At 73.4% G+C, this 57,671-nt stretch carries 43 protein-coding genes (1 of these 43 only partly in view); 24 read left to right on the plus strand and 19 right to left on the minus strand.

Annotated features, from left to right (window positions below):
- Nucleotides 1–50: 50 nt before the first annotated feature.
- Nucleotides 51–998 carry a glycine--tRNA ligase subunit alpha gene (gene glyQ, locus WMF17_RS03020; RefSeq protein WP_437600469.1) on the plus strand — a complete coding sequence of 316 codons (948 nt, stop codon included), beginning with the start codon at nucleotides 51–53 and terminating at the stop codon, nucleotides 996–998.
- Nucleotides 999–1,056: 58 nt separating this feature from the next.
- Here the strand turns inward: glyQ and pyrE are convergent, their stop codons facing one another.
- Genes pyrE through WMF17_RS03040 form a run of 4 tightly spaced genes read right to left on the minus strand, consistent with a single transcriptional unit; the run spans nucleotide 1,057 to nucleotide 3,140 of the window.
- Entirely contained in the window at nucleotides 1,057–1,635 is a 579-nt protein-coding gene (gene pyrE, locus WMF17_RS03025) for an orotate phosphoribosyltransferase (protein WP_437647988.1), read from the minus strand.
- A complete protein-coding gene (locus WMF17_RS03030) occupies nucleotides 1,632–2,342 on the minus strand; it encodes a bactofilin family protein (RefSeq protein ID WP_437600471.1) in 711 nt (236 codons plus the stop codon). Before WMF17_RS03030 ends, pyrE begins: the two co-directional genes overlap by 4 nt.
- A 3-nt stretch (nucleotides 2,343–2,345) precedes the next feature.
- Nucleotides 2,346–2,660: a bactofilin family protein gene (locus WMF17_RS03035; RefSeq protein ID WP_272097558.1), complete on the minus strand. Its 315-nt coding sequence runs from the start codon at nucleotides 2,658–2,660 to the stop codon at nucleotides 2,346–2,348.
- A 54-nt stretch (nucleotides 2,661–2,714) separates the two neighbouring features.
- On the minus strand, nucleotides 2,715–3,140 hold the full coding sequence (locus tag WMF17_RS03040) for a bactofilin family protein (RefSeq protein WP_437600472.1): 426 nt from the start codon (nucleotides 3,138–3,140) through the stop codon (nucleotides 2,715–2,717).
- A gap of 611 nt (nucleotides 3,141–3,751) precedes the next feature.
- Between WMF17_RS03040 and WMF17_RS03045 the strand changes: the two genes are divergently transcribed.
- On the plus strand, nucleotides 3,752–5,146 hold the full coding sequence (locus WMF17_RS03045; RefSeq protein WP_437600473.1) for a styrene monooxygenase/indole monooxygenase family protein: 1,395 nt from the start codon (nucleotides 3,752–3,754) through the stop codon (nucleotides 5,144–5,146).
- Between the two features lie 352 nt (nucleotides 5,147–5,498).
- Complete coding sequence (locus tag WMF17_RS03050) at nucleotides 5,499–7,952, plus strand: family 43 glycosylhydrolase (RefSeq protein WP_437647990.1); 2,454 nt, start codon at nucleotides 5,499–5,501, stop codon at nucleotides 7,950–7,952.
- Nucleotides 7,953–8,003: 51 nt separating this feature from the next.
- Here the strand turns inward: WMF17_RS03050 and WMF17_RS03055 are convergent, their stop codons facing one another.
- Nucleotides 8,004–11,138: a VWA domain-containing protein gene (locus WMF17_RS03055; RefSeq protein WP_437647992.1), complete on the minus strand. Its 3,135-nt coding sequence runs from the start codon at nucleotides 11,136–11,138 to the stop codon at nucleotides 8,004–8,006.
- A gap of 333 nt (nucleotides 11,139–11,471) precedes the next feature.
- Between WMF17_RS03055 and WMF17_RS03060 the strand changes: the two genes are divergently transcribed.
- Nucleotides 11,472–12,668, plus strand: a complete 1,197-nt coding sequence (locus WMF17_RS03060; RefSeq protein ID WP_437647994.1) for a serine/threonine-protein kinase — start codon at nucleotides 11,472–11,474, stop codon at nucleotides 12,666–12,668.
- Between the two features lie 451 nt (nucleotides 12,669–13,119).
- On the opposite strand, the gene WMF17_RS03065 is transcribed toward WMF17_RS03060, so the two are convergent.
- Both WMF17_RS03065 and WMF17_RS03070 read right to left on the minus strand, forming a co-directional pair.
- Nucleotides 13,120–15,177, minus strand: a complete 2,058-nt coding sequence (locus tag WMF17_RS03065; RefSeq protein WP_437647996.1) for a VWA domain-containing protein — start codon at nucleotides 15,175–15,177, stop codon at nucleotides 13,120–13,122.
- A 1-nt stretch (nucleotide 15,178) separates the two neighbouring features.
- Nucleotides 15,179–16,084 (minus strand): DUF58 domain-containing protein, encoded by a 906-nt coding sequence (locus WMF17_RS03070; protein ID WP_437647998.1) that lies wholly within the window; start codon nucleotides 16,082–16,084, stop codon nucleotides 15,179–15,181.
- A 410-nt stretch (nucleotides 16,085–16,494) separates the two neighbouring features.
- Between WMF17_RS03070 and WMF17_RS03075 the strand changes: the two genes are divergently transcribed.
- The 7 genes from WMF17_RS03075 to WMF17_RS03105 all read left to right on the plus strand — a co-directional run bounded on the left by WMF17_RS03075 (nucleotide 16,495) and on the right by WMF17_RS03105 (nucleotide 28,066).
- The gene (locus WMF17_RS03075; RefSeq protein WP_437647999.1) at nucleotides 16,495–18,069 is read left to right on the plus strand and encodes a hypothetical protein; all 1,575 of its coding nucleotides are present in this window, start codon (nucleotides 16,495–16,497) and stop codon (nucleotides 18,067–18,069) included.
- 11 nt (nucleotides 18,070–18,080) lie between these two features.
- Nucleotides 18,081–19,646, plus strand: a complete 1,566-nt coding sequence (locus WMF17_RS03080; protein ID WP_437600480.1) for a vWA domain-containing protein — start codon at nucleotides 18,081–18,083, stop codon at nucleotides 19,644–19,646.
- A 334-nt stretch (nucleotides 19,647–19,980) separates the two neighbouring features.
- Nucleotides 19,981–20,790, plus strand: a complete 810-nt coding sequence (locus tag WMF17_RS03085) for a hypothetical protein (RefSeq protein WP_437600481.1) — start codon at nucleotides 19,981–19,983, stop codon at nucleotides 20,788–20,790.
- A 17-nt stretch (nucleotides 20,791–20,807) separates the two neighbouring features.
- Nucleotides 20,808–21,716: a hypothetical protein gene (locus WMF17_RS03090; RefSeq protein WP_437648001.1), complete on the plus strand. Its 909-nt coding sequence runs from the start codon at nucleotides 20,808–20,810 to the stop codon at nucleotides 21,714–21,716.
- A gap of 586 nt (nucleotides 21,717–22,302) precedes the next feature.
- Nucleotides 22,303–23,010: a YsnF/AvaK domain-containing protein gene (locus tag WMF17_RS03095; RefSeq protein ID WP_437648003.1), complete on the plus strand. Its 708-nt coding sequence runs from the start codon at nucleotides 22,303–22,305 to the stop codon at nucleotides 23,008–23,010.
- 1,553 nt (nucleotides 23,011–24,563) lie between these two features.
- Nucleotides 24,564–27,272, plus strand: a complete 2,709-nt coding sequence (locus WMF17_RS03100) for a hypothetical protein (RefSeq protein WP_437648005.1) — start codon at nucleotides 24,564–24,566, stop codon at nucleotides 27,270–27,272.
- A gap of 47 nt (nucleotides 27,273–27,319) precedes the next feature.
- Complete coding sequence (locus WMF17_RS03105) at nucleotides 27,320–28,066, plus strand: hypothetical protein (RefSeq protein ID WP_437648007.1); 747 nt, start codon at nucleotides 27,320–27,322, stop codon at nucleotides 28,064–28,066.
- Nucleotides 28,067–28,103: 37 nt separating this feature from the next.
- Here the strand turns inward: WMF17_RS03105 and WMF17_RS03110 are convergent, their stop codons facing one another.
- Nucleotides 28,104–29,066 carry a hypothetical protein gene (locus WMF17_RS03110; RefSeq protein WP_437600486.1) on the minus strand — a complete coding sequence of 321 codons (963 nt, stop codon included), beginning with the start codon at nucleotides 29,064–29,066 and terminating at the stop codon, nucleotides 28,104–28,106.
- A gap of 383 nt (nucleotides 29,067–29,449) precedes the next feature.
- On the opposite strand from WMF17_RS03110, the gene WMF17_RS03115 reads away from it, so the two are divergent.
- The gene (locus WMF17_RS03115) at nucleotides 29,450–30,838 is read left to right on the plus strand and encodes a hypothetical protein (protein WP_437648009.1); all 1,389 of its coding nucleotides are present in this window, start codon (nucleotides 29,450–29,452) and stop codon (nucleotides 30,836–30,838) included.
- Between the two features lie 26 nt (nucleotides 30,839–30,864).
- Here the strand turns inward: WMF17_RS03115 and WMF17_RS03120 are convergent, their stop codons facing one another.
- Nucleotides 30,865–31,836, minus strand: coding sequence for a tetratricopeptide repeat protein (locus tag WMF17_RS03120; protein WP_437600488.1), 972 nt, complete (start codon nucleotides 31,834–31,836; stop codon nucleotides 30,865–30,867).
- 467 nt (nucleotides 31,837–32,303) lie between these two features.
- Here WMF17_RS03120 and WMF17_RS03125 point away from each other — a divergent pair, with 467 nt between their 5' ends.
- Complete coding sequence (locus WMF17_RS03125) at nucleotides 32,304–33,989, plus strand: protein kinase domain-containing protein (protein ID WP_437600489.1); 1,686 nt, start codon at nucleotides 32,304–32,306, stop codon at nucleotides 33,987–33,989.
- 100 nt (nucleotides 33,990–34,089) lie between these two features.
- Nucleotides 34,090–36,279, plus strand: coding sequence for a bifunctional alpha,alpha-trehalose-phosphate synthase (UDP-forming)/trehalose-phosphatase (locus WMF17_RS03130; protein ID WP_437648011.1), 2,190 nt, complete (start codon nucleotides 34,090–34,092; stop codon nucleotides 36,277–36,279).
- Between the two features lie 16 nt (nucleotides 36,280–36,295).
- Here WMF17_RS03130 and WMF17_RS03135 read toward each other — a convergent pair whose 3' ends face one another.
- Nucleotides 36,296–38,029: a right-handed parallel beta-helix repeat-containing protein gene (locus WMF17_RS03135; protein WP_437648013.1), complete on the minus strand. Its 1,734-nt coding sequence runs from the start codon at nucleotides 38,027–38,029 to the stop codon at nucleotides 36,296–36,298.
- 488 nt (nucleotides 38,030–38,517) lie between these two features.
- Between WMF17_RS03135 and WMF17_RS03140 the strand changes: the two genes are divergently transcribed.
- Nucleotides 38,518–39,135, plus strand: coding sequence for a Maf family protein (locus WMF17_RS03140; RefSeq protein ID WP_437600492.1), 618 nt, complete (start codon nucleotides 38,518–38,520; stop codon nucleotides 39,133–39,135).
- Nucleotides 39,136–39,205: 70 nt separating this feature from the next.
- On the opposite strand, the gene WMF17_RS03145 is transcribed toward WMF17_RS03140, so the two are convergent.
- Nucleotides 39,206–40,213, minus strand: coding sequence for a LacI family DNA-binding transcriptional regulator (locus WMF17_RS03145; protein WP_437648015.1), 1,008 nt, complete (start codon nucleotides 40,211–40,213; stop codon nucleotides 39,206–39,208).
- A 372-nt stretch (nucleotides 40,214–40,585) separates the two neighbouring features.
- Here WMF17_RS03145 and mgtE point away from each other — a divergent pair, with 372 nt between their 5' ends.
- A complete protein-coding gene (gene mgtE / locus WMF17_RS03150) occupies nucleotides 40,586–41,920 on the plus strand; it encodes a magnesium transporter (protein WP_437600494.1) in 1,335 nt (444 codons plus the stop codon).
- Between the two features lie 119 nt (nucleotides 41,921–42,039).
- Here the strand turns inward: mgtE and WMF17_RS03155 are convergent, their stop codons facing one another.
- Nucleotides 42,040–42,645, minus strand: coding sequence for a hypothetical protein (locus WMF17_RS03155; RefSeq protein ID WP_437600495.1), 606 nt, complete (start codon nucleotides 42,643–42,645; stop codon nucleotides 42,040–42,042).
- A 308-nt stretch (nucleotides 42,646–42,953) separates the two neighbouring features.
- Here WMF17_RS03155 and WMF17_RS03160 point away from each other — a divergent pair, with 308 nt between their 5' ends.
- The 3 genes from WMF17_RS03160 to purU all read left to right on the plus strand — a co-directional run bounded on the left by WMF17_RS03160 (nucleotide 42,954) and on the right by purU (nucleotide 45,071).
- On the plus strand, nucleotides 42,954–43,235 hold the full coding sequence (locus WMF17_RS03160; protein ID WP_437600496.1) for a hypothetical protein: 282 nt from the start codon (nucleotides 42,954–42,956) through the stop codon (nucleotides 43,233–43,235).
- A gap of 132 nt (nucleotides 43,236–43,367) precedes the next feature.
- Nucleotides 43,368–44,105, plus strand: coding sequence for a histidine phosphatase family protein (locus WMF17_RS03165; RefSeq protein ID WP_437600497.1), 738 nt, complete (start codon nucleotides 43,368–43,370; stop codon nucleotides 44,103–44,105).
- Between the two features lie 72 nt (nucleotides 44,106–44,177).
- Entirely contained in the window at nucleotides 44,178–45,071 is an 894-nt protein-coding gene (purU, locus tag WMF17_RS03170) for a formyltetrahydrofolate deformylase (RefSeq protein ID WP_437604203.1), read from the plus strand.
- Between the two features lie 80 nt (nucleotides 45,072–45,151).
- Here purU and WMF17_RS03175 read toward each other — a convergent pair whose 3' ends face one another.
- The 3 genes from WMF17_RS03175 to WMF17_RS03185 all read right to left on the minus strand — a co-directional run bounded on the left by WMF17_RS03175 (nucleotide 45,152) and on the right by WMF17_RS03185 (nucleotide 47,861).
- Complete coding sequence (locus tag WMF17_RS03175; protein ID WP_437648017.1) at nucleotides 45,152–45,703, minus strand: hypothetical protein; 552 nt, start codon at nucleotides 45,701–45,703, stop codon at nucleotides 45,152–45,154.
- Between the two features lie 449 nt (nucleotides 45,704–46,152).
- Nucleotides 46,153–46,845 carry a glutathione S-transferase N-terminal domain-containing protein gene (locus WMF17_RS03180; RefSeq protein ID WP_437648019.1) on the minus strand — a complete coding sequence of 231 codons (693 nt, stop codon included), beginning with the start codon at nucleotides 46,843–46,845 and terminating at the stop codon, nucleotides 46,153–46,155.
- 158 nt (nucleotides 46,846–47,003) lie between these two features.
- Nucleotides 47,004–47,861, minus strand: a complete 858-nt coding sequence (locus WMF17_RS03185; protein ID WP_437648020.1) for a homocysteine S-methyltransferase family protein — start codon at nucleotides 47,859–47,861, stop codon at nucleotides 47,004–47,006.
- A gap of 410 nt (nucleotides 47,862–48,271) precedes the next feature.
- Between WMF17_RS03185 and WMF17_RS03190 the strand changes: the two genes are divergently transcribed.
- The 5 genes from WMF17_RS03190 to WMF17_RS03210 all read left to right on the plus strand — a co-directional run bounded on the left by WMF17_RS03190 (nucleotide 48,272) and on the right by WMF17_RS03210 (nucleotide 52,931).
- Nucleotides 48,272–48,889 (plus strand): hypothetical protein, encoded by a 618-nt coding sequence (locus tag WMF17_RS03190; RefSeq protein WP_437600501.1) that lies wholly within the window; start codon nucleotides 48,272–48,274, stop codon nucleotides 48,887–48,889.
- A 45-nt stretch (nucleotides 48,890–48,934) separates the two neighbouring features.
- A complete protein-coding gene (locus tag WMF17_RS03195; RefSeq protein WP_437648022.1) occupies nucleotides 48,935–50,542 on the plus strand; it encodes a S53 family peptidase in 1,608 nt (535 codons plus the stop codon).
- An 80-nt stretch (nucleotides 50,543–50,622) separates the two neighbouring features.
- Nucleotides 50,623–51,591 carry a hypothetical protein gene (locus tag WMF17_RS03200; protein WP_437648024.1) on the plus strand — a complete coding sequence of 323 codons (969 nt, stop codon included), beginning with the start codon at nucleotides 50,623–50,625 and terminating at the stop codon, nucleotides 51,589–51,591.
- A 403-nt stretch (nucleotides 51,592–51,994) separates the two neighbouring features.
- Nucleotides 51,995–52,243 (plus strand): hypothetical protein, encoded by a 249-nt coding sequence (locus WMF17_RS03205; RefSeq protein ID WP_437648025.1) that lies wholly within the window; start codon nucleotides 51,995–51,997, stop codon nucleotides 52,241–52,243.
- A gap of 82 nt (nucleotides 52,244–52,325) precedes the next feature.
- Nucleotides 52,326–52,931, plus strand: a complete 606-nt coding sequence (locus WMF17_RS03210) for a DUF2914 domain-containing protein (protein ID WP_437600505.1) — start codon at nucleotides 52,326–52,328, stop codon at nucleotides 52,929–52,931.
- Nucleotides 52,932–52,961: 30 nt separating this feature from the next.
- Here WMF17_RS03210 and WMF17_RS03215 read toward each other — a convergent pair whose 3' ends face one another.
- The 4 genes from WMF17_RS03215 to WMF17_RS03230 all read right to left on the minus strand — a co-directional run.
- Nucleotides 52,962–53,567, minus strand: coding sequence for a Uma2 family endonuclease (locus tag WMF17_RS03215; protein WP_437648027.1), 606 nt, complete (start codon nucleotides 53,565–53,567; stop codon nucleotides 52,962–52,964).
- Between the two features lie 42 nt (nucleotides 53,568–53,609).
- The gene (locus tag WMF17_RS03220) at nucleotides 53,610–54,971 is read right to left on the minus strand and encodes a metallophosphoesterase (RefSeq protein ID WP_437648029.1); all 1,362 of its coding nucleotides are present in this window, start codon (nucleotides 54,969–54,971) and stop codon (nucleotides 53,610–53,612) included.
- An 86-nt stretch (nucleotides 54,972–55,057) separates the two neighbouring features.
- Nucleotides 55,058–57,025: an alpha/beta hydrolase gene (locus WMF17_RS03225; protein ID WP_437648031.1), complete on the minus strand. Its 1,968-nt coding sequence runs from the start codon at nucleotides 57,023–57,025 to the stop codon at nucleotides 55,058–55,060.
- A 38-nt stretch (nucleotides 57,026–57,063) separates the two neighbouring features.
- On the minus strand, nucleotides 57,064–57,671 hold the 3' portion of the coding sequence (locus tag WMF17_RS03230; protein ID WP_437648032.1) for a hypothetical protein. The gene runs 433 nt beyond the window's last position; 608 of the gene's 1,041 nt are visible here — the last part of the coding sequence; the start codon falls outside the window, past its right edge; it ends in the stop codon at nucleotides 57,064–57,066.

The following is a 57,671-nucleotide window of genomic DNA, read 5'->3' on the forward strand; positions in this document are numbered from 1 at the left end:
CGGGGCGTCGCCTGCGCGGGCGATCCAGGCTAAGAACCGGCCCTCCCACCATGACCTTTCAAGACCTCATTCTCACCCTGCAGAAGTTCTGGGCCGATCGTGGCTGTCTCATCGTGCAGCCGTACAACTCGGAGGTCGGCGCTGGCACCTTCAACCCGGCGACGTTCCTGCGCGCGCTCGGCCCCGAGCCCTGGAATGTGGCGTTCGTCGAGCCTTCCCGGCGGCCCGCGGACGGTCGTTACGGGGAGAACCCGAACCGTATGCAGCAGTTTCACCAGTTCCAGGTGATCCTCAAGCCGAGCCCGATCGACATCCAGGACCTCTACCTGGAGTCGCTGCGCGCGATCGGCACGAACCCGCTCGATCACGACGTCCGGTTCCTCGAGGACGACTGGGAGTCGCCGACCCTCGGGGCGTGGGGGCTTGGCTGGCAGGTGTGGATCGATGGGCTCGAGATCTCGCAGTTCACCTACTTCCAGCAGATCGGCGGGATCGACTGCCGCCCCGTCTCGGGCGAGCTCACGTACGGCCTCGAGCGGATCGCGATGTACCTGCAGGACAAGGACAGCATCTACGACGTCGTCTACTCGGACAGAGGCGGCGAGGTCGTGCGCTACGGGGATCTCTACCAGCGCGCGGAGTGGGAGTGGTCGACCTACAACTTCGAGGAGGCCGACATCCCCGAGCACTTCGCGGCGTTCGACGTGTGCGAGGCCGAGGTGAAGCGGCTCCTCTACCGGGGCGCGGATCCGGCGGCGAAGGGGGCGGCGATCGATCCGAAGAAGGCGCTCGTGCTCCCCGCCTACGATTTCGTCGTGAAGGCGGCGCACCGCTTCAACGTGCTCGACGCGCGGGGCGCCATCAGCGTGACCGAGCGGCAGCGCTTCATCGGCCGGGTCCGCGCGCTCGCGCGGGCGGTCGCGGAGACGTACCTCGCGCAGCGCGAGGCGCTCGGCTATCCGCTCCTCGGCGAGCCGCAGGCGAAGGCGGCGGAGTAGCGCGCGGCGGCGCGGAGGCGGCGCAGCAGCGCGCCGCCCCGCCGGGCGGCCGTCCGCCTCAGGCGAGCGGGCTGTCCGGGAGGAAGTCGCGGCGCGTGCAGAGCGCGACGAGCGGCAGCCCCGCGGCGCGGATGGCGTCGGCGCCGCCCTCGAGGCGGTCGACGAGGGCGATCACGCCGACCACCGAGGCGCCCGCGGTGCGCAGCTTCTCGACCGCCTTCAGCGTCGAGCCGCCCGTCGTGATCACGTCCTCGAGGATCGCGACGGGCATCCCGGGCACGAGCCCGCGATCCCCCTCGACGAGGCGGCGCGAGCCGTGGTCCTTGACGTCCTTGCGCACGTACAGCGCGGGGAGGGGGCGGCCGCGCAGGAAGCTCGTGAGCGACACCGCGCTCGCGAGGGGGCACCCGCCGAGCTCGACGCCGGCGACCGCCTCGCACCGGGGGAGCGCGTCGAGCGCCTCGAACATCAGCGAGCCGACGAGGGCGTGGCCCTCGGCCGTCAGCACCGATTGCTTGCAGTCGATGAAGAAGTCGCTCTCGCGACCGGACGCGAGGACGACGCGCTTCTGCTCGAACGAACGCTCGCGCAGCAGCGCGACGAGCCGCTCCCGCTCCGAGGCGCCGGCGGCGCTCACCGCCCGCCCCGCTTGCGGAGCGACGCCTTCGCGGCCCCCTTCCGGAGCGCGGGGACGACGGGCGGCGGCGGCCCGCCAGCGCTCTCCGCCGCGTCGGGCTCGTCGCCCTCGCCGGCGGCCGAGGCCGACAGGTCGGCCTCCTCGTCGTCGTGCACCGCCGCGAGGCGCGGCTCGGGCGCAGGCGCGGGCCTCGCCTCGACCGGCGCGGGGCGGGGCGCAGGCGCGGGGCGCGCAGGCGCCGGCGCGGGGCGGGCCGCAGGCCGCGCGGCCGGCGCCGGCGCGCGCTGCTCCGCCGCGGCCCGCGCCGGCCGCGCAGCCGCAGGCGCGGCCGCTGCGCGCGGCGCAACCGCAGCGGCGGCGGCCCGGACCGGGGCGGGCGCCGCGGCGAGCGGCGCGCCGGTGGTGACGTTGCCGCGCACCAGCGCGCCGGCCTGGATGCCGATCTGCGGCGCGCCGAGGTCGCCGACGACGCGCGCGCCGGGCTCGAGGATCACGGCCTCCTCGCCGGAGATGTTCCCGGCGACCGAGCCGCGGACGACCACGCGCCGCCCCCGGACGTCGCTCTGGATGAGCGCGCCTTCGCCGATGGTCACGTCGCCGGTCATGACGACGCTCCCCTCGACGTGGCCGAGGATCTCGAGATCCCCGTCGCCCTGCACGTTGCCGCGGATGGCCGTCGTCGGCCCGATCGAGGACTGGGCGGCCATCGGCTACACGTCCATGTCGACGTTGCCCTTGAACGAGGCTCCGTCCGCGATGGTCAGCCGCGACGCTTTCACGTCGCCGACGAGGCGACCGCCCGCGAGGAGGTCCACGCGGTCGGCTGCCGTGACGTTGCCGGTCACGTTGCCGCCCACCTGGAGCGACGCCGCCCCGATGTCCGCTTCGACCAGCGCCCCTGCGTCGATGGTCAGCGGCCCCTCGACGGTGAGCTTTCCGCGCACCGTCCCGGCGACGATCACCTCCTCGTCGGAGGTGATCTCGCCCTCGATCGTGAGCCCGTTTCCGATGATCGTACCCGCCACGTTCGTGCTCCTCGTCGCGCCTTGGCGGCGCGATTTTCCGTCCGTCAACGCGCGCTACCGCCCCGCCGATTCGCGTCGGGGGCTCTGTGCGCGCCCGCCGGTCCGCTCCGAGAGCTCGGCCGGCAGGTCGAACTCCGCCTCGATGCGGCCGGCGAACGCCGCGCCTTCCTCGAGGATCACCTCGCTGCCGCCCACGTTCCCGGCGTACTGCGCGGTCGCCCGGATGGTGACGGGGCCGCGCGACGTCACGTCGCCCGTGAGCTGTCCGGAGACGACGAGCGAGCTCGCCTCGACGTCGCCGGTGACCGACGCTCCGTCCTCGATCTCGAGATCGCCGGCCAGCTGGATGTTCCCCTCGACGCTCCCCTCGACCCGGAGCGAGCCGTCGCCGTGGACGCGCCCGCGGATGCGGGCGCCCCTTCCGATGAGCGATTCGGCGGCGTCCGATTCGCGGTGCGTGGTTGTCGAGCCTCGGGCCATTCTCGTCTCCAGTGCGCGGTGGGGGCCGCGCGAGCCGGGGCGCGCACCTGATGCCCGGCTCGTCCGCTGGAGCTGGGCGAGCGACATCGCCCGGCCCTGCGGCGGCGCGGACGCTACTCCAAGGCGCTGCGCCTCGCAACCGGCGGGCGGCCTCGGTGGGGGGTGGCCTCGCAGGGCGGCCTCGGTGCGGGGCGGCCTCCGCGCGCTGCAGGGGAGCCCTCGGGGGGAGGGGGTGTCGCGCGGGGGGCCGAGGGGGCCCCTCCCACGAACTCGCGCCTCGTGGTGGCAATTGCCTCCTGCACGGAGGTGCCAAGTCCATGAGCGACTCGCTGCGACGCGGGCCGGCGCTCGGGTTCGTGGGGCCCTGCCCCTCGGCCCCCCGCGCGACACCCCCTCCCCCCGAGGGCTCTCTCCGGTGGAGCGGACCATGTCGCGGTCGTCGGGCATCTCGCGGGAGGCTTCCGGCGCTCCTGGTCGAGGTGATACGGTCTCTCTTGACTGGGCTTCCCTTGCTCGCGACGCCCCCGGTGCCCTGGCGGCGAACCGACTTGGACGGCTCAGCGCGCGTCGTCGTGAGGCGATCGCCGACCAACACAATCCGAGGGGTGCTCATGCGGAAGATGGCTATCGTGGGATCTGGACAGGCTGGCCTGCTCGCGGCGCACGCCCTCGTGAAGGCCGGCTACGATGTGACTCTCTATTCGGATCGCACGCCAGAGCAGTGGCTGAACGAATCGAAGCCGACCGGAAGCGCAGCCCGGTTCGACAGGGCGCTCGAGTTCGAGCGCGAGCTCGGCCTGGCCTTCTGGGAGGACGCCGCGCCCCCGGGCCGGGGCATTCAGCTGACCGCGTGCCCCGCCCCGGGCAACCGCCTGTTGACGCTGGCAGGCCGCCTGGAGCGGCCGTTCATGGCGATCGACCTGCGGCTCCAGAGCCACCGGTGGATGCTCGAGCTGGAGCAACGGGGAGGCAAGATCGTCATCGAGCCCGTCACGGTCCCGCGGCTCGACGCGATCGCGGCGGAGAGCGATCTCACCATCGTCGCCGCTGGACGAGGCGACCTGTGCAGCCTGTTCGAGCGCGACGCGGGGCGCAGCGTCCACACCGAGGCGCAGCGCAACCTCGTCATGATCTGCGTGACGGGACCGAAGCTCGGGTTCGACGGCATCCCGCTGATCCCGGTCAAGTTCAACCTGTTCGGGGGCCTCGGGGAGGCGTTCTGGGTGCCTTACCACCACAAGGACGTGGGACCGAGCTGGAGCTGCATCGTCGAGGCGATCCCCGGAGGGCCGATGGACCGGTTCCAGGGCGCGACGTCGGGAGAAGAGATCCTCGCGATCACGAAGGAGCTGGTGAAGGAGCTCATCCCCTGGGACCATGAGTGGTTCAGGACAGCCGAGCTGTCGGACAAGCATGGATGGCAGAAAGGGCGGGTCGTCCCGGCGGTGCGCAAGCCCGTCGGGCGGCTGCCCTCCGGGCGGATCGTGACGTCGCTGGGCGACACGGCGATGTCGCTCGATCCGATCGGCGGCCAGGGGGCCAACAGCGGCAACAAGATGGCGCGCAACCTGGTCGAGTGCATCGTGCAGCACGGCGACCGCCCCTTCGACGCCGAATGGATGACGCGCACCTTCGATCGCTTCTATGCGCGGCACGGCGGGCCCTCCGACCGGTTCAACAACCTCCTCCTCTCGGGAGCGTCGGCAGGGATCTTCCACCTCCTCTTCGCGCAGTACGGCAGTGACGGGCGGGCGGACAACGCGAGCCGGCAGCAGGCGCTCGCGAACGCCTTCGTGAACAACTTCGACGATCCGGCTCAGCTGACGCCGGTCCTCGAGGACGTGGGGCGGGTGCGCGCGTTCATCCAGCAGACGACCGGAAAGCCCTGGCCGCTCGCGCTCGCCGCCGGCGGCGTCGGCGTCGGCCTCGCGCAGGTGCGGCAGCGCCTCGGGCTCCCGCCCGGGCACCCGAGAGCGCCGGAGCACGCCGGGGGAGCGAGCGCGTAACGCCCACCCCGGCCGCTTCGGCTTTGCCCACGACCGGGGTCGTCATGCTGAGGGGATTCCTCCGAGTCACGACCGGCTCCGTGACGGTGGGGCAACGCACGTCGAGCGACCTCCGATTGAACCCCCATCTACACGTCTACACGTCGTGCTTCTCGACGGTATCTATCAGGGCGATATAAACCGTTTGACGCGCGACGTGAGGAGTGCAAGTGAGCATCTTGCAGGTCGTGTTAGCGCTCACATGTGGCGCTGGCGGATTATTACCGGGTGACGGTCTTCGAGGTTCGGACGGTCGCTGCCGATACCCGAGGGACAACCATGGCGCCGGCACGGCGCCGGTGAGGAGCAGACGATGAAACGATGCAGCGCGCCTGTCATGGCGATTCTCCTGATCGGGTCTCTTGTCGCGGCGTGCGGAGAGAGCGGCGATTCGAGCTACACGCTCACCATCGAGACCGGCGGCGAGGGCACGACCGATCCCGCGCCTGGGACCTACACGTACCCGTCTGGCACCTGGGTGACCGTGACCGCGACGCCCGCCGCGGGCCGCAACTTCCTGGGATGGAGTGGCGCCGGCGCCGGGCTGGACAACCCCGTGACCATCTCCCTGGACGCGGACAAGACGCTGACGGCCACGTTCGGCGCGGCCTTCGAGCCCACGACCTACCAGAACCCCGTCCTGCCCGGGGATCACCCGGACCTGAACATCTACCGGGAAGGCGACGCTTTCTACCTGGTCGGGTCCACCTTCCACATGATGCCGGCCTTCGAGATCCTGCGCTCGACGGATCTCGTGCGCTGGGAGCGCGTGACCCGGGTGGTCAATTCCACCGCGACCGCGCTGGACGAGCAGACGGGCCCTGGCCAGGGCACCTGGGGCGGCTTCATCACCAAGGCCGATGATGTGTACCGGGTCTACTACTCCATCGGGGCCACCCAGCACTTCTCTTCGGCGCCGAGCCTCGCGGGCCCATGGTCAGAGCCCACCAAGGTCGACGTCTTCCCCTACACGCCGCCCGGCAGCGAGACCTCGTACGAACGAGGGACCGGCTCCGACAACTCCGTGTTCGTCGACCCGGACAGCGGCAAGACCTACATGCTCATCAAGAATGGACTGTGCAAATGGGACGCAGACAATCCCAACGACTTTGGCATCAACCTGGCCACGGAGATCGATCCTGCCACCGGGATGCTGGTGCCGGAGTCGACAATCGATCTGAGCTTCATCAACTGGGACCAGGAGACCGGCGGCTGCGGGGACTTCACCGATCCTGACTGGAGCAAGTGGGCCGAGGGGCCGACCATGGCCAAGCGCGGCGAGTGGTACTACTACTTCGTGTCGACCCACACGGCCTGCGGCGGGCAGCTGCACGCCTGGGCTTCGAAGAAGCTGGCCGGCAGCACCTCCGAGGACTGGACGTGGCTCGGCTATGTCCTGACCGGCGAGGAGCCGTACGCTGGCGTGCAGCACATCACGGCTCCGCTCGAGCTCGAGGATGGCACCTGGTGGGCCTTTGCCCACTCGTACGACTGCAGCGAGGTGGGCACCCAGGACTGGAAGAACGGCGAATGGATGGGGCTGGGCCGCGAAGGGCTGCTCCTGTCGATGGACTGGGTCGAGCAGGAAGTGGGCGGGCAGACCATCCCGGTCCCGCGGTTCGCGACCCAGGTGCGCGATCTGCCGGCGCCCGAGCTGCCGCGGAGCGACGTGCCCTTCCTGCTGCCCGTGAACGACGAGTTCTCGTCGGACAAGATCGGACCTGCCTGGACCTCCTACGGCCGGTCGGAGGACAGGTACTCGGTGACGGACCGCCCGGAGTGGCTGCGGATCAAGCCGGGTGCTGAAGAGACCACGTGGGTGGTGCAGAAGGACGCGCTGCGTTCGAGCACCATGATCGTGAAGATGGAGTTCACGCCCGAGGCCGACGGCGACGCGGCCGGCGTCCGGCTGGGCAACGGCTACTGGCAGGACGAGCAGGTGCTCTCTGCCCCGACGTGGATGGCCAGCGACGAGAAGTTCATGCTTCCCGCCATCATGGAGGCCTCCGTGGCGCGGGTCATGGAGGACAACGCCGACAAGATCCGGTTCTCCTTCCGCTCGCGCTCGGTGATGCCCCCGAGCGAAGAGGGGGGAGCGTACACCGAGCTCGCCGAGCCGGTCGTGGTGGGCGCGTCGGTCCCGGCCCCCTCCGGCGCGACGGTCTGGCTGAAGCTGGTCCGCGCCGGCCACATGGCCACGGGCTGGTTCAGCTCCGATGGCGTCGACTGGACCCAGGTAGGCGCCGAGATCGACCTCTCCACGCTCGACCACTTCTATGCCATGGCCCACACCTGGATTGGCAACCAGGCTGGCATGTTCGCGACCAACAAGAGCGCCGACTTCGACCTGTTCGTTTACCGCGACGGTCTCACCCCGATCCCGGCCGCGGAGGCGGACCAGGAGTCCGGCGCCGGCGTCGTGTCGAGCGAGTCGGCGGGATCGGTGCTGGGCGAGCTGGAGAACGGCGACTGGGCCATGTATGGCAGCGTCGACCTCGGCAGCGGCGGAGTGAGCTCGAAGGCCATCGAGCTGAAGGCCGCGAGCGCCGGGCAAGGCGGCGCCGTCGAGGTCTGGATCGATCCGCTGGCCGGTGGCTCGGCGATCGGCACGTGCAACATCCCCGGCACCGGCGGCTGGGAGGAGTGGGTGACCACCACGTGCGACGTGAAGCCCACCGCTGGCACCCACGAGGTCTACTTGAAGGTGACGGGCGGCACGGGCGAGCTGCTGCGCCTCGCGTCGCTGCGCTTCGTGCCGGCCATGTGACCTGTCGGTTTTTTCGTCCCCGAGCCCGTGATGAGCGGCCGACAGGCCATGTCACGGGCGCCCGCGGCGACGCGCCAGGATCTTCTCCGCCGCGCTGAGCGGCCGCTCCTCGCGCGCCGCCTCGCGGCCTGCGGGGGCCGCTGTCCCGTGCGTGCTTCGCCCCGCCGCCGGCGCTCCGGCCGCTCCGCGCTGCTCCGACCGCGCGGCTGCCTGCTGCGCCGGCGACCCCGGCTGCACGGGCCCCTCGGGCGGCGCCCCCCATCCCGTCTGCGCCGGCCTCGGCGGGGGCGCCGTCCACGTCGGCCCGCCCCCGCCGCGGCCCTCGCCCCCGCCGCGGCCCTCGCCCCCGCCGCGGCCGTCATCCCGCAGCGCGGGTCCCGCCTGCGTGCCCTCGCGCCGCCCGCGCCCCCGCTCCCGCGCCGACAGCAGCGCCCCCACCGTCTCCCCCGCGCCGGCCGCCTCCGCCGCGGCTCCCCACCGCCTCGCCCGCAGCCGCTCTCCCGCCCGCGCGGCCCACGCCCCCGCCGCCTCCGGCAGCGCGAGCCGCCGCGCCGCCACCGCGAACAGCAGCGCGAGCGCGGCGAAGCCGACCAGCCCCGGCGTCGCGTCCCGGTACGCGAAGCGCTTCGACGCCCGGTCGTCGAAGATCCCCGCGAGCGTGTCGCGCCGCTTGCCCCCGGTGAACTCCGCGATCCGCCCGAGCAGCGACAGATCGCTGCCCGTCGGGCGCAGCTCCTCGCCGGCCGTCATCGCCGCCCCCGTGGTCCCGACGGCCTCCCCCGTGAGCTCGTCCCGGGCCACCGCCACGTACGTCCCCGGCCGCGACAGCGGCAGCGTCGCCATGTACGCCCCCGCGCCCGTCGCCTCGAGCGGGAGCTCGCGCGCGAAGCCGTCGGGCCCCGCCACGTGCACGACAAGCCGGCGGAACGACTGCGCCCGCCCGTCGTCGCCGATCACGCTCGCCCGCACCGACAGCTCGCCGCCCGACGCGTCGGCCTCGAGGCGCACGCGCGGATCCTCCGCCTTGCGCGTCACGTCGCGCGCCGCCTGCGCGATCATCCGCGCCGCGCCGGGCCAGCGCGTCCACGCCGCCCCCCAGCGGCCCTTGAGATCGCTCGTGAACGCCGCGGCCCGGCCGAGCCCCGCCGACCACACAGCGAGCACCGGATCCCCCTCCGGCCCGGACAGCAGCACCGTCGCCCGGCTCTTGGGGACCGTCACCACGTAGCCCGCGAGCGGCGGCGCCTCGCCGAACGGCACGCCGGCCGTGATCGACGACGGCGCGCCCAGCGCCACGTGGAACGGCTCCTCCACGATCGCGCTCCTCGCCGCGAGGATGGTCTCCTGCGTGAACACCGCGGGCAGCCGCCCGGCGTCCTCGACGAGGTAGAAGCGGCCGCCGCCGAGGCGCGACAGCGTCTCCAGCTCCGGCACGTCGCCGCCCTGGCCCAGCGCCACGACGCTCGTCGTGATCCCGCGGCGCATCGCCGCCTCCACCATCGCGCGGCAAGGCCCCATGTTCTCCGCGTCCGACCCGTCGGCGAAGAGCAGCACGTGCTTCAGGTTCGAGCCGTCCCGGTCGAGCGCGCGGTAGGCCGCCTCGAGCGTGATGTCGACGAAGATCCCGCCGCCGCCCGGGCCCACGGCGCGGATCGCCCTGTCGATCGCGGCCTTGTCCGCGACCGGCCCGAGCGGCACGCTCCACTGCACCGCCGTGTCGACGTGCGCGACGCCGAGCCGGTCGCCGGGGCCGAGCAGCGACGCCGACCGGGACGCGGCCTCGTTGGCGAGCTCGAGCTTCGTGTGGGCGCCGGCGGTCGCCGCCATCGAGCCGGAGATGTCGATGCCGATCACCTCGGCCAGGCTCGCCCGGCGGCGCTCCTGCTTCAGATCGAACGAGACGGGGGAGACCTCCTCGAGCGGCGTCCGCGCGTAGCCGCCCGGCCCCATGCTCCGATCGCCGCCCATCAGGAGCAGGCCGCCGCCGAGGTCGCGGACGTAGCTCGCGAGCGCGTCGATCTGGCCCGGCGACAGGTCCGCCGCGCGGATGTCGCTGAGCACCACCACGTCGTAGCCGGCGAGCGTCCCGAGATCGGCCGGGACGCGGCTCAGGTCTCCCTCGTCCACCCGGAACGCGCCGTCCGCGAGCGCCCGTGCGACGAACGCGCCCTGCCCGGCGTCGCCCTCGAGCACGAGCGCGGCCGCGGCCCCGCGCACGCGCAGGAACGCGCTCCCCGCGTTGTCCTCGGCGGCCTCGTCGAGCCTCGGATCCTTCGCGGTGATCTCGACGTCGTAGCGGTGCAGCCCCGGCCCCGGCGCCTTCTCGCGGATGCGCAGCACGTCCTCCCCCGCGGCGATCGAGGCGTCGGCGCGGGCGATGAGCTCGCCGTCGCGGCGCAGGCGGATCTCGACCTCGGCCGGGGACGGCGACGACGTGACGAGCCGCAGATCGAGCGCCTCGCCCTCGTCGGCCCGCGCGGGCGCGCGGAGGGCGACCACGCGGATGTCGGGGACCCGCCGCTGCTCCAGCGGGAGCACGTCGATCGGCAGGCCGGCGGCGACGGCGGCCGCGGCCGCGGCCATCGTGTCGCCGCGGGTGGCGACCCCGTCGGTGAGCAGCACGACGCGCGCCGCGGAGTCGGGCGGCACCTCGGCGAGGGCGCGGCGGATGCCCGCGGCGAGGTCGGTCCCGTCGCGGCCGAGCGCGACCCGCTGCGGGGCGGGGAGCTGCGAGCGCGGGCGCGGCGGATCCTCGGTCGCCGCGCTGGCGGCGAAGACGATGGTGGCGATCCGGTCGTCCTCGCGCATGCCGAGCTCGGCGACGGAGAGCTCCTGCGCGACGCGCTGGTCGGCGCGCGGCACGAGGTCGATCGAGCGGCTGCGATCGATCGCGAGCAGGACGGTGAGCCGGTCGAGCGGCCGGCCAATCTCGGGCCCGGCCACGGCCATGGCCGCCGCGAACGCCGCGAAGGGGGTGAGGAGGTCACCGAGCCGCGCGCGCCACGCCCCCTGCCTGCGGGCGCGCGCCGAGGCGAGCGCGAGCCCGAGGTACCGGAGCGCGATGAACGACGTGGCGCCCGCCGCGAGCAGCGCGCCCCAGGGCCGCGCGAGCCGGAGATGGGCGTCCGCGAGCAGCCCGCACCAGACCAGGGCCACGTGGAGCGCCGGAAGCGCGCCTGCGATCATCCAGGCGAGCAGGATCGGGCGGCGGAGCGCGCCGCGTCGGAGGGCGAGGCGGAGCAGCGCGGCGAAGAGGAGCGCGCCGGCCAGCGTGGCGGCGTAGGGCAGGGCGCGCAGCGCGGCCGCCGGGATCAGGGAGGCCTCCGTTCGATCCGCATGCGGTGGAGCGGCAGTAAATCATCTTTGCGGCGCTCCGGGGGGGCCGCTTCGGCGGGGTGTGGCCGAGTGCCCCATCGAGGCAGCCGTGCGGCGCCCCTGTCGGTTTGGAGCGGAAAACAGGCGGCATTTTGGCCATCCTGTCCCCATTTCCATGTTTGTCCAAGATGGCACGCTGTCTGCTTGAGCGCGGGTACGGGCGGCGAGGCCGCGCAGCAGGGGGCAGGAGAGATCATGTCGCGCATCGAGATCACGGACGCCTGGAGCAGCTCGGACGACGGCTCATGGGACCTCGACGAGGGGTTCGGCGAGCCCCCGTGCAGCGTGCACTACCAGGAGGGGGATCTCGTCGCGGGCAAGTACCGGCTGGTCCGCAAGCTCGGCGAGGGCGCGATGGGCACGGTCTGGGTCGCGACCCACGTCGTGCTCGGATCCGAGGTCGCGATCAAGCTGATGCGGCCCGAGCTCCGGTCGGCGGAGCTGGCCGAGTACTTCCTCCGCGAGGCGCGCGCCGCCGGCCGGCTGAATCATGCGGAGATCGTCCGGATGTTCGACTTCGGTGAGGACGCCAAGGGCGATCCCTACCTGGTGATGGAGCTCATCGAGGGCGAGTCGCTGAAGAGCGTGCTGTCGCGCGAGGGGAGGATGACGCCGGAGCGGGCGATCGCGCTGCTGTTGCCGGTGGCGGGCGCGATGCATGCGGTGCACGAGAAGGGCGTCGTCCACCGCGATCTCAAGCCGGACAACGTGATGCTCGTGCGCCGCGGCGGCGGCCGGCTGCAGCCGAAGGTCGTCGATTTCGGCGTCGCGAAGCTCGTCTTCGAGCGCGAGGAGAGCCAGGCGTCGGGGAGCTTCGATGTCTTCGGGACCCCGGACTACATGCCGCCGGAGCAGGTGCTCGCCGCCCCCGACCTCGATGGCCGCGCCGACATCTGGTCGTTCTGCGCGATGCTGTACGAGCTGCTCTCGGGCCGCCCGCCGTTCTCGTCGAGGAACGCGCTGGACGGCCTGCGCGCGGTCCTGCAGGACGCGGTGCCGTCCCTGGTCGATACGCGCGGCCTCGACGCGGATCTCTGGGCGATCCTGGAGCGCGGGCTGCAGAAGGAGCCGGCCTCGCGCTGGTCGAGCATGCGCGAGCTCGGCGAGGCGCTTGCCGCGTGGCTCTGGTCGCGGGGCGTCCGGGAGGATGTGCGGGGCGTGTCGCTCGAGGGGGAGTGGCTCCCGCGGGAAGAGACCTGCGCGCCCGTGAGCTGTGGCATGGCGCCACGCCTTTCCTGGGTGGAAGAGCGGGCCCGGCCGAGCCGCCGGTGGTCGTCGCGCCGCCGGGGGCACCGGCTGCACCGGGGCCGGTCGTCTGCCGAGCAGGTGGTTTGCCAGTGAGGACGAGGACGCGCCGCTGAGTGGTCGGGAAGCCCCGGCCCCGGAGCCCGCGGCGGTGTAGGCTCGCGCAGGTCGCGCATGAACCTCGTAATCCCGCGTCGCTCGAGGTCACCGCGTCATAGCTGCCCCGAACCGCCTCCTCGCTGCCCCGAACCGCCTCCTCGCTGCCCCGAACCGCCTCTTCGCTGCCCCGAACCGCCTCTTCGCTGCCCCGAACCGCTCCACGGTTCCCCTGAAGGGCTCCACGGCTGCCCTTTTCGCCTCGGACCCCCCGTGGCCCCCCGGTCAGGTGCCCTTTTCGCCTCGGACCCCCCGTGGCCCCCCGGTCAGGCGCCCTTTTCGCCTCGGACCCCCCGTGGGTGGTGCTCACATCTGCCCGGAGAGAGTTCACATGAAGGCGGGAAGGCGGGAAGATCATTGATCTTTTCTTCCCGCCTTCCCGCCTTCATGTTCAAATCGGGCCACCACCCAGCGGCCGCGGCGCGCGCGTGAAATACCAGACGTCGACGACCACGAAGGCGAGCGCCGCGAGGGCGACGAGCCAGGTCCACTCGATGTGGGCGTCCGGCTCGCCCGCCGCGCTGGAGACCGCGACCTCGCCGCCGCCCTCCGTGACGAGCGGCCTCGGCGCAAGATCGCTCTCGGCGAGGCTCGTGAGGTTCGCCGGTATGACGACCGACCCGGCCTGCGGTCCCTGCCAGGCGAGGCGGTAGAGGCCGGCGCGCGGCGTCTCGGCGATCACCGCGACGCCGGCGCGCTGCGCGACGTCGAGCCGCTCGCCGGCAGGGCCGGTGGCCTGGAGATCCCGCGCCGTCGCGGGGACGCTCACCCGCAGCGGCTCGCCGGTGCGTGCCGGGCCGGTGATGCCATGGGCGCGGTGGGCCCGCGCCTGCTCGAGCAGGTTGCGCACGAAGAGCACGAAGGACGCCTTGAGCGGCCAGTCGCTCTCGCCCACGTCGAAGCCGAGCAGCGTGCCGGTCCGCGACGAGGTGGAGATGTCGGTCGCGATCGTGCCCTCCTGGGCGCGGATCAGCGCCTGCGCCGCCCCGTCCGGCGCGAGGGACGAGGCGGCGCGGAGGTGCACGCCGTCCAGCGTGAGGAAGCGCAGCCGCGGATCGGCCGTGTCCCACGACGTGAGGGCGGGGCGCTCGAGCGTCTGCCCGACGAGCGTGCCGAAGCAGCGCCCGGGCGGCGGGTTCACGATCAGCAGATCGCCGCCCGGCGGATCGGGCGGGCAGGCGCCGTCGATCACGACGAACGTGTCGGGATCGAGCCCGGGCGCCCCCAGGAGATCCGCGAGCCCACCCGAGGTGACCGAGGTCATCGGGTCCGACGCGAGCGCCCGCTCGAGCCACGCGGAGCTGCCCGAGGCCGTCGCCGGCTGCCCGCCCCGGCCCTCGTCGCCCCGCCCCGCGCCGCCCGACGCGAGGAAGACCGGGAGCCTGTCGCCGGCCGGCACGCGGCCGTAGGCGACGTCGTCGAGCGGCATCGCGTCGGGCGGCGAGAGCTCGAAGACGAGCCCCTTGCGGTAGTCGCCGGGCGACGGGCGGAACGTGAGCACGACCGGCAGGCGCTCGCCCGGCTTCACCAGCACACGCCGCGAGCTGAGCACGTCCAGGGCGCTGTCCTGCCGCATCGTCACGTAGACGTCGCGCGGCTGCGCCCCGAAGTTCGCGACAACGAGGAAGGCCTGCACCTCCTCGCGTCCCTCCGGTCGCCCGCCGTTCGCGCCGGCCGCGCCGGCCGCGCCCGCGCCCTCGCTCCCGGAGCGCACGTCGACGCGGACGATGGCCGCGTTGTCCACCGGGTCGCCGACGGTGATGACCTCGAGCGGGACCGACACCCCGCGCAGCGAGCCGGGGCGGGCCAGGTTGCCGTCGGTGATTACGACGACCCGGCGGGCGCCGCCGAGCTGCCGGAGCCGGTCCACCCCGAGGGCGACCGCGGCGCCGAGGTCGCCCTCGACGTCGCGCGCGGCGATCGGATCGATCGCCGCCCTGAGCCGCACGAGATCGCGATCGAGCGCCGCGACGAGGCGCGCGTCGCGCCCCGCCTCGAGGATCAGCGCGTCGCTGCCCGGGGCGAGGCCGGCGAGGAGGTCCCTGGCGACCTGCTTGGCGAGCTCGATGCGCGTCGTCGGCTCGCCGGACGGCCCCCGCGCGGCCGCGGACATCGAGGCGCTCGCGTCGAGGATGATCGCCACGTGATCGCCGGTGAGCTCGCGCCCGCGCGAGGCGGGGCGGGCGAGGGCGAGCGCGAGGAGCGCGAGGGCGAGCGCCTGCAGGATGAGCGGCAGCTGGGCGATGAGCTTCCTGAAGGGCGCGCGCGCCATGAGGTCGCGCTGCGCGGCGGCCCAGAGCCACGTCGAGGGGACGCGGCGGCGGCTCCGCTTGATCTTGAGGATGTAAAGGAGCACGAGCGGCCCGAGCAGCGCGAGCAGCCAGAGGCCGCCGGGCGAGAGCAGCGCGAGCGGAGCCCCCGCGGAGGCCTGGGCGAGCGGCGCGGCCACGTCAGTCGACGCTCCTCGAGACGAAGCGGCGGACGGCGCCCTCGAGCGGCTCGTCGCTTCGCGCCCGCACGTACGTCGCCCCGTGGCGGCGGGCCCAGCCGCGCAGCGCCTCGCACAGGCCGGCGAAGCGCGCCGCGTACGCGGCCAGGGCCGCGGCGTCCAGGGTGACGTCGACGAGCGCCCCGGTCTCGGCGTCCTCGAGCGTCAGGTCCCCCTCGAAGCTCGGCGCGAGCTCCTCGGCGGCGACGACCTGGAGGACCGCGACGTCGTGGCCCGCCTGCGCCGCGCGCCCGAGGGCGGCGGTGACGGGGCCGGGATCGAAGAAATCGGAGACGACGCAGAGGAGGCCCGGCCGGGCGCTCTGCCGCACGACGGCGTCGATGGCCCGGGCGAGGTGGGTCCCGCCGGCCGCCTTCACGCCGTCGAGGGCGCGGAGGAGCGCGGCCAGCCCGGCGCGCCCGCGCACCGGCGCGTGCTCGCGGGCGATGCCGTCGCCCGCCACGAAGAGCTGCGCGCGCTCGGAGCGCGCGAGCGACATGTAGCCGATCGCGGCCGCGAGCCGCCGGGCGGCGTCGAGCTTCGTGGGCTCCCCGAAGTCGAGCGACGCCGACGCGTCGCACACGATCCGGGCGATGACGTCCTCCTCGGCGCGGAACAGCTTGAGCACCGGCTCACCGGTGCGCGCGTAGGCGGCCCAGTCGATGCGCCGCATGTCGTCGCCGGGCGCGTACGCCCGGTGCTCCTCGAACTCGGCCGACCCGCCGCGGCGCCGCGCGAGGTGCTCGCCGGCGCCCCCGGAGCGGGCGCGGATCTCGAGCCGCCGCCGCAGGACCTCGAGCTCGCGGACGAAGCTCGCGCCGAGGAGCGGCCCGGAAGCGGAATCGGAAGAAGAAGAGGAGCGGAGCACCGGAGACGAGTAGACCTCGGCGCGGGCGGAGGTGCCAGCGGGCCGCGGAGGAACGGCCGCCCGCGCGCCGAGAGAGGCGGCGGGCGGGCCCGGCCCACGGCTGCCGCGCTGTTTTCCTCAAACCCTTTCCCCCGTCGGCGAGGGGGATATCGCCGAAGCTCACGCCGACGACGCTCGCCCTCCGATCCGGCCCGAGGGCCCGGGACGCGGGCGCCCCGGCGCACCCGTCGCGCGGACCGGCCGCGTGACATCGGCGTCAGGGGGCGCGCCGCTGTGTCGTCGCCTAACCTATTGATTTTGTGAATATTTTTTCGGGGTATGCCCCTTGCTTCGGGGCGGTCCTCGGCAAGCCGCTCGCTCGCTTGCTTGGCCACCGTGCTGGCCCCTCATCGCACGGAAGGACAGCTCTGATGCATCGAGATCTGCGCTCGTATCGATCGCTCCTTCACCCCCTGTGGCTAGGAGCCCTCGCGCTCCTCGTCCTCAACGATCACGCCCTCAAGGGATCCGGCCTGCTCCCCGGATGGGTGACCGGAAAGCTCAGCGACTTCGCCGGGCTGCTTGTCGCGCCCGCGGTCCTCGCCTCGCTGCTCCGGGTCTCCTCGCGCCGCGGCTTCCTCGGGGCGCACGTCGCCACCGGCGCCGTCTTCTCCGCCATCAAGCTCGCTCCGGAGGCCGCTCGCGCGGTCGAGGGGCTCATGGCGCTCACGCCGCTCCCGTGGCGCATCACCGTCGACCCGACCGACCTCCTCGCGCTGCCGGTGCTCCTCGTGTCGTACCGGGTGCTCGGCGAGGCCGCGCGGCGGCCCGAGCCCGCGCAGCGCCCGATCGCGCACCGGCTGGCGCTCATGGCGGGCAGCCTCTCGTGCGTGGCCACGAGCTACGAGCCGCCTCCGTGCGGCGAGGCCGAGGGCTGCTTGCCGCCGCAGCCGCAGGAGATCGCGTCGCTCGTGATCGGCAATGCGACCGAGACCGAGCAGCTCTTCCGCGTGCGCCGGCTCCGGGAGTCGGCGCGGGTCGACTGCAGCGCCATGCTCGCCGATCCGGCGGGCACCCTCTCGCGCGATCTGTTCGCGAACGCCGAGACCTGGCTCATCGCGCCCGGCCGCGCGCTCCCCCTGCGCAACGCGGGGTGCGACGCCTACCTGATCGACGCCGACGGGCTGCCGCTCACGCTGCTCGCGTGGTCGGCGGAGCAGTTCCCGGAGCAGCTCCTCGTCACCACGACGGAGAACTCGCTGCCGGATCGGATGCTCGCGCTGCAGCGCGCCGGGGCCAGGCTCGAGCTCGCCGAGCACCCGGCGGTGTTCGACGCGCCGCCCGCCGAGCCCCGGCCGCCGGCGGACGCGTGCGGCGTCTCCACCCAGGGGAGCCGCCTCGACTGGACCCTGCCCGTCTCCGAGGCGGCGGTCCTCACCGGCATCACGTCGTCTCCGGACGGGTGCCACGCCCTCGCGCTCGAGCGCGGCGATCGCGCCGATATGTTCTTCCTCTGCGCTCCCGCGGAGGCGATCCCGTTCAGCGAGGGCGAGCTCCTCCACGTGAGCCGGGTCGCGATCGACGGCGGCGACTATCCGGAGCGCCCGGAGGACGAGCGGGCGCTCGCGCGCGGCATCCACATCGAGAGCGAGACGCACGCCGTGCTCGTGCTGCAAGGCAACGTGCTCGCCCGCGGATCGATGGTCGGCCGGCAGGCGTCCACCGATTTCCTGGCCGAGCTCACCCCGCTCAAGGGCTGCAGAGGGTTCCACGACGCGTGCGGCAGCCTTGTCGCGCCGCTCGAGGTGTCGCTCCTCGGCGACGGCGTCTCCGGGGTCGTGTCCCTGCGCGCCGGAGAGAGCGCGGCGCTCGCCGAGGGCGCCGAGACGCTCCTCGTCGTGCGCGCCGAGGACATGCCCGTCCGCAACGCGGAGTGCTTCACCGCTCCCATCGATCAACCCCGCCTGCTCGAGTCGGTCTGGATCGCCGCCGCCGCGGCGCCGTAGGAGATCACGCCATGAAGCTTCGAATCCATCATGTCCTCGCGCTCGGCGCCGCCGCGGCGCTCGGCGCGATCGGCTGCGGCTCCGACGAGAGCAGCTCCGGCGAATTCGTCTCGCCCGAGGGGCCCCCGGGCAGCGTGGGCGTCTCCCAGGGCGGCTCGCAGGACTTCGGCCTGTTCCGCCAGATCCTGGAGGACGGCGAGATCCCCGGGCCGGACACGCTCGACGACGTCGGCTTCTTCGCCGAGCACAAGCTCGACTACCCGGCCGCGGCCTGCGGCGACGACGTGTGCATGCACGGCCTGCTCGGGATCATGGGCAACATGATCAGCGGGTCGCCCTGCACGCTCATCCAGATCGGGATGAACTCGCCCGTGGACCTCGGCGCGCTCGAGCGGCCGCCGCTGCACCTCGTCATCGCGGTCGACACGAGCGCCTCGATGCTGGGCGACCCCATCGCCTACCTGAAGGCGGGGCTCGTCGAGATGATCGACGCGCTCGGGCCGACCGACCGGATCTCGCTCGTCCGTTACTCGAACACCGCCGAGGTCGTCCTGGAGCAGGCGGAGGGCTCGGACCGGGAGGCGCTCACCGAGGCGTTCGAGGGCCTCGTCGCCGCCGGGTCGACAAACCTCTACGAGGGGCTCTTCACCGCGTTCGCGGTCGCGGAGCGGCACCTCGATCCGGCCTGGCAGAACCGCGTGATCTTCCTGTCCGACGGCGTGGCCACCACCGGGCTCACCTCTCCGGAGCGGCTCGTGTCGCTCGCGCGGGGGTACGCGGAGAAGGGGATCGGCGTCACGGCCGTCGGCGTCGGCGCGGAGTTCGACGTCGGCGCGATGCGCGGGATCAGCGAGGTCGGCGCCGGCAACTTCTACTTCCTCGAGGACCCGAAGGCCGTGGAGGAGGTGTTCACGGAGGAGGTGAAGACGTTCCTCGTGCCCCTGGCGCTCGACGTCGAGCTCGACGTCGCCGTGGGCGACGGCTACGTCGTGCGCGGCGCCTACGGCACGAACGGCTGGCAGGGCGGTGAGCGCGGCGGGGCCGTGCACATCCCGAGCCTCTTCCTCGCCGGCCGGACCAGCGCCTCGGAGCCCGTCGGCTCCGGCCGGCGCGGCGGCGGCGGCGCCATCGTGCTCGAGCTCGTGCCGAAGCCCGATCAGCAGGGCGTCGACGATCCCCACGCCGTGGGCTCCCTCGCGCTGTCGTGGAAGCACCCGCTGACGGGCGAGACCCACGCGCAGCAGGTGGACATCGAGGCGCCGAGCACGCCCGACGCGCCCCCGGAGGGCGGCTATTTCTCCGGTGATACCGTCGAGAAGGGCTTCGTGATGCTGAACCTCTACGCCGGGTTCAAGCTCGCCGCCCAGCTCGCCGCCGACGCCGATCCCCGCACCGCGCGGCGCACGCTCGAGGCGCTGCGCCCGAACGTCGAGGCGTGGCTCGAGGAGCACCCGGACCCGGACGTGGAGGACGACCTGCGCTACGTCAACCTGTTCATCGAGAACCTCATCACGGTGGAAGCGGACGTGCAGCCCTACACGCCCGCGGAGCCGCCGAACCCCTGGCCCGCCGATTGAATCACGCGGTCTTCGCGAGGCCCCCGCGGCGGTGATCCGCCGCGGGGGCCAGCGCGCGCCGGGCGATGCTGTGGCCCGGCATTCACGTGGAGCCTATCAACAGGCGTTCACTGGCGCGCTCGGACTGTCTCGGCGCGTCCTGGAACCCTGGAACCCTGGAACCCTGGAACGAAACGAAACGCTCCCCGCGCGCCGCGAACGGGCACCGCGCAAATAGCGCTTCCCTGGCGGTAATTACCTTGTGTAGGATCCTGTGTTTGCGGCCGTTCGAGAAGGAGAATTCATCGTGCGAATATCCAGCGTTCTTGGGTTGGCGAGTATCATCGTATGTCTGATGGCCGCTCTCCCCGCGAGCGCCGGCGTCGAGGAATGCGGCAACATTCGCTTCGACGAGCTGTCGAACTGTGAATTGCGCGTCACGGCCGAGTGCTCGGCGGGCTGCAGCGAGCTCGGGATCTACAAGACGGCGTGCGCCACGAAGCTCGTGCCGGTCTGCAAGACGGAGTGCTCCCTCTCGGCGGAGGCGACCTGCACGGACGGCTGCACCACGCAGTGCTCGACGGACTGCGCCAACGGCGTCATAGTCATCTGCTCCCATAACTGCTTCGTCGAGTGCACCACCGAGCGGGACGCCAAGTGCTCCGGCGCCGCCGACGTCGCGCAGTGCGCCGCGACGTGGGACGCGAACTGCGACAGCGAGTGCGACGCCCAGTGCGTGACGGTCGATGGAGACTGCTATCAGCACTGTATCGAGTGCTGCGGCGGCTCGTGCACGGCCGGCGCGAACATGGACTGCCAGACCACCTGCCAGGACGAGATCTTCGAGGACTGCGAGCACGAGTTCCGCGCGAACTGCGATGCTTCCTGCAGCGGGGACGGCGCGCTCTTCTGCGATGGGACGTACGTCATCTCCGGATCGCAGGTCCCGGCGTGCGTGAAAGCGCTGCTCGCGCAGGGCGTCTCCGTGAAGGCCGAGGCGGAGGTCACCATCGGTCCAGACGGCGTGAGCGGAGATCTGTCCGCCGGCATGTGCGCCGCCGGCCCGGGGAACAAGGCCTCCCTTGTCGCGCCGTTCGCCGCGCTCGCCGCGGCGGCAGGCTGGCTCGCCCGGCGGCGCAAGCGGTCCTCGCACGCGTCGAGTTGAGCCGGTACCAGGTGATCGTGCGGCCGACCTCCCAGCCGCTGCGCGCGGTGCTCGCGCTGCTCGCCCTCGGCGCCTCGGGCTGCGGGAGCGAGGACGCCGACGCGCTCGTGGTGGTCGGCCTGACGACGGATATGGCGATCGGCTTCGAGATCGATGAGATCGAGAGCACCACGAAGGTGGATGGCGTCGTCACGCGCGCCGAGCGCCTCTCGTACGGCGGGGGCGAGCTGTCGCTCCCGGCGGAGCTCCCGGTCGCGCCGGCGCACGACGGTGCGGAGGTCGAGCTGTCCGTCGCGGCGTTCCGCGACGGCGAGGCAGCGGCGATCGTGACGCGGAGGGCTGTGACCCGCGCGGTCGGCGGGCGGCGGCTGCTCCTGCCCGTCTCGCTCGACGAGGGGTGCTCCGCGGTCTCCTGCGCGGCCGGCGCGACCTGCGCGGGGGGGGCGTGCGTCGACCCCTTCGTCGCCCCGTCCGCCCTCGCCGACCACGACCCGATGTGGATCGCGTCGGCAAGCGACGCGTGCAAGACGCCCTCCTCGGGCGATCCGGAGATCATGATCGGGCAGGGGGAGAGCGCGTTCGCCCCCCTCGAAGAGGGCGAGGTGGTGCCGATCGAGGCGGGCCCTCAAGGAGGTCACCACGTGTGGCTCGCGCTGCGCGTGACCGGCCTCCGGCAGATGGGCTCGCGCCTGAGGGTAGGGGGCTACTTCCGCGAGCTCGAGTTCGAGCTGCGTCCCTTCACCGCGCAGGTCACGCTGCACAGAGCAGCGGGAGACCTCTGCGAGATCTACGGCATACGCTTCCAGGTGGATCGAGGCCTCATGGTCGATGCCGTCCGGGGCCGAGCGCTCGACGTCGAGATCGCCCTGGAGGACCCGAACGGCGATCGCGCGACCGCCGCGCGGCGGGTCGTCATCGCTCCCTGACACCTCTTCGAGCGACGGAGCCCCGGGACCGAACGTCGGGCCGAGCCGCGTCGAGCTCCCGGTGAAGCGCGGCCCGACGGGCAGAGGGCGCACCGCCGTACCGGCCGCGCGCCCGGGCCCGCCGCGCAGGCACGTTTGCTGGAGCCGCGGATCGAGCGTCGCGCCGCTGTAACCGCGACGCACGGGGCCGAACGGGCGCGGCGGCGCGCTTTCGGCAAGACGGGCGCGGCGGCGCGCTTTCGGCAAGACGGGCGCGGCGGCGCGCTTTCGGCAAGACGGGCGCGGCGGCGCGCTTTCGGCAAGACGGGCGCGGCGGCGCGCTTTCGGCAAGACGGGCGCGGCGGCGCGCTTTCGGCAAAGTCGGTGTCCGGAGCCACGGCGACGTCAGGAGGACCGACGTTCGGATTGCATGACGATTGCATGGCGGGGAGGGACACCGGAGGGGGCCGCGACCCGGGACGAGGCGAGAGAGAGCTCGCCACGAGATCGGTTGGCCGAGAGAGCGCAGCACAGCGGGGGCCGAGCGGCCCGTGCCGCCGGCGCCCCTCACGATGCCGGGCCGGAGAATTCCGGGTTGGGGGTAGATATGGTGAAGCAACAGGAGATCACGCGTGGAATGGTCGTCCGGAGCTCGGACGGCGAGAAGCTGGGCAAGGTGACGCGGCTCGACGTGGACACGTTCGAGATCGAGAAGGGCTTCTTCTTCCCGACGGAGTACGCCGTGCGTTACGACGAGGTGGCCGGCATCCGGGACGGGGACATCCTCCTGACCCACGCCCGCGACCAGCTCGCCGGTGGCCGCGACCAGGGGCGCGGGGCCGAGGGGATCTCGGCGGGCGGTGAGATCCGCGTGCCGCTCGTGGAGGAGGAGATCACGGCCGGGAAGACGGTGAAGGAGGTCGGTCGGGTCCAGGTCAGGAAGGAGGTCGTGACCGAGGAGAAGCAGGTCTCCGTGCCCGTGGCGCGCGAGGTCGTGCACGTCGAGCGCGTCCCCGCGAGCGGAGCGCGTCCGGTCGCGCCCGGGACGACGGTCGAAGAGGGGTCGATCAGCATCCCCGTCCGCGAGGAGCAGGTGGAGATCTCGAAGCGGCCTGTGGTGAAGGAAGAGCTCCGGATCAGCAAGGAGGTCGTTCAGGAGCAGGCGCAGGCGCGGGCGACGGTCCGTCGCGAGGAGGCCGAGGTCCGGACCGAAGGGCAGGTGCGGCGCGAGGACACGCTGGACGAGACACCGGCCACCCTGCCCGAGCAGATGCCGCCGGAGCGGGCCACCGGGACGGGCGGCAGGCGACGCTGAGCGCTCACGCCATCATCGCGCCGTCGCGCCGCGGCCGCCGCCGCCATGCACGCGGCGGCGAGGGCGCCGGCCCAGCCCCCGCCCGCGCTGCCGGTGTGGCAGCCGCAGCCTCCGTCGCCCAACCGCGCCCCGCCGGCAGGCAGCGCCCCGCCGCCCGGCGCATCGGGCGCTCCGCCCATGCCCCCGGCGCTCGCGCCTCCGCCGCCGCTCGCGGCCGTCGCTCCGCCGACGCCGGTCGCGCCGGTCGCGCCGGTCGCGCCGGCGCTCGTTCCGCTGCCGGCCGCGGGGGAGCCGGCGTCCGGCGTGCAGTCGCGGTGGCCCGTCATCAGCGCGACGCGCGGCCAGTCCGTCGGGCAGAGCGCCCCGACCGCCGTGGTCGCCGCGCAGCCGAGCGGGCCACGGATGCACGCCTGCCGGAGCAGCGGCTCGAACGTCGCGCCGCCGTCGAGCGAGCGGCCGATCGTGAAGTCGTCCAGGAACTCGCTCGCGCACGCGTGGAGGCCCGCCTCCGTCCAGGTGAAGCAGCGCGGCGCGACGCTCGAGACGCGCTCGAACGCGAGCGTCGACGAGGGCGCGCGGAAGACGCCGTCGACGTCGCTGCCCACCGCCACCGTCGCGCCGTCCGGCGAGATCGCGAACGCGCGCACGAAGCCCTGCGTCTCGAACACCGGCTCGAACGCCGCCCCGCCGTCCGTCGAGACGAACAGGCGCCCCGGCGCGCTCGCGACCCGCACGTACAGCACGTCGGCGTCGAGCGGATCGACCCCCGCGATGTAGGGCTCGCGCGACGTCGTGCTCCCCGGCACCACCGCGGTCTCCCACGTCGCTCCGCCGTCGGCCGAGCGCGCGATCACCCCCTTGACCGGTCCGCTTCCGGTCGCGAGGCCGCTCACGTAGACCCGCTGCGGATCCGAGGGCGCGACGTCGACCGTCCGCGCCTGAAAGCCCGCCGGGAGCGGCGTCCCCGCGCTGGCCCAGCGCGCGCCGCCGTCGCGCGACGCCCAGAGGGCGTGCCGGGTCCCCGCGGCCACCGCGACGACGTGCGACGGGTCGCCCTGCCGCACCGAGAGATCGAGCACCGCCTTCCCCGCGAGCTCCTCGGCGCGCGCCCAGGCGCAGCCGCCCTCGGCGCCGACCGCGATCCCGTCGCTCAGCGCGGCGAGCACCCTGCCGCCCTCCGCCGCCGCGATGGGTGGAGCCGCGCCGCCCGTGTCGTCGTACCCGACGGCGCCCTCGCAGATCCAGCGCCAGCTCGCGCCCCCGTCCCGCGTGGCCAGCAGGCCGTACGTCATCCGGGCCACGGCGCGCGCCGGGTCTGCCGGGTCGAACACGAGCTGGTCCGCCGAGGGAAAGACGCCGTTCGCAGCGGCAGGGGAGGGCACCGCCGCGAGCGCCGCGGCGACGAGCGCCGCGGCGCGCACCGGGCGAGATCGCGGCCTCACGACGCGCAGGGAGGACCATCGCATCCAGGATCCATCGTAACCGCGCGTGCGTGCGCGCGCGCACGCCAAGAACCACCCACGCGCTTTCCGCGCCCCGCTACACTCGCCGCAATGCCGGAGCGCATCGTCGTGTCCTTTCGAGGTACTGCGGCCCTCTCGCAGCCGGACAGCACGGACGCGGTCGTGCCGTGGCCCGGCCGCCGCGGCGCGACGCGCGCGCCGGGGCCGCCGTCGCGCCACCGGGGCGCGGCGCGCGACCCTCGCCGCGCGCCGCGCGGCGAGGAGAGCTACCTCGCGCGGGCGCTCGCGCTGAAGAAGCGCGCCGAGGCGCTCGGCGCCACCCTGTGCGCCTGGAGCGCGCAGACCTTCTCCTTCGAGTTCAGCCCCGAGGACATCGAGGAGGCCGTGCTGCTCGCCGCGCTCGCCGCGGAGGACGCGTCCGTGCACCCCGACGCGCGCTTCGCGGTCGGCATCGCGCAGGGGGAGATGACCTACGTCGGCGAGGCGGGGCGCTTCACCGCGCTCTCGTGGGGGCAGCCGCTGCTCGTCGCCGTCATGCTCGCCCGCGTCGCGCTCCCGGGCGACGTGCTCCTCGATCCCGCGCTCCAGGCCGTGCTCTCGGGCGAGCTCATGACCCTCGGCATCCACCGCGGCGTCGACGGCGCGCGCCGGGTGCGCGGCCTGCGCCTCGACGCGCAGCAGCCGCTGCGCCGGCAGGTCGCCGAGAGCGTGGCGCGCCTCTGCAAGCCGCCCCTGAGCGGCCGCGACGGCGAGCTCGCCGCGCTCGCCGTGCCCCCCGGCTCCCTCGCGATCGTCCGCGCCGAGCCCGGCGCCGGCGGCTCGCGGCTGCTCCTGGAGCTGCTCAGGGCCCTCGCCCCGTCGCGGAGCCTCTTCGTCGCGCCGATCGGGGCCTCGCGCGAGCCGTTCGGCGCGCTCCGGCGCGCCCTCGTGCGCGCGGCGCCCCGCACCGAGAAGGGCCGCGCGCCGGCGCTCCCGGATCGCCTGACGCCCGCGCTCGCGCGGCTCATCGCCGGCGAGGGCGTCGAGCCGTGGCGCGCCGCCGAGGTGATCGCCGCGTGGCTCGCCCCCGAAGGCGCCCGCTCCGGCCTTGTCGCCGTCGACGACGCCGTCGAGGTCGACGCCGCGAGCCTCGAGGCGATCGCGATCGCGCTCGAGATGGGCGGCCTGCGCGCCGTCGTCCGGCTCGGGCGCGCGGAGCCGCTCCCCGCGCCCCTCACCGCGCTCACCCCCGCCGCGACGGTCGCGCTGGGGCCGCTCTCCGCCGCGGGCGCCCAGGACCTCGTCCGCCGCTTCCTCGACGGCTGCATCGACGAGGCGGGCGCGCGCCGGTGGGCGGCGCGCGCGCCGCCCTTCCCGCTGGCCCTGCGCGAGCTGATCTGCGAGGCGCTGGAGAGCGGCGCGCTGCGCTGGATCGGCAGGAGCGTCGCGCCGCGCCGGCGCAGCGCCGGGCGGGGCAGGCCCGCGCGCACCATGACCGGCGCCGAGCTCGCGGCGCCGCCCGCGTCCCGCGCGATCGAGGGCCGCCTGCGCCTGCTCGCGATCGGCCATCGCACCGTCCTCACCGCGCTCGCGACGCTCGGCGGCGACGCGTCCGAGTCGGCGATCGAGGCGCTGTGCGACGGCACCGGCGCCCCGAAGGTCACCGCGGTCCAGGCGGCGCTGCTCGGCGCCGGCTGGGCCTTCCGGCCGGAGCCGGGCTGGCTGAAGCTCTCCTCGCGCACGCTGCGCGACGCCCTGCTCGCGGCCGTCCCGCCGGGCGAGCGCTCCGCGTGGCACCTCGCCGCGGCGCGCGTGGTCGAGGATCACGCCGGCGTGCTCGGCCTCGCCGACGCCGCGTTTCACGCCGCGAAGGCGGGCGACCGGAGCTCCGCGGCCGATCTCGCCGGGCGCGCCGCGCGCGCCGCCGGCGACGCGCTGCTCGAGTCGTCGGCCGCCGAGCTGCTCGCGTTCGCCGACGAGCAGGAGACCGCGAGGGAGCACCGGCTGGACGGGGCGCCGGACAGCACCTCGAGCCAGCCGCCGACCTACCGCACGCCCATCGAGGTGGTTGGCGACGCGCCGGATCCGCAGCGCGCGACGACCGCCTCGGAGCCCGCCGGCGCCGACGCGCTCCGCGCGGCGGCGGACAGCTCCGCGCGCCGGCGGGGCTCCACGATGCCGGCCGAGAGCGGCGGCGCGCGCGCCGGCGGGCCCCGCGCGTCGCGGCCGGGCGGCGCAGCGCCGGCGCTCCCGGACGAGACGCCCGCGGACTTCCCCGACGTGCCCTCCCTGGACGAGGACTTCCCGCTCGACGACGCCTCGGGGGATCCGCTCGCGAAGACCTCGGAGTCGCCCGTCCTGTCGATGAACGACATCGCGGTCCGCCTCGCCGAGCTGGCCAAGCAGGCGCTGGTTCAGGGCGATGTCCGCACGCTGGAGCGGCTCGTGGGCGAGCTCCGCCGCACCGGCGAGCACCAGGAGCTGGCGGAGCGCCTGAGCGGCCTGATCTCGCTCGGGCGCGGCGCCAAGGAGGAGGCGCTCCGGCGCTTCCGGATCGCGGCGGAGGCCGACGCGTCGCCCTCGCATCGGGCGCGGGCGCTGCTCGCCCACGGCGTCGCGCTGGCCGCCACGGGCCGCACGGAAGGCGCCCTGCTCGAGGCGCTGAGCGCCCTCGCGCGCGCTCGCGAGGCCGAGGATCGCCGCGGCGAGCAGGCGTGCGCGCAGTTCCTGGCGCGGCTCGCGGCCGCGGTCGGGCACGAGGAGGCGGCCCGCACCTGGGCGCAGGTGGCGCGCCTCGCCGGCGCGGCGCCCCCTTCCTGACAGCGCATCGATTGACAGCGTCGTCGCGGCTGTTCATACCCGCGGCCATGTCGTCCCGAGAGCCCTCCGGCGAGCCCGCTCCCGCGCCGGCAGCGCGCGAGGAGCGCGCTGCGCCGGCGGCGCGCGCCGGCCGCTCCGCGCGCGCCGGCGCCAGCGCGCGCTGGAGCGCCGCGCTCCTCGCGCTTGCGCTCTCGCTCGGCGCGATCGCCGGCGTCGCGTACCAGCGCTACGCCGCGGTGCACCTGCGCGAGCTCCCGAAGGTCCCGCGCTGTGTCCGGGGGGCGCGGGTCGCGCTGCGCAGGCCGGTCGTGGTGTCCGGCACGGAGCCCCGCCAGACGGCGTCGGGCGAGACGGTCTACCTCACGCTCGGGGAGGACCTTGCCGTCGCCTGCGCCCTGCAGTTCGACGAGGCGCTCGCGCGCCACCTCGCCGGAGCGCTGGCCGAGCAGGCGCCGGCGCAGCGCGCCGCCCGGCTGCTCGAGCTCGTGCACGACCGCGTACCGGCGGATCCGGCCCACGATCGCTCGGCCTCCGCGGCCTACATGATGGCCTCGGCGGCCCTTCGCGGCCTGCCCGACGGCGCGCCCGAGGTCCGCGCCGCCGCGGAGGCGATCGAGCAGCGGCACGCCTGCCGCTTCGCCACGCGGCGCGGTTGCCCGACGCGCCCCCCGTTGCCGGTGCTCGTGTGGCTCGCCGGCGTCCCCGCGGCGCTGAGCCTGCTCGGGCTGCTCGGGATCGGCCTCGCCGCGAGCGCCGCGCGCTACCGGCGCTGGACCGAGCGACGGGGCCGCTGATCGCGTCGCGCGCGGTGTCGCCGCGCGCCCGCGCGCCTCAGTCGATCGCCTCGACGCGGAAGCTCGACTGGACAAGCCGTTGGGGGCTCGCGCCGATGTCGGAGACGTCGAACCCGAAGCCCGCGCCCTGCTGGTGGATCCCGCCCGACGTGGCGCCGCTCGGCATCTTCACCGACGAGCTCACCGTGACGTAGACCTTCGCGCCCTTGGCGAACGCGGCGGTCATCGCGAGCACGCGCCCGGCGAGCTGCGCCGCCGCCTCGCGCGCCACCCGCGCCCAGAGCGCGGCGGCTCCGGCCGTCGACGACAGCGCGCGCACCCCGAGCACCGCGCCGGCGCCGCTCAGCTGCACCTCGAACACCGCGCGCGCCGTCGCGGGCGTCTCGGCTGCGCGCACCGCGTCCGCCACCACGGACGCGACCGTCCCGGCGGCGGGAAGATCCAGCCCCAGCGTCTTGTCCCGATCGCGCATCACGTCGCGCAGCACCTCGCCGGCCCTGTCCATCGAGACCTCCCGCGGCGCGGTCGGCGCGGTCGGCGCCGGCGGCGGAGGCGCGCGGTCCGGCAGCACGCCGGGCAGCTGCCACACCGGCACGCCGCCGAGCCCTGCCACGCCCCGCGGCCCCTCGGCGCTCGGTGGACCGCCGTACTCGGCCGCCGGCGGCGGAGGCGCGACCGGGCCTTCCCGCGGCTCGACCGGAGCCTCCGGCGGCGCCGGCGCCTCCAGCGCGCGCCGCTCCCGGCGCGCCGTCCGTCCGAGGAGCGGCGCCGCCTCGCGCGGCCGCGCCCCGTCCGGAGCGTGCGGCGGCGGCGCGTCCGGCTCGTCCTGCTGCGGAACGAGCGGCGCGACGGGCTGCACCTCGATCTCCACCTCGCGGTACGCGCCGCTCGAGCGGGCCACGAGCGCCGGCGCCGGGCTGCCAGCGATCCGCGAGAGCCACGGGATGGCAGCGTGGAGCAGCGTCGCTGCGAGCAGGAAGCGGGCCTCACGGGGAAACAAGCGCGGAGCACCTTGCTGGGTGGCGGAGAGCGGTGCAAGTGCGCGTTTCATCGCCGCCGTGCTCTGTTCACCGCGCGCACCTCACCCGCGCCGCCGCGAGCACTTCCCTCTCGCCCCCCCGCTTCGCCGCCCGACGGGCTCACCCACGCGTGTTCCAGCAGGACACACAGCATTACCGTCACGTTTAAATATGCGCGTACGGCACGGTTGCCGCTTGAGCTTCGTGCCGTGCTGGTCGATCCTCCCGCTGCCACGGCGCCTTCCAGGCTCATGGCAGGAGCAGAAACGCAGCGCGGCGCCGCATGTGCAACGCGCTCACCGAGACGAAGCAGCGCCTGGCAGCGAAGGCCGAGCGCTACGTCCCCGCTGAGGAGGCGCATCGAATGAAGGCAAACGTGCGCGCTGACAGGTCGCCTGTGGACCTCTCGCTGACGCCCACGCCGCCGCCTGTCACCGTGGTCCAGGGTTCCCCGGATCGCGGTCTTCCCCTCGACCCGCCGCCCGGTTCGCTGGAGCAAGGGTCTCTCCTCGTTCCGCCGTCCCTCGGCGCGGCGCCCGATCCGCTCGAGCAGGGGCTCGCTCCCGGCCTCGGCGATCCGGCGCTGCAGGGGGCGCCGCTGCACCTGGCCGAGGCCGGACCGTACGGCTCCTGGTCTGCTCCCTCAGCCGACGAGCGCCGCGCCCGCAGGTGGAGCGCCCTCGGGGCGTTCGTCCTGGCCGCGGCGACCGTGATCGTCGTCGTCGTCCTGGCCGCCCGCGGGATCGCCGCGCGGATGCCGGTCAACGCCGAGGCCTTCCGCGCCATGACGCCCGTCAGCCGCGCGCTGCTCCTCGCGTCGCGCTCCGCGCGCGAGGGCGCCGCGGCGAAGGTGCTCGTCGCGCCCGAGGTGTTCGCGCGCTGGCAAGGGGCGACGCCGCCGCCCGAGATCCGGCACGACGGATACGCCTCGATCCGCGGCGGCGTGCTCTTCACGCCCGAGACGTTCACGCCCGCCGGGTCGAGCTACGATCTCGTGCTCCACTTCCACGGCAGCACCCAGCTCGTCCGCGAGAGCGCCGAGGTCGCCGGGCTCAACGCCGCGGTCGCCGTCATCAACCTGGGCATCGGCTCGGGGGCCTACGAGGACCACTACGCGCAGCCGGGCATGTACGAGAGCCTGCTCGCGGACATCGACCGGGCGCTCGCGCAGCGCGGGCTGCCGACCCCGCGGCTCCGCCGCGTCGCGCTCTCCTCGTGGAGCGCGGGCTACGGCGCGATCGCGAAGATCCTCGAGCTCCGCCGCGGCATCGAGCGGCTCGACGCGATCCTCGTCACGGACGGCATCCACTGCGGCTTCGCCCCCGGGCACCCGAGCGGGCTCAACAACCTGCAGCTCGCGTCGTTCGCGCGCGCGGCGCAGCTCGCCGCCTCGGGTCAGATGCTGTTCACGATCACGCACTCCGAGATCGACCCGATCGCGTACGCCAGCTCCAGCGCGACGGCCGACTACCTGCTCGGCGCGGCGGCCGGGCACCCCGTCGAGCGGGCGCCCGCGTGGGCCGCCCCCCCGCACCTGCGGCTGCGCGCGGCCGAGGGCGCTGTCTCGAGGAAGCTCGAGAAGCAGCTGGTCCCGACCACCGAGGCGAGCGTGGGCGAGCTCCGCGTCCGCGGGTTCCGGGGCAACACGCCGGAGCACCACATGGCGCACCTGCTCCAGATGGCCTCGACCGTCCTCCCCGAGCTCGTTGATCGCTGGCGCGAGGGCGGTGATCGCCCGCCGCTCGAGCGCTGATCGCCCACCGTCGGCGGAGCGGCGCGTCAGCTCCGGCTCCGCGCCTCGTCCATCCACGCCTTGATCGCCTCGGCCACCGGGTGATCCGACCCGAGCTCCGCCGCGGCCAGCGCGAACGCCCGCTCGTAGAGCGGCAGCGCCGCGGAGGGCCGCCCCGCGGCGTGGTGGACCTGCGCGAGCCGGACAAGGGTCGGCCGGAGCGACGGGTGGGCGGCCCCGACGAGCGCCTCCCGCGCGGCGAGCGCGCGCTCGTACAGCGCCGCCGCCTCGGCCGCGTCCCCGAGCGTCTCCCGCGCGACCGCCAGGTTGTGGAGGATCGACGCGAGCAGCGCCCCCTCCACGGACGGGTCCGCCTCGGCGATCTCCAGCGCCCTCCGGAGCATCGCCTCCCGCTCGGCCGCCGGGCGGTCCTCCACCAGGAACGTGGCCGCGTTGTAAAGCACCTCCGCCACGAGCGGATGGCGGGCGGAGGTCGCCCCCTCGCGCAGCGCGATCGCCCGCTGGAAGAGCGGTGCCGCCTCGGCGCGCGCCCCCCTCCGGCCGAGCAGCAGGCCGAGCCGGTTCAGCAGCGCGGACAGCTCGACCGGATCGGGCGCGCGCATCCGGTCGTAGCCCGCGAGCATCCGGCGGAAGAGCGCCTCGACGTCCTCGGCCGCCCCCCGGCGCTCCAGGATCGCGGCGAGCTGCTCGAGCAGCCTCGGCAGCGGGGGGTCCGTGCCCGCCCCCGCTGCCTCGGCGATGGCGATCGCCCTCGCCGAGCTCGCGCGCGCCTCGTCCAGCCGCCCCTGCGCGAGCTGCGCCGAGCTCAGCGCGTACAGGGGCCCCGTCAGCTCGGCGTCCCCGGGGCCGAAGATCTCCTCGGCGACGGCGATCGCCCGCGCGCACGTCGCCTCCGCCTCGGCGTGGCGGGAGCCGGCCAGCTCGGACGCCGCCTCGTCGAGTAGGCGCCGGTACTCTCTCCCCCTCCACCAGCGCCACAGGGCGCGATCGGGTCGCATCCTCCTCTACTACCTCGTCCCCGCCCGCCAGGGCGAGGGGGCCGGCGGGGACGTCCGGCGCCCGCGGCGGCGAGGCGAGGCAGGGACGATCGGAAGAGCATCGCGCGGGCGCGGAGCCGTGTAATCTCCTGGCAGGATCTCGTGGTGCGAAGGTCGGATGCGGACGCTCGATGCGAGCAACTGGCGGTTCCCGTCGATCGGGGCTATGGCGCTCGGCGCATGGTGCAGCGCCTCCCGCACGGCCGCCGGCTGGGCTCCCGGAGGGGCCTGCGACAGGGGGCCATCGGTCTCGCGAACGGGGCGATCGAGGAAAGGTCGCCAAGGACTTTTCTTCCGTTTAGACTGCCCCGACGGCCCCACGCACCGAAGCTCCCCACGATCATGAGGTCAAAGCTCACGCATCGCGAGGCATCGACACCGAGGGGAGGGCTCGCCCGCGCCCGCACGGGGAAGGCGACGGAGTTCATATGAGTGCCAACGAAAACGTCGTCGATGAAGTAGCGCGCAGCGAGCCGATCGATCCGTTGCTCGGGAAGGTGCTCAACAGCAAGTTCAAGATCCTGTCCATGCTCGCGACCGGCGGCATGGGCACGATCTATCGCGGCGAGCAGCTCCCGCTCGGGCGCGCGGTGGCGATCAAGGTCCTGATCCCGAACCAGGCCTCGCGGCAGCTCGACCCGAACTTCCACAAGCGCTTCTTCCTCGAAGCGAGCATCCTCGCGCGCCTCCAGCACCCGAACATCGTCACCGTCTTCGACTACGGCCGCATCGAGGCCGACGATCAGGACCGGTTCTTCATGGCGATGGAGTTCCTCGAGGGCGAGACGCTCTTCCGGCGCGTGCGCCGGCAGGGGCGCCTCCCGCCGCCCGAGGCCATGCGCATCGCCCGGCAGATCGCGCGCGGGCTGCGCGAGGCGCACAAGCACGGCGTCGTCCACCGCGACCTCAAGCCGTCGAACGTCATGCTCGTCTCCAACGAGGACTCGGAGGAGGCGGTCAAGATCCTCGACTTCGGCCTGGTGAAGCAGCTCGGCGACGACTCGGAGGAGCTCACGCAGCAGGGCGCGTTCCTCGGCTCGCCGCGCTTCATGTCGCCCGAGCAGATCTCGCACGGCAAGGTCGATCTCAGGACCGACATCTACTCGCTGGGCGTGATCCTCTACCAGATGCTCTGCGGGAAGGTCCCGTTCGAGTCCGAGAAGTCGATCCAGATCCTGATGGCGCACCTCCAGCAGCCGGTGCCGCGCATGAAGGATCGGAACCCGGACGTCGACATCCCGGAGCCGCTCGAGGCGCTCGTGATGCGCTGCCTCGCGAAGGATCCGGACGGACGGCCCGCGACGATGGACGCCCTCATCCAGGGCCTCGGCGAGTGCGCCCGCGGCATGGGCGTGACGACCGCCTTCGGCGGCACGCAGATCACGTCGTTCGAGTCGCTGCCCGGCGTGCAGATCTCGTCGCGTTCGTCCACGGTGCAGGCGCTCAAGGAGGCGGTGACGCTCCCTGCGCCGGCGACGGACGACGAGGCGAGCGGTCGCACCTCCGGCGTCGGGACGGGGGTCGCGGCGGCGACCACGGCGGACGCGTCGAAGGGCGCGGCGGGCGCGCAGGACGCGCGACCCGCCGGGCGCAAGGCGGTGATCCTCGCCGCCATCGGCGCCGTCATCGTGGCGGCGGTCGCGTTCGTGCTGACCCGCAACCCCGCGTCGAGCGAGGCGACGACCGTGCCCCCGCCCGCGGCTAGCCCCGCGCCGACCAGCGCGCCCAGCGACCCCAAGGGCGCGGCCTCGTTCATGCTCATCATCGAGTCGATCCCGCCGGGCGCCGAGGTCCTCGAGGACGGGAAGTCGCTCGGGCAGACCCCGCTGCAGCTCTCGATCGAGAACGAGCTGGTGCGCGCGGCGCCGCGCCGGCTGACGGTGCAGAAGGAAGGCTTCCAGCCCTACTCCATCATCCAGGGGCCGTCGGAGATGTCCGTGCAGACCGTCGCGAGGCTCGCGCAGGTGGAGGCGCCGGCGAAGACGGAGGATCCGCCTTCCAGCTCGCCCAGCAGGAGGACCTGGGGACGGCCTGCTCGCGTGGTCCCGCCTCCGCCCACGACGAAGCCCGCCGCCCCAGAGAACACAGCGCCCCCGATCCGGATCGACCGGTAACGCTCAGGATGCGCCGGACGAGCCGCTCGGCTCGTCCCTGATTTTGCCGCGCCGCGTGGGCGTGGTGCATGCGCCATGCGCTAGCTTCTTCGCGCCGCGCATGTCCCGCCTGCTCATCGTCTCGAACCGCCTCCCCGTGACCGTCCACGTCGATGACGGCGACGTCTCCGTCGTCCCGTCGGCGGGCGGGCTGGTCACCGCGCTCCGCGGCCCCCACGAGCGCCTCGGCGGCCTCTGGCTGGGCTGGCCTGGCGACGTCTCGCGCCTCGGCGCGGAGCAGCGCCAGGCGATCGAGGAGCAGCTCGAGCAGCTCGGCGCCGTCCCGGTGCACCTCACCCCGGCCGAGGTGAGCCATTATTACGACGGCTTCTCGAACGGCGTCCTCTGGCCGCTGTTCCACTACCTGACCGAGAAGGTGCACCTCGACGCGCGGCGCGACTGGGAGAGCTACCGCGAGGTGAACGAGCGCTTCACCGAGGCGATCGTCGCCCGGTACAGGCCGGGCGATCGGGTCTGGATCCACGACTACCAGCTCATGCTCGTGCCGGCGATGCTGCGCCGGCGCATCCCGGACGCGCGGATCGGCTTCTTCCTGCACATCCCGTTTCCAGCGGCCGAGGTCTTCCGGAGCCTGCCGTGGCGGGAGCAGGTGCTGCGCGGCATGCTCGGCGCCGACGTCGTCGGGTTTCACACGACGTCCTATCGGTACCACTTCGTCTACTCCGCCGCGCGCGTGCTCGGCCTCGATCCCGACCTCGAGACGCTCGCGTACGAGGGGCGGAAGGTGCGGCTCGGCGCCTATCCGGTCAGCATCGACGTCGACGAGTTCGCGCGGCTCGCCCGGGACGAGGAGGTGCGCGCCGAGGCGCGGCGCATCCGCGAGCGCGCCCCGGGACGGAAGATCGTGCTCGGCATCGACCGGCTCGACTACACGAAGGGGATCCCGCGGCGCCTGCTCGCCATCGAGCGCTTCCTGGAGAGCGAGCCCGAGCTCCGGAGCCGGGTCCGGTTCGTCCAGCTCGCGGTGCCGACGCGCGAGAAGGTGGACGCCTACGCCGACGTCCGGCGCCTCGTGAACGAGCTCGTCGGCCGCATCAACGGCAGCTACGCGACGCTCGACGACGTCCCGATCCACTTCCTGCACCGGTCGATGCCCATGTCCGAGGTCGTCGCGCTCTACCTCGCCGCCGACGTGATGATGGTGACGCCGCTGCGCGACGGGATGAACCTGGTCTGCAAGGAGTACGTGGCCTCGCGGATCGACGACACCGGCGCCCTGGTGCTGAGCGAGTTCGCGGGCGCGGCCGCCGAGCTGATCGAGGCGCTCCTGGTCAACCCGTACGACATCGACTCGGTGGCCGCCACGATCAAGCGGGCGCTCGTCATGCCGCCGTCCGAGCAGCGCGTCCGGATGCAGGCGCTCCGGCGCCGCGTCGTCACGCACGACGTGCACCGCTGGTCGCACGGCTTCCTGAGCGATCTCGAGCGCGCGTGCAGCCCGGCGCCCGCGGTGGGTGCGGTCCGGCGCCGCGCCGGCGCGCCGCAGCTCAACACGATCGCGAGCGCGCGCAGCGCGCCGTCGCTCGTCGTGATGCTCGACTACGACGGCACGCTCGTCCCGCTCGCGGCGATGCCCGAGCTCGCGCCGCCCGACGAGGAGCTCATCGCCGACCTGCGCGCGCTCGCGGCGCGCCCGCGGACGCAGGTGCACGTGGTGAGCGGCCGGCCGCGCGAGGACCTCGAGCGGTGGCTGGGCGAGCTGCCCATCAGCCTCCACGCGGAGCACGGGTTCTTCTCCCGCGCCGGCCCCGGCGAGCCCTGGGTCGCGCTCCGCGAGGCGTCGCTCGACTGGAAGCCGCGGGTCCGCGACATCCTCCAGGGCTTCGTCGACCGCACGGCGGGCAGCTTCATCGAGGAGAAGGTGGTGTCGATCGCGTGGCACTACCGGTCTGCCGACCCGGAGCTCGCCAGCCACATGGCCCGCGAGGTGCCAGCGAAGCTCGACGAGGTGCTGCGCGAGCGCGATCTCGAGCTGATCCCTGGCCGGAAGGTGCTGGAGGTGCGGCTGCGGGGCGTCAACAAGGGGGTGATCGTGCCGCGGGTGCTGGCGACGGTGACGCCCGAAGCGATGGTTGTGGCGCTCGGCGACGACAGGACGGACGAGGATCTGTTCGCGGCGCTCCCCCCCACGGCCCTCACCGTCCACGTGGGCGGCGGGGCGAGCTCCGCGGCGTTTCAGCTGCCCGATCCGGCCGCGGCGCGGCGCTTCTTGCGCGCGCTCGTCGCGTGAGCGCCCGCGCTGCGGCTCACGCCCTGGAGCGGCGGCCGCGGCGCCGGAGGGCGGCCCCGAGGAGCGCCGTCATCCCCGCGAGGGCCGCGCTCGATCCGGCGAGCGGACCGCCCGCGAGCGCCCCGGCGGCGCTGCACGAGCCGGCGTGGCCGGCGCAGCGGGCATCGGTGCCCTCTGCGGCCTCGTTTCCGGCCGCGGCGCAGTCGGCGCCGTCCGCGCCGGCGGCGTTGTCGCCGTCCGCGTCGTCGGCGTCGCCGTCCGCGTCGTCGGCGTCGCCGTCGCTGGTGGCGGCGTCGCCGTCCGCGTCGGCGGCGTCGCCGTCGCTGGTGGCGGCGTCGCCGTCCGCGTCGGCGGCGTCGCTGTCGCCGGTGGCGGCGTCCCCGTCGCTCGCGGCGGCGTCTTCATCGCTCGCGGCGGCTCTCGTGGCGTCCGCGGTGTACGAGAGGCCGGCTCCGAACTCGTAGGCCCCGATGTCGATCGCGCCTGTGGTCGGCCGCTGCGGCGCTCCGCTGGCCGCGCGCACGCTCTTCGCGGGCGTGAACCGCGGTGCGGCGAGCGGGTTCGGGAACGGGTGGCCGGCCGGGCTCGGCGTCCACCGGGCGCCGGCGTCGATGAGCGGGCTGCCCGCCGACGGGCGGAGGTCCATCGAGCCGATATCGGCGAACCCGGGATCGGCGCCCTGCAGCGTGCCAGTCCACGCCGCGGGGATGGCCGAAGAGCCGGTCGGAACCCAGTTGTTCGCGCCTGCGAGCAGCGCCGCGCCCGTCACCCAGCTCGCCGACCTGTCGACGTAGACCTCCACGCCGCCGCCGCCGAGCCGGTAGAACACGTTGTTGCTCATCTCGACGCTCTCGATGCCGTCGAACATCCGGATCGCCGGCCTCGAGCCGGGGGCGAGCAGGAACGTGTTGTTGACGAACCGGAAGCGACCGAACGTCTGCCCGGTGCCGTCGCCCCCGACGCGCGCGACGAAGTTCTGGTTTGTCTTGCGGAAGACATTGCCGACAACGTCGGAGTCCTCGCGCGCGAGCCCCTCGTCCTGGCCGTCCGGCCCGATGAGCTCGATCTCGTGGTACTTCGCGCCCTCGATCCAGTTGTAATAGATCTCGTTCCGCTCCGCGCGGCTCTTCACGTTGTTGCCACCGTTGCTGTCGTGGACATAGCAATGCCGCATGCGGAACACCGAGCCGAGGCGCGTCTCCTCGTCGGTCGCGATGTAGATGGGGTGCCTGGTGTCGCCCGAGCCGCAGGCGTAGACCTCGACGTACTCCAGCGTGAACGAGCCCGACTCGGAGTCGGCGCCCAGGATGCCGTGCCCTGGGCAATCGTGCACCACCGCGTCGCGGATGGTGACGTCATGCGCGCGGTTGAACACGCAGCGGTTCGCGCCCCGGGTGATCTCGAAGCCCTCGAAGGTGTAATGATTGCCACCGAAGACCACCGTGTTCGTCCCTCCGGACAGCACAGGACGGCGGCCGTTCACGCGGACGCCGCGGATGGTGATCTTCTGCGCTTCGGTGCCGGATTTTTTGAAGATCAGATCCCCTGGATAGGTGGCGTCGCCCTGGACCTCGACCACATCCCCGGCAGCCAGGCGAGGGGCGACCTCGGCGAGGCTCGAATACGGCTTGCCTCGGCCCACCTCGTACGTCGCTGCGCTCGCCGGCGAGGCCGCGAGCAGCACGGAGAGCCCGATGCCCGGCGCGACGAGAGAGAGCGTGACGAGGTGCCTTGTGTTGAGTTGCTGCATCGCCGCAATCTCGCGTGCTGAGGTGCCCTGTTGCAAGGTGCTTTTTAATGAAATGCATGATGGGTAATTCAGGCGACGCCTGACGGCGGGTAATCCGTGTCTTTCCTTCGCGGTTCCCCGGGGTTATGCCCATTGCTGACTCTCCGCGCCGTCGATCGGGATCGAGGGAATGAATGTAGGGGTCGAATCCGTGCGGAGGGAATCAGGGAGATTCGAGCGGTGTCCGATCGCGTCTGGCACAGGAATTGTCATGAATTAAAAATTCAATGATGTTAGATAAATATGCCAGTGCGCCAAGGGTGCGAGGAGAACAAGAAGATCTGAGATGAAGAAATCGATCGATGGGCACAGGAGGATCCTGATCTCTCCTCTTGGCGTCCTTTGCGTCTTGGCGGTTTTTCTCTCCCTCTCTCGTCTGCCGACGCGCGCGCGGCGGGGGGAGGCGGTCCCCCTCGGCACCGGCGTCTTTCCGTGCCATGGATCCGGCCATGTCCCGGATTGTCCTCGCCTCCACGTCTCCTTTCCGGAGGGCGCTCCTCGACCGCCTCGGGCTCGCGTACGAGGCCGTCGCGCCGGCGTTCGACGAGATCGCGCCCGAGGGGCTGTCGCCCGTCGCCTGCGCCCGCCTCTTCGCGGAGGGCAAGGCGCTGAGCCTCGGGCGCGCGCGCGACGACGCCCTGATCATCGGCGCCGATCAGGCGCTCGATCTCGACGGCGAGCTCCTGCGCAAGCCGGCGTCGCTCGACGAGGCGGCGGACCAGCTCGGGCGGCTCGCCGGGCGCGTCCACGCGCTCCACGCCGCGGTCGCGGTGCACGCGCCCCCGGGGCTGCCGCTCGCGCCGGGTGAGCCGCGGACGCTGGCCGAGACCGTCACGGTGGAGCTCCGCGTCCGGCCGCTCGGGCGCGCGCAGATCCGGCGCTACGTCGAGCTGGATCGGCCGATCGGCAGCGCGGGAGGGTACCTCTTCGAGAAGCACGGACCGTGGCTGTTCGACGACGTGCGCCACGCCGACGAGACGGCCATCGTGGGGCTGCCGCTCGTCCCGCTCTGCCGCCTCCTGCGCCGCTTCGGGGTCGATCCGCTCGGCGTGCCCGCGCGCGCGTGAGCGCGCCGGGGCCGGCGGGCCGCGGGGAAGGCGGCCCCGTCAGCCCGAGCGGCCGCAGGACCGACGCGCGTCAGCCCGAGCAGCCGCAGGAGCGGCGGACGATGAGCTCGACAGGGAGCCGCGCCTGCGGCTCCGTGGCGACGCTCTGGATCCGCCGCACGAGCTCCCGCACGGCGAGGCGCCCGACGAGCTCCGTCGGCGGACGGACGGTGGTGAGCGCCGGGTCGAGGTGCCGCGCGGGCCCGATGTCGTCGAACCCCACCACCGACACATCGGCGGGGACGCGCCGGCCCTCGCTCCGCAGCGCATCCATCGCGCCGATCGAGGCGGCGTCGCACCAGCCGACGACCGCGTCGAACGCCGCCTGCTCGCGGAGCAGCGCGATCGTCGAGGTGCGCGCCTCCTCCGCGCCGAGCCCGCCGCGGCAGAGGCGCGGATCGAACGGGAGGCCATGGCGCAGGAGCGCTCCTCGGTAAGCCTCCTCACGCCGCGCCGCGTCCTCGTTCCCCGCGGGGCCCCGCAGGAACGCGATGCGATGCCGGCCGTGCGCCTGGATCAGATGATCGATCGCCGCCCGCACGCCCGCCTCGTTGTCGATGACGATGCTGGGCAAGGAGAGGCCCGGCGGCGACGTTCGATAGACGAGGAGCGCCGGGAACCCCTCGGCCGCGATCCGCCTCAGGCTCGCCTCCCCCATCGCGGCGCCGAAGATCAGGACACCATCGGTGTTGTGCCGACCGAGCATCCGGTGCAGCGAGCTCTCCGAACGCAATGCGATCAAGAGATCATACCCCTCCTCCGTGGCCGCGCCCGCGACGACCTGGAGGAAGCTCGACATGAAATCGGTGCCGACCGTGGGCAGGAGAAAGCCGAGGGACCCAGTCCGGCCCTGCGCGAGGCTCCTCGCGGCAGCGTTCGCCACGTAGCCGAGATCGCGTATCGCGGCGAGCACCCGCTCGCGGGTCGTCGCGCTGCACTTGCCCCTGTCGTTCAGGACCCTGCTGACCGTCGCCGGAGACACCCCGGCGTGCCGGGCCACCTCCTCCATGCGTACCGACGGCCGAACGCCGGAGCTCATCGTGACCGCCTGAGGCGAAGATTTCATGCTGGCAAACAAGGCAAAGGAAAGCGCTTGCATCCTAGGAGGCGTGGCGGGTTCCTGTCAAACCGTACTCCGCACACCGGCACAGTTTGACTCTCAAGGAAAAATTCCAAGGCACCAGCGCGCGCTGCGGGCTGACCTGACCGCCCCAGGCGTCGCGCTGGCGGCCGGCGGACGTGGGCGGCTCGCGGCGCCGCGGGCGCGCCGGGGCTTCCGGGGAGCGCGGCCGTGGCGCGTCCTTTGCTATCCGTCGGTCGAGGGCCAAGCCTGCCGCTGGGCCCCTCCGACTGAGCACCTTCTGCCGGGCGACGCCGACGGGGCGGGCCAGGCGCTCGATGAGGTGAGGCGATGATGGAACGCCCGCCCTTCAAGGCGGCCGAGACGCTCACGGCCGCCGAGCTGTCCATGTCGTGGCCCGCCCTGGAGAACGAGGAGCGGGTGCAGGCCTATCGCCGCCTGCGGCGCGAGGAGGCGGAGGATTTCTTCCAGGGCCTCTCCACCGCCGACCAGGCCGCGCTCCTCGCCGCCCTCTCGAAGGGCGAGCGCAGGCTGTGGCTCCGCCTGCTCGCGCCCGACGACGTGGCGGACATCCTCCTCGAGGTGTCCCCGGCTGAGCAGGAAGAGCTCCTCGCGCTGCTCGACGAGCCGACACGGCGGGAAGTGAGCGCGCTCCTCGCCTACGCGGAGGACGAGGCCGGCGGGCTCATGAGCCCGTGGTTCGCGCGCGTGCGGCCGGAGGCGACGGTCGACGAGACGATCAATTACCTCAAGCGACAGGCCAGAGATCACCTGGAGACCGTCTACTACGGCTATGTGCTCGACGCCGAGCAGCGGCTGCGCGGCGTGGTGTCGCTGCGACAGCTCATGATCACGCCCGGCCACCGGCGCGTCAGCGACATCATGAAGACCGACGTCGTGTCGGTGAACGAGGACGCCGACCAGGAGGCGGTCGCGCGGCGCTTCGCGGAGCACGATCTCGTGGCGATACCCGTCGTCGACGGCGAGGGCCGCATGAAGGGGATCGTCACCGCCGACGACATCGTGGACGTCGTGGAAGAGGAGGCGACCGAGGACATCCAGAAGCTCGGCGGCATGCAGGCGCTCGACGCGCCGTACCTCCGGACGCCGCTCCTCAGGATGCTCGGCAAGCGCGCGGGCTGGCTCTCCGCGCTGTTCGTGGGCGAGCTCCTCACCGCCACCGCGATGGGGCACTACGAGGACGAGATCGCCCGCGCCGTGGTGCTGGCCCTCTTCGTGCCGCTCATCATCTCGAGCGGGGGCAACTCCGGATCTCAGGCGACGACGCTGGTCATCCGGGCGATGGCGCTCGGCGAGATCCGGCTCGGCGATTTCTTCCGCGTCAGCCGCCGGGAGCTCGCTTCGGGCCTCGCGCTCGGCGGGATCCTCGGCACGATCGGCTTCGTGCGCGTCATCGCCTGGGAGCACCTCTTCGGCGCCTACGGCCGGCACTACGTGCTGCTCGGGCTGACCGTCGCGCTCAGCCTGGTCGGCGTCGTGACGTGGGGCACCCTGGCGGGCGCGCTCCTGCCGTTCGTGCTCCGGGCGCTCCGCTTCGACCCGGCGAGCGCCTCGGCCCCGTTCGTCGCGACCCTCGTCGATGTCTCCGGCCTCGTGATCTACTTCAGCATGGCCGAGCTCCTGCTCCGCGGGGTCCTCCTGTGAGGCGGGCCAGCGCCCGCCGCGGCGCCGATGCGCGGCGGTGATCGCGGCGCCGCGCTGGTGCGGCCGCTCGCGCCTGGAGGCGCCCGGGGAGGGCGCGCTCTGCGGGGTGCGCTCGCGCGCTAGGGGTTGACGCGCGACTCGAGGTAGCGGGCCGCATACGCGCCGATCACGCGCGCGTCCTCGCGCCAGCGGCCGCCGATCGACAGCTTGTCCGCGTCGGCGGCGCTCAGGGTCGTGTTCGGGATGGGCGACGCCGTGCGGCTCGAGAGCTGGATCTCATCGAGCACCTTGCCGTCCGGCGTCGTGAGCCGGAGCGTCATCCTGATCTGGCTCGGGGCCGAGGTGACGACCGCGTAGAAGCCGGGGTTCATGTAGCCGACATAGGGCCTGATCACGAACTGCGCCGACGTCATGCCGGTGGTCGGCGCGACCTCGATGCCCTCGTCCTTGGCGCGTTCGACCAGCGCCTTCGTGAACTCCTCGTTGACCGACTCCTTGTCCGCCATGTGGCGCTGGTAGTCGTCCCCGTCCTTGCTGGCGAGGTACCGGTCCTCGGGCTTGTCGATGATCTGGAGGCCCACGTAGTCGATGGGCATCAGGGCGAAATACCGCTGGCCCACGAACGGATCGGGGCTCGCCTGGGTCACGACGCGCCAGCTCGGCGCGCACCCGGCGAGGGCCGCGAAGCCGAGCAGCGCGGCCGCGATGAAGCTGCGACGGTGCATAGGGGCCCGCCTTGTAGGCCATGTCCGAGCGCGCTGGCAAGCGCGGCCCCGCACCCCGCACCCCGCACGCCGGCGGCGCGGCCCGGCCGGCGCCCCGCCGCGGCCGGTGCGGCGCGATCCGCGGCCGGCGCTCCTCCGGCCCGGACGGGGCGGCTCCCTCGCTCGGGCGCGCGCGAGGCCCCGGACCGCGCGCCCATGTGCAATGGGCGGACATGACCCGAGCTGGCCTGTTGAATGCATCTCGATGCAACCGATGCAATCGCTACCTCGTACGAGGAGGCATTTCCATCGACGTTGGAGGTGAGCTCATGGTCTCGAATTTCATAGCAGGCCTCTTCGGCCTCTGGCCCATCGTGTTCTTCCCGGCGTTCGGCGTCGACCCGCCGGAGGACGCGGGCGACAGCGGCTCGCAGGAGGTCGGCGCGCCCAGCGAGAGCGCTCCGCGGTACGTCTATTCGATTTCCTGTATCGAGGGCAGCACGGGAAAGAAGACCTTCGGCACGGTCGACGATTTCTGCAGCGCCCTGCGCGACGAGCAGGTCTGCTCCGAGAGCGCGGCCCTCTTCGCGCTCCTCCACGGATGTCCCTGAGCTGTCCCTGAGCGTCCGCGCGGTCGCGGCACAAACGCTTGACATCCGAGGGGGGCCTTGCTCTTCCTAGCGGGCGCGGACCGCCCCGCGCGGCCCTCCCCCTCGCCAGGTCGCGCCTCGGAGGCTCAGAACGTGACGAACCTCTATCTCATCCGGCACGGAGAAGCGCTCGTCAACGTGAACCATATCGTCGGGGGGATGCGCGGGGACACCGGGCTGACGTCGCTCGGCGTCCTCCAGGCGGAGCGGCTGCGCGATCGCCTGGCCGCGACGCGCGAGATCTCCGCCGATGTCGTGATCGCGAGCTCGTATCGCCGGGCGCAGCAGACCGCCGAGATCATCGCCCCCGCCCTGGGGCTGCCCCTCACGCTCGACGACGATGTCCAGGAGCTCCGCCCCGGCGAGGCGGACGGGATGCCGGTCGGAGAGGCGATGGTGCGCTATGCGATCGATTTCGAGCGCGAGCCGTACCGCCCGGCGAGCCCCGGCGGGGAGAGCTGGGCTCAGTTCATGCTGCGGGTCTCTGTCGCCCTCGATCGCATCACCCGCGAGCACGAGGGGCGGACCGTCGTCGTCGTCACGCATGGCGGCTTCATCGACGTCGCGTTCCTCCATTTCTTCAAGATGAACGCGCTCGCGTTTCCGGTGGCGCACTTCGCCACCCGCCACACCTCGCTCACCCACTGGCAGCGCCGGCGGCGCTGGGGTCGAGCCGAGGCGTGGCACCTCATCTATTACAACGACAGCGCTCACCTGCGCGACGTCGAGCGCACCGTGCGCATCCCCTGGGCGGAGCTCTCCACGCTGGCGCCCAGGATGACGGAGGATCCGTCTGGGCCGCCGTCCTCGGAGAGCGGCGAAGGGCGCTAGCGCTCGCCGCGCGCGCCTCCTCGACCCCTCCGCTTGCGCCGCTGCCTCGGGGCGAGCTACATGACCCGCATGATGGGTCCTGTCCACGCAACCTTCCTCATCGCCGCTCCCGACCAGCCCGGTCTCGTCGCGCGACTCGCGGGGTTCTTCTACAACATCGGCCTGAACATCATCGACGCGAGCAATCACACGGATGCGTTCATGGAGGAGGGACCGCGCTTCTTCATGCGCCTCGTCGTCGATCTGTCCGGCCTCTCCTCGCCGGCGGCGGTCACCGCCCTGGGCGGCTCGGCCACCCGCAGCGCGATCGAGGCCGCCTTTCGCGAGCTCGCCACGGCGCTCTCGGCGCGCTGGTCGGTCGATTACACCGATCACGTCCCCAAGATGGCGGTCCTGGTGACCAAGGATCCTGCGTGTCTCTACGATCTCGTGCTCCGGCAGCGCGCGGGCGAGCTCCGCTGCGAGATCCCGCTCGTCATCTCCAATCACCCCACGCTCGAGGCGGTGGCCGAGAGCTTCAGGATCCCTTTCTTCTGCCTCCCGATCACGCAGGAGACCAAGCGCGAGCAGGAGCGCCAGGTGCTCCACCTGCTGAAGAGGCACCATGTCGATCTCGTCGTGCTCGCGCGGTACATGCAAATCCTGTCCGAGCAGATGCTCGATGAAGGGCCGCCCGTCATCAACATCCACCACGGGTTCTTGCCCGCGTTCCAGGGCGCGAAGCCCTATCATCAGGCGTACGCGCGCGGCGTGAAGCTCATCGGCGCGACGGCGCACTACGCCACCCGCGACCTGGACCAGGGGCCGATCATCGAGCAGGACGTCGCGCGCGTGAATCACCAGCTGGGTCCAGAGGAGATGACGCGGGTGGGGCGCGACGTGGAGCGGCTCGTCCTCTCTCGCGCCGTCCGGGCGCACCTGGAGCGGCGGGTCATCGTCGAGGGCCGCCGGACCGTCGTTTTCTGACGGTCTTCTTCTCCGGATCGTCGCACGAGGCGCGGTCGATCATGGCCCTCGTGAGCGGGCGGAGAGCTCGCGCGGGGCGATCAGGGGTTGCGCTGCTGGCCAAACCAGGTGGTCTGGCCCGTGGCGCCGGGCCCGTAGCCCGAATGCTGGCCGACGCCCGACGGGCCATAAGCGCCCGATTGACCGACGGCCGTCTGGCCGAGGGCGGCGCTCTGGCCGATGGCCGACTGGCCATACCCGACCTGGCCCTGCAGCGCGTGGCCGGATTGCTGGCCGCCGTAGCCGAACCCAGCCTTGGACGGGATCTGACCCTTGCCGGGGAGCATCACGCCCTTGCCCGGACCGAAATGACCCTTGCCGGGGATCGTCACGCCCTTGCCCGGACCGAAATGACCCTTGCTGGGGATCGTCACGCCCTTGCTCGGGACGAGTCCAATCTGGCTGGGGCCGAACTCGGACTTCCCAGGCACGAGCTGGGCCGTGCCCATCCCCACGTATCCGCCCCTCGCCCCCTCGAGCGCCTGATCCGCCGACGCGATCGACGCGTCATCGAGGTCGATCGACTCGAGATCGGCCTCGTCCGTGCTCGCCGCGCAACCGGCGGACAGCGCCGCGAAAAGAACTGCAGGCACCAGCATCTTGCTATGCATTGACATGATCGGTTCCCCCCGATGTCCGCGAGGGCCCAGCAGGCCCAGACATCTCGGCTCACCGCAGAGCAGAGTGTGTGCCTGGCAGACGTGTGCAGACGTTTCCGCTCCCGGCATGCTTGACGTTCGCGCAGCGGCGGATGCAGCGCGATCGAGCGATGGGCGCCAAGTCCAGCCAGGGCGCACCGTGGACTCGAGGCGCCGAGCGAAGCCTCGCCCGCAGGGCGCGCCGGCGCGGCGACCCCCCTGCGCGGGACACGCCGCGTCGAACCGCGTGTGCATCTCCGGGGCGCCGGAACGGGACGGTTCGTCCGAAGCCGACCCATCCGCCCCGGTCGCAGCCCTGTCAGCGAAGCGCCGCGCGCCTACGACGCACGAGCGCGCCGCCGCGGAGCGCGGAGGCGCGCCTCATGCGCCCCCGGACGGACGGCTCACGCCTGGGGCTTCTTTCCGAACAGCCAGCGCTTCGCCTCGTCGTCGACAGGCTGGCTCTGGTTCCGCAGCTCGCTTCCGGCCGCGAGCCCGCGCTCGACGGCAGGCCGCGCGCGCACCGCGTCGAGCCACCGCTTGAAATTCGGGAGCTCGTCGGCCGAGATCCCGAATCGGTCGTACAGAATCGCCCAGGGGAAGCTCGCGATGTCGGCGATCGAGTACTCGCCCGCCAGGAAAGGCCGGTCCGCGAGCCGCTTGTCCATCACGCCGTAGAGCCGCCGAACCTCGTTCGTGTAGCGCTCGATCGCATACGGGATCTTCTCCGGCGCGTACTGGCCGAAGTGCCCCGCCTGGCCGCTCATCGGGCCGAGGCCGCCCATCTGCCACATGAGCCACTGGGCCACCTCGTAGCGGCCGCGCAGGTCCGAGGGCATGAGCTGGCCCGTCTTCTCCGCGAGATAGAGCAGGATCGCGCCCGACTCGAACACCGAGATCGGCGCCCCGCCGCCCGGCGGATCGTGATCGACGATCGCGGGCATCCGGTTGTTGGGGCTGATCGCGAGGAACTCCGGCTTGAACTGCTCGCCCCGCCCGATGTTGACCGGGATGAGCTTGTACGGGAGGCCCGTCTCCTCGAGCATTATGCTGATCTTCCAGCCGTTCGGGGTGGGCCAGTAGTAGAGATCGATCATCGTGCGCTCCGTCTCCGTGGTGTGTCGCCGATCGCGACGGCGTGCTGTCTCGGGATCTGGATCGTCGCAGGGCGCCGCGTCGCAGCGCGCCGGCGTCACCCTGCGCCTCGGGCATCGGTGGCACGTCGACCCCGGGGGAGCAACCGGCGATCGGCGCCTCAGCGCGGCGACCCCGCCGGGCGCCGCGTCGCTCCGTCGACGAGCGCGCGCAGCGCGGCGACGTGCGCCGGCCCCGTCCCGCAGCAGCCGCCAACGATCGTGGCGCCCGCCTCGATCCAGCCGCGCGCGAGCTCCGCGTAGCGCGCGGCCGCCGAGCGGCCCTGCCCCTCGCGCCAGCCGAGCCCCTCGGTCGCCGCGCCGGCGTTCGCGTAGGCCCCGAACGGAACGCCGCACGCCGCGAGCCGCTCGACGTGCGCGAGGGTGCGGGTCGCGGGGGTGCAGTTGACAAGCACGGCCCGCGCGCCGCGGGAGACCGCCTCCCGCGCGGCGACGCCGATGCTTTCGGGCGACAGGAGATCCGCGTCCGGACCCGCCGTGAACGACACCCACGCTTCGATGCCCGTGGCGACCGCCTCCTCGAGCGCCACGAGCGCCTCGCCGACGTGCGAAAAGGTCTCGCAGAGGAGGACGTCGACGCCCGCCGCCGCGAGCGCCTCGGCGAGCTCGCGGTGCTCCTGCCGCGCGCCGGCCGGGCTGAGGTCCGGCCGGTAGCAGTCCTCGAGCGGCGCGATGCTCCCGGCGACCCGGTGCCGCGGGTCCACATCGCGCACGGCCTCGCGCGCGAGCGAGACCGCCCGCGCCAGGAGCTCGGCCCACGCGGCGCCCGCCTGCCTCCGCTTCGTGCGGAACGTGTTCGCCGTGTGCACCGTGGCCCCCGCGCGCGCGTAGTCCCGGTGGATCGCCCGCACGACGTCGCAGCCGCGCGCGTCGAGCAGGGCCGCGGCGCTCCAGAGCGGCGCCGGCGTCTCGACCCCCCTCGCGGCGAGCTCGGTCCCGAGCGGGCCGTCGAGCACCACGAGTTCGGCCTCAGCCGTTGCGACGACTGGCCTGAACGGCTCTCCGGACCCGTCCACCATGTAGGCGCCGGTATGTCCGTGACCGGCGCTCAACGCAACCCCCGATTCCTGCCGTGGCCCCGCTGTACTGTCGCAGGTATGCGGGCCCCGCACAGCGCACCGTCCCGACCACTATGCCGCAGGAAGAACGATGGAATTCTCTTTCACCCCGGGAATTTACTTGCCAGGTATGGGGGGGCTGCGGCACCGTTTGAAATGAAATCATCTTCCCCTCATTCCACTCAACTCGCGGGAGTCGTGGGGTCCAACAAGCAGCCATCGCTCGAAGGACCGACAGGGGTGGAGCTCCCTCTGGCCAGCCCGAGGCCAGATGACCTCCGTCAGTGAGCCAAACGAAAGGAATGCCCATCATGATTCGTCAGCCCATCCGTTCTTCCAAATCGCTCGCTCTCAGTGTTGCGCTCGGCGTCATCGCGGCGGCCGGTTTCTCCGGATGCATCGCGTCGGACGAGCCGATCGTCGATGACGCGGTAGAGCACGAGCGGATCACGCAGGCCGAGCTGTCCGCCCTCCCGGCGGGGGAGTTCCTGCGCCTCGACATGAACCCGAAGATGGTCTACGCCCTCGACTACTCGGCGTCGCCGATCGACTACGCGCGCATCAAGCTCTCCGCCAGCGACGGCAAGGAGATCCTGCTCGCGGAGCAGATGGCCGCGGTGCAGAACGCCGACTACGGCGATTACCCGCCGCCCGTCCTGACGGAGGCTTCGGATCAGAGGTTCAGCATCTCCTCGGACGCGGCCTCTTTCGGCAAGCTGTCGGCGAGCGAGCTCGACCAGCTGAAGACCGACGGGTTCTTCTACTCGGAGAAGCCCGTGACGTCCCCGAACGCGGGCCCGCAGAGCACCGACCCCGAGTGCATCCACGCGTACTGCGAGGTCTGTGTCGACAACAACACCGGCGGGTGGCCCGAGACCTGGCTGCCGGGGTCGTTCACCTGCTACCTCATCGAGCACGTGTGGTGCTGAGCCCCGCCTGACGATCTCCACCCCCTCGCCGGCGAGGCCCAGCTGATGCGTCCGCTCTCGGTTTGGTGCGTTGCGTCGCTCGCCCTCGCGGCCGCGGCGTGCGGAGACGATGGACCGGTGCTCCCGAGCGGCCTCCCGCGGCCGCTCGCGGGGGTCTACTTCGACTTCGGCCCGGCGCCGGAGAAGGAGCGCTTCCGCGCGCTGATCGGGTTCCCGACCCGGGACGTCCCCGGGCTCGAGAGCGCGATCGAGGACATGTACGATCCCGGGAAGCCGGAGACGTTCCGGAAGTACATGTCGGTCGACACCTGGATGGAGCGTTACGCCCCGTCCGAGAGCGACATCGCTGCCGTCGAGGCCTGGCTCACCCAGCACAGGATGGAGATCCGGCGCCGGTCGAAGAACCGGCTCCTGCTCGAGTTCGCGGGCACGGTCGAGCAGTTCAACACCGCCTTCGACACCGAGCTCCGCGACTTCGAGCGCGAGAACCCCTCGAAGGGCGGCAAGCCGCTCCGCACGTTCGGCGCGCTGGAGCCGCTCAGGCCGCCGCAGAACATCATCGACCTCACGTCGGGCGTCATCGCGGTCGACGTCCCGGCGGACACCGCTCCGCTCCCCGCCGAGGGGGGCTCGATCGAGACGGAGCTCCCGGAGGAGCTGGCGCAGGGGCTCACGCCCGCGCAGATCGCGCGCGCCTACGCGGTCGACAGGCTCCACGACGGCGGGCACCGCGGGCAGGGCGTGAAGCTCGGCGTCGTGGTCGGGGCGACGTTCAAGACCAGGGATCTCCAGTCGTTCTGGCGCTCGTTCGGCGTGATGCCGCGCGACAACCCGGAGGTCGTGGTCACGGCGGATCCGATCTCGACCCGCTACATCGAGACGACGCTGGACATGCAGTGGGCGGGCGTGATGGCGCCCGGTGCGGAGCTCATCGCGTACGAGGGGCCGGACGCGCGCACCCTCTCCATCCTCTATGCGTGGAACGAGGCGATCGCGGCCGGCGAGGTGTCGGTGCTCTCGACGTCGTTCGCGCACCGCGAGGAGACGGAGGCGCAGCCGATCCGGGAGCAGTACCACGAGGCGTCGCGGATGGGCGCGGCGCTCGGGATGACGATCGTCGTCGCGAGCGGCGACTCGAGCCGGCCGGACGTGCCGTCGTCGAGCCCGTACGTGACGTGCGTCGGCGGGACGATGCTCGAGTTCGGCGACGACGGCGAGGTCGCGCGCGAGGTGGCGTGGAGCGGCTCGGGGTCGGGGCGATCGCGCGCCTTCAAGACCCCGTGGTGGCAGGAGGGTGTCGTCCTGGACGCGCAGGGGCAGCGCGCCGTCTCCGACGTCGCGCTGAACGCCTCGGGGGACTCCAGGTACTGGCTCTACTACCTGGGCGAGTGGGAGCGGCGCAACGGCACGTCGTTCGCCGCCCCTGTGTTCGCCGGGCTGATGGCGTCGGTGAACAGCCAGAGGCTCGCGGAGGACAAGCCCGTCGTGGGCTGGCTGAACCGGGCGCTCTACACCGACGCGAAGGTGCAGTCGGCCTTCCGCGACATCACGGCGGGCAAGACCCCCGAGGGGTTCAGCGCGGGGCCCGGCTGGGACTATCCGACCGGCTGGGGCGCTCCGCTCGCGGACAAGCTCGCCGAGGCGCTGCCGTAGGCCGCCTCATCCCCTCGAGCAGGCGCCGGCCAGCTCGCAGCCCGTCGTGTCCGGGACGCCGATGCGTCATCCTGGGCCGGATGACGCTCCCCGCCGCCATGCTCTCCGGCCCGCTCGCATGCCTCGCGCTCCTCGCGGCGGCGGCGCTCGGCTGCGACCGCGCGGGCCGCGCCGCGGGGCCGGCGCCCGCGCCGCCCAGCGCCGCGCAGGTCCCGGCGCCCGAGGGCGCGGCGCAGGGCGCGGACGGCGGGGCGGCGCCGGCGGAGCAGGCCGCGGACGGCGGGGCGGCGCAGGGCGCGGACGGCGGTGCGGCGCCGGCGGCGCAGGGCGCGGACGCCGCGGCTCCTGCTGCGGAGATCGCGCCGCTGCGCGCGGACGCGCCGTTCGTGGAGCTTTCGGTCGACGGGTTCCCGAGCGCGGTGGTGTCGGTGCCGATCGGCGCCACGGCGCGGCGCCCGGTGCTCATCGCCTCGCATGGCAACTACGACCGGCCCGAGTGGCAGTGCCAGGTGTGGCGCGACATCGCGGGAGGCGACGCCTTCATCCTGTGCCCGCGCGGCGTGGCGCGGTCCGACTCGCCGTCGGCGAGCGACGTCCGCTTCACGTACGAGAGCAACGCCCGCCTGGAGCAGGAGATCGACGCGGGGCTCGCGGCGCTCCGGGCGCGCTTTCCCGAGCACGTGGACCCCGGCGCGGTGCTCTACACCGGCTTCTCGCTGGGCGCGATCATGGGCTCGGCGATCGCCGCGCGCCGGCCGGCGCTCTTCCCGCGCCTCGTGCTTGTCGAGGGCGGACACGACAAGTGGACCCAGGCGACGGCCAGGGCGTTCGCGGACGGCGGCGGGCAGCGCGTCCTCTTCGTCTGCGCGCAGGCGGGGTGCGGCGCCGCGGCGAAGGCGGCGGCCGCGCGCCTCGAGAAGGCGGGCGTGCTCACGCGCGTGGTGCGCAGCAAGGAGGCCGGCCACCGGTACGACGGGCCGGTCGCCGAGGAGACCCGGCGCGCGCTCGGCTGGGCGCTCGAGGGCGACACGCGGTGGAACTCGCGCTGAGCGAGCGAAGGCGAGCGGAGGCGCTGCCATGATCGACGATCGCGATGGCCGGCGCGAGGCCCGGCCGCGTGCGATCGAGTACCTCGTCGACCGCGGCGCCGTCGGAGAGCGTAAGATGGATGCGCGCCGCGCCCCTCGCGGCCTCGGCCGGATCGTCGAACGCCATCGCCGTCGGCTCCTGATTCCTGGACGACGGCTCCTGGTTCCTGGACGACGGCTCCTGGTTCCTGGACGACGGCTCCTGGTTCCTGGACGACGGCTCCTGATTCCTGGACGACGGCTCCTGGTTCCTGGACGACGGCTCCTGGTTCCTGGACGGCGGCTCCCGGTTCCTGGACGACGGCTCCCGGTTCCTGGACGCTAGGCCTCCGGTGACGGCTGGGCGCCGTACCGCTTCGGCTGGGTGCTCACCGGCAAGACGGCCGCCGGCGGCGCCTATGCCGAGACCGACGCGGGCGCGTGGATCCCCGCGTCCGCGCTGCGGGTCGCGCGGCTGAGCCGCGACTTCTGGGGGCACGCGAAGCGCGGCCGGAGGTGGATCGTCGCGGTCGGCAGCACGCGGGTCATCGCGCCGGCGGCGCGGGCCAGCCCGTCGCGCCGGGCACACAGGGCGCGGCCCTGCGACCACAGACGCGCGAAAAATCATCAATGATTTCGATGATCCAGAAGCGGTCCGCGCCTTGCTGACTCCAGCGGTGAGACGGGGACGCCCCGGAACACGGAGGAGTGCTTCGATGACGACGACGATGGCTCGACGGTTGATGTTTCTGGCGCTCTGCGCGGCTTCGCTCGCTGGCTGCGGTGAGCGCCACGACGCGCGGCCTCCGGCGGCGGCCGCCGCCGCGAGCCCCGCGGCGACGCAGTGCCCCGAGCCGGCGGTCGCCGTGGCGGCACCGCCCGCGAGCCCGCCGGCTGCGGCGGTGACGGCGCCGGACGCGAGCGTCGCGGTGGGCAAGGCGGGCAAGGCGGGCAAGGCGGGCAGCGAGAAGGGGAGGGGCGCGGCGGAGCTGAAGGTGAAGCGGCTGGTGCTCGCGGAGGGCGTGAAGGACCGCGAGCCGGTGGCGCCGGGGACGATGTTCCGCGCGCCGGAGACGGAGCGGCTCTATGCGTTCCTGGAGATCGAGAATCCGGGCGACGTGGAGGGCGAGGTGACGGTGGCGTTCGTTCCGCCGGGCGGCGGGGCGCCGGTCGGGAACGTGACGCTCGGGGTCGGGCCGTCGCCGCGATGGCGGACGTGGGCCTTCACGCGCGGGGCGCGCACGGTGGGGGAGTGGACGGCGGTCGTGCGGTCGGAGACGGGCGAGGAGCTCGCGCGCGCGCCGTTCGAGGTGACGCTGTAGCCGGGGCGGCCCAGGCGCGCTCCGCGCGCGTCAGCGCGCGGCCGGCGGCGCCTCGCCCGTCGCGCCCTGGTCGAAGACGTCCTGGTACACCCGGTCGACATCGAGCGTGCAGCCGAGCGACGAGAGCTCGGCGCGCTCGCCCGGTCCGTGGATCCGGAGCAGCCAGCTCCCGTCCTCCTGCCGCGTGAACACCTCGATCCGCGGCGCCTTCTGCGATGCGAGCACGTACTCATCGAGCGACGGCAGGCTCCGGTACTGGGCGAATTTGTCCCCGCGATCGTAGGCCTCGCTCGAGTCGGAGAGCACCTCCACGACGACGCGCGGGTTCAGGAGCGTGTCGCGCTGGTCGTCTTCGAACTCGGGGCGCGAGCAGACGACGGCGCCGTCGGGGTACACGTAGCGGCGCGCGGCGGCGATCTTGATGCGCATGTCCGAGGTGAGCACCCGGCACCCGCGACCCCGGAGCGCGCTCCGCAGCTCACCGAGGACGTTCGTGGCGACGGCGCTGTGCTCCAGCGTGCCGCCCACCATGGCGAAGATCTCGCCGTCCGCATACTCGTGGCGAAGCGGCGACGAGCGCTCGAGCGTCAGGTAGTCCTGCGGCGAGAGACCGGTGCGCACCGCGGCTTGTGCCATGGTCCACAGTTTCGCCCAGCAGACGGAGCGCGTCCACGCGCGTCAGGCGGGCACGAGCTCGACGAGCGTGATCTCCGGCGGGCAGTTGATGCGGACCGGCAGCCAGCCGCCGGCGCCGGCGTTGACGTGGAGGCGCCGGCCGCGGTGCACGTAGAGCCCGTTGTGGTAGAGCCCGGCGGGCAGCATCGGCGTGAGGGCGTAATCGCCGATCCGGCCCAGCGAGATCTGCCCGCCGTGCGTGTGGCCGGAGAGCATCAGATCGAAGGGCAGCTCGCGGGCGGCGCGGAAGGTGCCCGGGTGGTGGCTGAGCAGGACGCGCGGCGCGCCGTCGTCCCGCATCTGTCCGAGCGCGCGGGCCAGCCCGTCGGCCGTCGGGCGCCGGGCGGGCTCTCCCGGGCGCGCGCGGCTGGGATAGTCGATGGCGCTCATCCACAGGCGATCGCCGCCGAGGCGGACCTCCCGCGCCTCGTCGACGAGCACCTGGGCGCCCGCTTCCTCGAGCCCCTTCACGATCGTCGGGATGCTGGCCGACCGCGCGGCGATGTACTCGTGGTTGCCCATGCAGAAGAAGAGCTGTCCCCGGGCGGGGCGCAGGCCCCGGAGCAGCCGTGTGGACAGCTCGAGCTGGGAGACGTGGTGATCGAGCAGGTCGCCCGTGATGACGTGGATGTCGGCGCGGAGGGCGTTCATGGCGTCGCGGAGCTCGTCGAGGCGCTCCGCGTCCATGAAGCTGCCGACGTGCACATCGCTGAGCTGCGCGAGGGTGACGCCGTGCAGGCTCGTCAGCTCGCGCCGCACGGGCAGCGCGACCCTCACCACGACCGGGCGCTGTCGCGAGGCGAGCACGCCGCCCATCGACACAGCGACCGCCGCCGCGGGCAGCGCCCAGGTCGCGCCCACGAGGAGCCGGCGGCGGGGCTCGTCGACGAGTTCCGGCTCGGTCTTGACGTCCTCTGGAGCATTGGCGACCCGAGCGGCTGGAGCGCTGGCGGGCTGAGCGGCTGAATCGGCCTGAGCGCCCGCAATTGATCGCGCGTTCGTGTCGGCCTCGGCGAGCGTGACAGCCCGGGCGCTCGGCGCGGGCCGGCCCCGGCGAAGCGCCCCGAAGGCCACGCGCACAATCGCGGCGATCCCGAGGAGCAGCCCGTAGAGGAGCAGGGCCACCTGAGCGCCCAGGGCGATCAGCGACACAGGCTCGGGCAGGTGGCGCTGGAGCGCTCGCAGCCCCGACCAGCTCGCCACGGCCATGAGCACCGCCGGGTGCGTGAGCAGCAGCAGCCCCGCGGCGCACAGCCCGTTGATCAGCCCTCCATGCCGCGGGAACGCCGCGCGGAGCCGCCGCCAGACGATCAGGCCGAGGAGCGCGTTGACGAGCGTGACGACGAGGCCGCCGAGCTGGAACACGCGATCGAAAGTAGCATCGCGCGGCTCGTCCGTCCGGCCGCCGGCGCCGGACGGCCGCGCGCCGCGTCGGCGAGGCGCGGCCAGCCCTAGAGTCCAGCGCCGCCGCCAGGCATCTCCGCGCTCACCGGGATCTCCCTCGCTTCGAGCCCCTCGAGCGACTCCTTGCCCGAGAGCGCGCCGAGGCACCTGCGCGCGTCCCGGAGGTAGACGTTGAAGAACGCGGCGACGTAGCCCATCGCGATGGCCTGCTGTTCGCGGCGCGAGAGCCCGGCAGGGCCGTCGACCGGCTCGGCGAGGCCGAGCGACGTCGTGTAGCCGAAGTGGCTCGCGCCGGGCACGGTCACGAGGTGCTTCGGCGCGCGCGCGCGGTCGTAGAGCGTCGCCGGGACGGCGGCGGCGATCGGGTCCGCGGTGCCGTGGACGAGGAGCACCGGTCGAGGCGCGAGCCCGTCGATGGGCGGGGCTCGATCGAGCTCGCCCGCCGGCGCGAGGAGCGCGAGGGCGCGGACGTGGAACGGGCAAGCGGCGTCGAGCGCCAGCGCGAGGGCGGCCTGCGCGCCGAGCCCGTGGCCGAGGAGGCCGACATGATCGAAGTCGGCCAGGAGCGGGCCCCGCGAGCCGGCCCTGAGGTGCGAGAGCGCGTCCCGGAGGACCGCGGCGCGGCGCAGCGGCGCGTCGTCCGGGGTGAGCCACGAGAGATCGGGCGCGATGACGGCGAAGCCCCAGCGCGCGAGGTGCGCCATGACACCGGCGAGCTGGCGGTAGTCCTGCTCGATGCCGGCAGGCGACCCCGAGGTGACCGCGCTCGTGGGGAGGCGGCGCTCGTGGGCGATCGCGATGACCGGGAACGGGCCTCCCGGCGAGAGCGGCGCCTCCTCGCCGTCCGCCGACGCGGGGTAGTAGAGCAGCGCGGCGCCCCGCGCGGGGCAGCGGTAGATGGCGCCCTGGAACGGCCAGGTGTCGGGGTAGCAGGCGTCCGCCGACAGCGAGAGCTCGTCGATGCGCCGGAACCCAGCCCGGTGCGGTCCTGCGCGGAGCTGCGGCGCAGCGCTGGTGGGCCGCGGCGCAGGCGCGGGCGGCGGCGCCGGCGAGGGAGCCTCCGCCGGGGAAGGGGACCCGCCGCGCGGCACCTCGCGCTGCGACCAGAGCTCGCCGTCGCGCACCAGGTGGACGATCCGCCCTTCGGCGCGCACGGCGAGCTCGATCCGCCCGAGCGGACGGCTCTCGATGACGGACACCGCCTCACACCGGCCCAGATCGGTGGCGAACACCGCCGGCCCGCGGAAGCGCGCGCCGCGGCCTCCGTCGCCGCGACACCACCGCGCGAGCCCGACGCCCGCGAGCGGCGAGAACAGCTCGAGCGTGCCCTCTCCGCCGGACGTGCCCCGGAAGAGCGCCGGCGTCCCCCGGATCCCGGAGACCACCTCCTCCGGGCCCTGCCACGCAGCCCCGGCCCCGGGAGAGCGCCGGAACATCAGCAGCCGATCCCCGATGCGCGCGACCACCTCGATGTCGCCCGGCGCCCCGGGCGCGCCGGCTCCGCGCTGGATCATCGCGACCGCATCGAACCGCCCGAGCTCCGCGCCGAAGATCGCCGGGCCGCGCCAGCCGAGCTCCGCGGTGTCGTTGTCGCGGTGGTAGTGCGCGATCCCGCCGCTCGCGTGAGGCACCACGAGCTCGAAGTTGCCCCTGCCCCCGAAGCCGCCCTGGATCAGGGCGGGGTCGCCGCCCGCGCCCTCCGCGAAGAAGCGCGGCTCGCTCCATGACGGCTCGCTCCACGACGGCTCGCGCGCGCACCAGAGCGCGGCCAGCCGATCCCCGGCGCGCACCACCGCCTCGAGGTGGCCCGGATCGCCGAAGTTGCTCTGGATGAGCGCCACCGCGCCGACCGGGCCGAGGTCTCCGGCGAACGTCGCCGCGTGGCGCCACGGCCCGGCGGCCTCCTCGCGGCGGTGGTGCTCGACGCCGAACGGCGCCCCGGCGGCGGGCAGGACGAGCTCGAGCGTGTCGAGCGAGGCGCATTGCAGGAAGAAGCCGCTGGTCGTGGTGGGCATGGCGCTGATGAGGTTTTACCGGCGAGGCGCCGCCGCGCCTACCGCAGCATCTCGTCGACCCTCTCCCCGGTCGCCGCGGCGAGCCCCCGGGCGAGCGCGCGCGGGTTCAGCTCGACCGCGATGGCCACCGCGTCCGGCGCGTGCGTGGCGAGCGGCGGCTCCACCGGCGCGTCGAGCCCGAGCAGGTGGCCGAACGAGCCGTGCGCCAGCTCGTCCCACGCCGCGAGCAGCTCCTCCGACGCCGCCGCTCCGCTCGTCGAGAAATCGCCCGCCACCGCGATCGCGAGCGCGATCCCCTCGCGCGCGCTCGGCCGCGCGGCCGCGCCCACGGCCGTCGCCGCCGCGAGCAGGCCGCGCGCGCCGCGGGCGAGCTCCCCGTCGAACGGCCCGGGCGCGAACGCGCGCGCGGGCGCCGGGCCGAAGCGGGCCGCGAGCGCGCGCAGCGGCCCGTCCGAGAGCGCCGTCGGCGCGCGCTTGAGGCGGCCGAGCGCGTACAGCGACGCGACCCGCGCCGGCCCGCGCCGCGGGCTGCCGCCCTCCTGCACACAGACCACGTCCTCGCCGAGCAGCGCCAGCGCGTGCGGCGCCGTCCCGATGTCGCCCATCACGCGCACGACGTCCCCCCGATCGAGCGCGCGCCGCTCCT

The organism is Sorangium sp. So ce362 (assembly GCF_051519845.1).
Lineage (GTDB): Bacteria > Myxococcota_A > Polyangia > Polyangiales > Polyangiaceae > Sorangium.

What these genes read in the sequence shown, in the direction of transcription:
- glyQ (WP_437600469.1), top strand. Translation starts at nt 51, where the DNA reads ATGACCTTTCAAGACCTCATTCTCACCCTGCAGAAGTTCTGGGCCGAT.
- WMF17_RS03030 (WP_437600471.1), bottom strand. Translation starts at nt 2,342, where the DNA reads ATGGCCGCCCAGTCCTCGATCGGGCCGACGACGGCCATCCGCGGCAAC.
- WMF17_RS03040 (WP_437600472.1), bottom strand. Translation starts at nt 3,140, where the DNA reads ATGGCCCGAGGCTCGACAACCACGCACCGCGAATCGGACGCCGCCGAA.
- WMF17_RS03045 (WP_437600473.1), top strand. Translation starts at nt 3,752, where the DNA reads ATGCGGAAGATGGCTATCGTGGGATCTGGACAGGCTGGCCTGCTCGCG.
- WMF17_RS03050 (WP_437647990.1), top strand. Translation starts at nt 5,499, where the DNA reads ATGAAACGATGCAGCGCGCCTGTCATGGCGATTCTCCTGATCGGGTCT.
- WMF17_RS03055 (WP_437647992.1), bottom strand. Translation starts at nt 11,138, where the DNA reads ATGATCGCAGGCGCGCTTCCGGCGCTCCACGTGGCCCTGGTCTGGTGC.
- WMF17_RS03075 (WP_437647999.1), top strand. Translation starts at nt 16,495, where the DNA reads ATGCATCGAGATCTGCGCTCGTATCGATCGCTCCTTCACCCCCTGTGG.
- WMF17_RS03080 (WP_437600480.1), top strand. Translation starts at nt 18,081, where the DNA reads ATGAAGCTTCGAATCCATCATGTCCTCGCGCTCGGCGCCGCCGCGGCG.
- WMF17_RS03085 (WP_437600481.1), top strand. Translation starts at nt 19,981, where the DNA reads ATGGCCGCTCTCCCCGCGAGCGCCGGCGTCGAGGAATGCGGCAACATT.
- WMF17_RS03095 (WP_437648003.1), top strand. Translation starts at nt 22,303, where the DNA reads ATGGTGAAGCAACAGGAGATCACGCGTGGAATGGTCGTCCGGAGCTCG.
- WMF17_RS03100 (WP_437648005.1), top strand. Translation starts at nt 24,564, where the DNA reads ATGCCGGAGCGCATCGTCGTGTCCTTTCGAGGTACTGCGGCCCTCTCG.
- WMF17_RS03105 (WP_437648007.1), top strand. Translation starts at nt 27,320, where the DNA reads ATGTCGTCCCGAGAGCCCTCCGGCGAGCCCGCTCCCGCGCCGGCAGCG.
- WMF17_RS03115 (WP_437648009.1), top strand. Translation starts at nt 29,450, where the DNA reads ATGAAGGCAAACGTGCGCGCTGACAGGTCGCCTGTGGACCTCTCGCTG.
- WMF17_RS03120 (WP_437600488.1), bottom strand. Translation starts at nt 31,836, where the DNA reads ATGCGACCCGATCGCGCCCTGTGGCGCTGGTGGAGGGGGAGAGAGTAC.
- WMF17_RS03125 (WP_437600489.1), top strand. Translation starts at nt 32,304, where the DNA reads ATGAGTGCCAACGAAAACGTCGTCGATGAAGTAGCGCGCAGCGAGCCG.
- WMF17_RS03130 (WP_437648011.1), top strand. Translation starts at nt 34,090, where the DNA reads ATGTCCCGCCTGCTCATCGTCTCGAACCGCCTCCCCGTGACCGTCCAC.
- WMF17_RS03135 (WP_437648013.1), bottom strand. Translation starts at nt 38,029, where the DNA reads ATGCAGCAACTCAACACAAGGCACCTCGTCACGCTCTCTCTCGTCGCG.
- WMF17_RS03140 (WP_437600492.1), top strand. Translation starts at nt 38,518, where the DNA reads ATGTCCCGGATTGTCCTCGCCTCCACGTCTCCTTTCCGGAGGGCGCTC.
- WMF17_RS03145 (WP_437648015.1), bottom strand. Translation starts at nt 40,213, where the DNA reads ATGAGCTCCGGCGTTCGGCCGTCGGTACGCATGGAGGAGGTGGCCCGG.
- mgtE (WP_437600494.1), top strand. Translation starts at nt 40,586, where the DNA reads ATGATGGAACGCCCGCCCTTCAAGGCGGCCGAGACGCTCACGGCCGCC.
- WMF17_RS03155 (WP_437600495.1), bottom strand. Translation starts at nt 42,645, where the DNA reads ATGCACCGTCGCAGCTTCATCGCGGCCGCGCTGCTCGGCTTCGCGGCC.
- WMF17_RS03160 (WP_437600496.1), top strand. Translation starts at nt 42,954, where the DNA reads ATGGTCTCGAATTTCATAGCAGGCCTCTTCGGCCTCTGGCCCATCGTG.
- purU (WP_437604203.1), top strand. Translation starts at nt 44,178, where the DNA reads ATGGGTCCTGTCCACGCAACCTTCCTCATCGCCGCTCCCGACCAGCCC.
- WMF17_RS03180 (WP_437648019.1), bottom strand. Translation starts at nt 46,845, where the DNA reads ATGATCGATCTCTACTACTGGCCCACCCCGAACGGCTGGAAGATCAGC.
- WMF17_RS03190 (WP_437600501.1), top strand. Translation starts at nt 48,272, where the DNA reads ATGATTCGTCAGCCCATCCGTTCTTCCAAATCGCTCGCTCTCAGTGTT.
- WMF17_RS03195 (WP_437648022.1), top strand. Translation starts at nt 48,935, where the DNA reads ATGCGTCCGCTCTCGGTTTGGTGCGTTGCGTCGCTCGCCCTCGCGGCC.
- WMF17_RS03200 (WP_437648024.1), top strand. Translation starts at nt 50,623, where the DNA reads ATGACGCTCCCCGCCGCCATGCTCTCCGGCCCGCTCGCATGCCTCGCG.
- WMF17_RS03210 (WP_437600505.1), top strand. Translation starts at nt 52,326, where the DNA reads ATGACGACGACGATGGCTCGACGGTTGATGTTTCTGGCGCTCTGCGCG.
- WMF17_RS03215 (WP_437648027.1), bottom strand. Translation starts at nt 53,567, where the DNA reads ATGGCACAAGCCGCGGTGCGCACCGGTCTCTCGCCGCAGGACTACCTG.
- WMF17_RS03225 (WP_437648031.1), bottom strand. Translation starts at nt 57,025, where the DNA reads ATGCCCACCACGACCAGCGGCTTCTTCCTGCAATGCGCCTCGCTCGAC.